The following is a 57,671-nucleotide window of genomic DNA, read 5'->3' on the forward strand; positions in this document are numbered from 1 at the left end:
TTAGTGCTAAAGAGCAGCGGTAATATTCATTTAAACGGCACTTCAATCACGATTGATGGTGCAAGTAACGTTACCGCCACGGGAGGCAAGGTAGACATCAATCCGGGCGGCGCGGCAAACGGCAACAGCAGCGTTTCCACAAGAAGGCCAAAGAAACCATCGTTGGCGATGAAAGCGATGCCTGTGATGTCACCAGCGGCGTATGCCGGATTGGTTGAAGACGGTACGTTACTGCAAGAGATTTGTGATTGTGGGAGTGGAAGAACATGCCAACTGCACAGCTAAACCCTGAATGGGACATACAACTTAATGAGCCGCTATTTCCATCCGCTGATGAAAAGCTTTATGTGCTGCTTGAACCTACGTTGTGGTCGGGCTGGGAGGAAACCCTATCGGAAGGCGAAAGTGTTCCACTTTTTGCTAACACTCGATTCGCAGCCTTGGGTAATGGGCCGGTATTGGCGGAGGTTGTCAGTAAACAAACACTCGAAAGCGTTAAAAGCCACCTAGAAGTAACGCCTTCAGGCTCTCTTCTCTTTACCCCTAGCTCGATGGATATGGCGAGTGTGGCCGAGTCCTTGCGCCGACGCCTTGTCGTGCAGCATGGTAAGACACAAGCGATGATGCGTTTTTATGAACCTCGCAAACTGGTCTCCCTAATCGGGTCAATGACATCCCATCAAAGGCAGCAGTTCTTTCCATCGTTGACTCGTATCCAATGGTTTGACCGCGACTGGTTGGACGCCTCATGGCATACACCAGAGCAGAGCACGCCATCCATTTGGGATTTAACGCCGTCGCAAACTCAACTCATGAACTTAATCTCAGCCCATTGGCAAGGAGTAAACGCCTAATGAGCCAAACTTACACCATCAAATCCGGTGACACATTGCTACAAATTGCGATTGAGCAAGAGGTGGACTTCACGACATTGCTTGAACTGAATCCTCAATATCAAGTAAACCCTGATTTTATTCGTATCGGTGAGGCGCTTACCTTGCCGGATGAATCGGCGATTGAACCTGTTGAGCCTACCTACCCAGTAGAACCTGTATCAGCGATGCGTCCGTGCTCTAACGACGGCGTATTGTTTGCGCCTCCGCTGTGTAAGAAGGGAGAGAGTGTTTATGATGTCGTCTTTATTACAGGCGATGGTCCGCTGGAATATTATTTATTAGACGAGAAAGCCAGCAACCAGCTAGAGCATGAAGCAAAGGAAACCGACCGCTTAGTCGAAAGCTATAAAGCGTTGCTAAGCTCTGCCCCTAGCGATAAAGAGGCGACCCGAGAAGCACTTGAGCAACATACACTGAAGAGAACCGCGTGGTTTGAAGATGCCATGCACGCGGGTATTTTCGGTGATAACAGCCGCCCGTTAAGCCCTGCTTCACAACGTGCCGCCGCCATGAGAGCGGCGCAGCCCAAGCCAAACCCGAACCTCGATTTAACTCAAGACAGGCTCACTTCACTGCAACAGCGAAAAGCTTTTGTAGAGCAATACCGCTACCGTTGGCTTGAAGAAACCTCGATGGAAACACTGAGAAAAGAAACCCTTCGTCAGTTAGACCGTCAAATTGATGAATTCAAAAAGCTAGAAACGAAAGCAAAACCCAAAGAAGAAAGCCCAACCAAACTTGGCATTGAGGCGAACAATTTCACCAATGATAAAACTCAGCTTGTGACACAAAAGGCCAAGCGCCATGTTGTTGAAGCCTACTCCATCAACCAAGGTCGTTACGTGTACCTTCGTCACGCCTTTTTTGAACGAGAAAAGCCACGTTGGAGCCAGTCTTACCATCACAGTAATGCCCACGCGGCGCTCAAGCGAGGGGACTTAAATCGTCTGAGTCAGGAGATTGCGAAAGACATCAAAGAGAGCACCAAAGAGTTTAAGGTCGAAGCGAAGTTTGCCGAATGGAAAGCAGACGGCGGTAAATTCCATGAATGGAAGTCCACTCAGAAATACTTAACGGAAAGTGGTGAAACACGATTTGCGATTAGCCCAGAAGCGCAGTTGCTCCGCTGGGGCGCTCAAGCCAGTGTCGCGACAGTGTTTGAACCCACAAACGGGCGAGTCGACATCGGTATTGGCGCAGAGGCCAGTGTATCGCTCACAGAAGCCAAAGTCGAAGCCAATCTTTACCTTCCGTACGAGAAAGGTTGGCACATCCGACTCACTTACCTCGATGCAAATAAAAAAACGGCGACTCATTCATTTGGTCGCTTCCGTTTTGTCGGCAAAGTGGCAATTGGCTGCTTTACTGGTGCAATGGCGGAAGGCAGAGCAAGCGTTGCAGCGGGTGGGCGTCAACAAAGCAGAGAGGTCAATGAATATGGTGAGAGCGTTGGCGTCATGTATTCACCGAAAGTGAACCTTGCCCAAGGGGCTAAAGGTGACGTCGGTTTTAAGGTGCAAGGGTTTGCGGGAATGCAGGCCAATGGTCAGTTAGTGGGTGGCGTTGAGTGGCTACCACCTAAAAATGCCTCTTCTTCAACAGATGGGCCGGAAGGTAATCAAAAGGAAAGCAAAGAAGCCGAGTTTCAGGCATTAGCCGAAGTCAAACCAGAAGGTAATATTGCGTTTGGTGCTGGCGTCAACGCCGAGTTTCAACTCGCTCTAGAGGATGGTAAATTTTATGTCAAATGCTCAGGGCAGATTGTTTGTGGTTTTGGTGCTGGCGGCGGTTTTGGCGCGATGCTAGACACGACCCAACTCTGGGCATTGACCAAAATCATACTGCAAGGATTGCAGTACGTTGATTATCGGATGCTTAACAATATTAACCCACTTGCTTACGAATATTTAGTGAATTCAACACTGGTTGCATTTGCTAGAGACCTGATTGGCGAACCTTCCCAATCATTTGAAAAAGTATTGACGGCGGGTAAAGATGCTGTGGACGATTGGAGGCAGAGTTATAATGATATTCTTGATCGTCAGGAAAAAGCTAATTCATTAGCTCATCGTATTCTTGATGACTCAACGTTATCCGGTGTGCCATTTGAGCAATTGTTACCCGAGGCTATTGGGGTTATGCTTGATGTCTTGGTTGAAGAGTTTTTGTTTAGTTTTAATGAGCAGCAAGAGAGTGCGATACATAAATTGCTGTGTAAAAGCACTTACAGTTGGCATAAGTTTGAAGAGATTTTGCAACGCATGAACTCAGATGGGCGTGCGATTGCAGGCGAGAAAGCGATGTTTGATAACCTTGCGCGCATAAATGCGATTTTGGACAACATCCAGCAGCATGACTTTAACTTGTGGGTGACGCAGTTAGCAGAGAAAAATAAACTGGATGCTACCAGCATGCCTTACACACCGTTAAGTGGTGAGGATCTTGCACGCAAGAAAGCCCAAATTACCGCGTCTAATGATGAATATCTGCCGTATCGATAAACCTAACAAGCGAGGAAATTGGTTGCTGTGACCGATTTCCTCTTTTTAGGTTAGGCCCATCACTTGGCTGGCACGGTTTGCTGAAGCGCGCAACGAAAGCTTACTGATGGATAATATTTTTTATAGACAGGGAGATGGTGGATACGTGAAAAAACCATGGTCGTTCCTCCTGCATCTCGAAGCGCTTTTTCTGTGCCTGACTCAGGGCCTTGCGGGTTATACTCTGGTGAGACAAGGTAATAATCTTTGGCATACCAATCATTTACCCACTCACTTATTTGGTTCGACATGCCTGCTACACCTAGAGGGTTGGGCGGATACGCATCCACATCTTCGATGCGCTTAGCTGCATTCACCTCTTCATCGGTATACTCAATATAACGATCGGATGCGGGATCAAAGTAATAGCCATCTTGGAGTTGGGCATAGCCATTATTGGTGGCGAAATACACTTTTTTTCCACGACTTCTGGCGGCATACTCCCATTGTGCTTCCGTTGGCAGATCAAATGGTAATGCGCTGACATCACCTAGCCATTGACAATAATCTTTAGCCTCTTGCCATGTTTTCGTTGATGCAGCATTATTTTTTCGCTTAGTTATTAACGCATTATAGAACTTTGTACCTCTCTCAACGTGTCCTCCAGTTTTGGGTAAATTACGTCCAACAGGTAGTCCCGTGAGCTGGCGCATCCACTCCATATCGACAAAACGCGTTTCAAATTTTGCAATCGAGTATGAGTCCAGTGTTACCTTGTGCAGGTTATAAGCACCGGTTTCTCCGGTACTCGGGGAGCTAAAGCACTGTACATCCGGTGACCAATCCATTCGACTTGGTGTGCCGCTTGGAATTTCGCATGGCGCACCAAAGTCCCCCATCTCAAAACTTCCGCCTTCAACAAACACTAGTTCTTCAATTGCTCGAACTACGGTTTTTGCTGCTCTCAACTTTTGCTCTTGAGTGGCCTCTGGATAAAGCTTATTGATGTTCGACACAATCGTATCGATTTGCTTTTGAGATACGGTCTCGCTAGACACAGGGATTGCTGAACTCTCGCTATTGCACGCAACCAATAAAGGAAGCACACAAGCCACACCTAACCATCTGTTTTTCATTTGGTATTCCTTTTACTTTATGTGCATATTTTACGCAAAAATAAAAGGTGAGAACAGTTTCAAAGACACTGTATGACTAGTTATAACGACTTCGTTCCTGTTTTAGAAAAGACTTTGATGGCTACTAGCAAGAAAGCACATGTGCGGTCTTGCTCCGCTGTATTGTATCGATCCCAAAACACCCAGTGACTTTGCCTATTGCATCAATTGATGCTTAAATCACACACAGAAACACTGATGTTGGAACGAATATCTGTGCGATTTTGTCCTATACGGGATCGGTTATTGGAGGCTGAAAGTGAAAAAAGTAGAATTAGAGGATGCGCCAAAGATTAATGTGAAAGAAGTCATTGAACAGCGCAGGCTTAGTAAAATAAAGATGGCTAACAAACTCCTCAAGCAGACAATTACTGCCTGTCGGGACATTTCTTGATTTCTGACCTTCAGGGATAACGAGAGGCTTAACGACACCCATCTGTCTATAGTGAGAGTTTCTATGTTCTATTTCTTTCAGTTTTTGGAATTTACATGTGTAAGCATGCTTTATATGACAGATATTGCGATCTACTTTCGACTTTATTATTGATACAGCCTGTTCATCTTTAATCCGCAAGGGTATGTCGCCAAACCAACTTTGCTTTTCAACACGAGTAGCTTTCCCTCCAATCGATATAGAGGGGGCTTTTAGTGGAGATTTCCAAGAAGGGACAATAAATTCTTTAACAGGGGCATCTAGGATACCTGTGTCAATAAAGCAGCTTTTGTAGTGTTTGACTGCGTTAGACCACATCTTGAAAAAAACCTTAGGGTCATGTTGCTTGATTAAAACTGAACTAAACCAAACCGTCATTACATTATGGAAAAAACTTTGAACGTATTTGCTCGACAGCTCTACTTCTAGTTTTTTAATTTCACCACAGACTTTAGTCATTGATTCAAACAGCATAGCCAAATCGTGTGTTACGTTCGCGAGTGTTGTTCCTCTCAGAGTGCGACCATAGTCAACCAGAGCAAGGTGAACCTTTAGTGCAAAATCACGCCCGTAGACCACATAAACAGGGTCCAAATACACGTTAATCGCTTTATCGTCTTGAGATACAATTTGATATCCCTTCAGATATTCGCGTTTTAAACTATCAACACTGATCGTGTTAAACAAATCGATGCATTGCTCTACGTCTTTAGTAGCAGATTTACACTGTGTGGATAACGGAGAAAATTCGAGTGCTTTATCTTCAGCCACATTCTCCATGATGTCGAGAAAGGCTGTTGCGATGCTGTACTTATTATCCATCGTCCAACCTTGACAATAGATGAAACCTACAACTTCTTGGCAGTGTTGGTTGAACAATGAACTGCTGGATAATATATCCAAAGCTTTATACCCACTTGGTTTAGTCAAAAAAACGAAAGATGAATAATAATTCAAAACTCTCTCGGTTTTAGTCACCTTAAGCTCCGATAGGCTCATTAATAAGTCGCGATACTCACTAGATAAAGCAGCGTTTACTAGACTGAGTTTTTTCAGAATATGTGGATTCAAATTTAGCCTCCGACTTAATAAAAAAAGTCAAAGCCACCCACCAAAACGCAACATTGACAATTATCAATTACAGCAATTTATTATCACTAACCATACAAGTCAATAACAATAAGGGGTTAGCACTATATTGATAAAAATTGGTATTGGGATTAGTAAACCATCGTGGTAGAAAACCCGTCTCGCATGTTAAACCGCCGAATCTTTGAGACAATTGGCCTGCGCTACGACGATGCAGACAAAGTACCAGTAATCATTGATGAAGTGCGCGAAATATTGAAGAACCACAAAGACATCGATACGCGCCAGACACTTATCGTCAACTTCGATGCGTTTGGTGCATCTTCACTGAACTTCTTTATCTATACCTTCACCAAAACAGTGAACTGGGTTCGCTACCACGAAGTGAAGCAAGATGTGCTTTTGCAGGTCATGGCGATCATTAAGAAGCACGAAGCGGATATTGCGTTCCCTACGCAAACACTCAAGCTTGACCCGATTCAAATGGCGCAAGTGCAAGTGCAAGTGCAAGTGCAAGACGACAGTGGTTTCTAATTTCAAAATACCAAACACAAAGCCCGCCAAACCAGCGGGCTTTTTTATGACTGGTCACTTCAACCATTATTGCTGCGCTAGAATCATTCGAGCGTTAAGCGGTTGGATTGGGCGGTTGTTTTGCCCCATCGCTTTCGCAAACTCTTTTACCTGCTCTGGGGAGATGGTTTGTGTCTCTTTAATCACCAACCAGCGAACACCTTCAGAACACGGTGGCGTGGTCAGAGAACCATTGAAACGGTAGTAATCTTTATCACTTGGGATAAGCGCGTCAGCATCAAATGGGACTTTAATGGCTACGTCCTGATCTTTAGTTGGGATGTTAGCGAGCAGCTTAGCAAGATCTGGGTTCGCATCACCCAGTTTAAAGAACACCGCGACAACCGCCAGATGGCCAGCCTTGTCGGCATGCACAAAGTGTGCTTCCAGTGGGTATTCTTTACCATCTACATGGTTTTCAGATGGAGTATGGAAGTGGAACTGTTTTAACGTAAACTCTTTACCATCAATAGTGAGCGTGTTTTTGCCTTCTAAACTGGTCTGTAAAGTGTGGCCGTTATTTAGCAGTAAAATCGCCTTACCTTCGTAATCAAAATCCAGTTTTTCTAGCTTGGCTTCAGTCGCTGATTCAATATTGATTGGACTTTGGTTTTGACCTTTCGCACATTCAGAAGCGAACTCACCCCAATTCGCTGGGCCGTGCTCCCCCTCATAGCTCCAGTTTGCCGCGTTTGCTGAGCCTGCAAATACCAATGCTAAACCAAGTGCTGTCAGTGACTTTCTCATTTTCATTTCCTTTTGTATCTATGGTTAAGTAATGAACACTTTCTTATGCGTATGTTCACGCATGCAGTATTAACAAAGGAATGACGAAAATGGATTAGCTCGCGCTATGCAATCTATGTTTACCTGCTAAATTTGGAAATGATCTCCACATTTTATGTAATTGATAAGTCGGTAATTAGAAACCATAGAGAATCAGACCAATACAAAAATATTGCAGCAATAAAGGGGAGAGTATTGGCTAATCTGACTGTTAAAAGAATAACTTTGAATATTATAAAAACGCACTTTAATAACCATTACAAATAAACAAGTTCTTAACAGTCATCTATTGAATTTTATAAGTGGTTTTTATTTAGCCACAACAAACTTAAACACACAGCTGAATTTAAAATACAATTTCGTTCTGAGCTTTCTGTTAGTAAAAATCACTATTTAAACAGTTACCTCATGAAATATTGAAAATCATAGGTATTCTTTTATTTATTTTTATTGGAATGACGACTATGCGATATCAATCAGCGCCTGCTAATACAGAAGAAGCACAAGAAACCACAGCGCAGCGAGCAGCACGACAACAGCAAGAACGCAGGGATGAGTTAACTTACTCGTCAAGTGACTATAAGCGCTGGAATGATAACCGAGACAAAGTCGTCGCCGACCGCAAAGAAGAACAGAAAAACCACATTTATGTGGGTGAAGAGCGTGAACTGCCTAACGCTATCCTGTCACCGATGCCAACATCAAGAATGGAAATGAACGATGCGATAGGAAAACGCGTCTTGCCATCAGACCTGCTTGGTTCTAGCTTTTCCAATCAGCCTGTTAGTGCAGAGGTCGTCGCTCTTCAGATGTCATCACTCACCCCTACCACTCAAAAGGAAGTTAAAGAGAGTGGTGAGCTTGTGTTTAGTGGCAAGCAATACAAACACGTCCATGGAACGGTAGGTGCGCTCCAAGTTATCGATACATATGCAGGAGAACAACCCGATAAAAATACATCACAGATGGCCTACTGGATCGCGCAAGGCAAGTATCTCGATATACCTAAACACCCTGATCCTCATCGTGACCATTTATATGTTTTCACGCCCAATTTCAGCGGATGCTCTTTTGTTGTGGATGACTGGAGCGATGATTTAATCAGGGTTTATCATGTGGAAGGTGGCAAAGAAGATAAACAATACAATGATGTGAAAGACCACAGCAACGGATTAATCAACTATATGAGTTTCCGTGATTATGGCTTTTACCAAAAAGGCACCACCACGATTAAGAATATTACGGGCTTTGCCTTTATGCGCTACAACACTCAAACTCGAAATTGGGAAATTCATTACCAGAAGCAAGAGCATGCTCCTTCTATCAGCCAACCTACGACATCAGCTAAAACTCTTTTCTCATCAGAAAAGCACACGGCAAAAGTCATGGCATCGAAGGAGTCTCGTGTAGTTGAAACGGGAACCATAGTAATAAAACGCTAACGCTGAAGTAATAATGAGTTTGAGTTGTAAATGAGCGCAATCCAATAAAATAGTCAGTCATTAAAAACAAAAAACGCCCTAAGGTTCACTTAGGGTGTTTTTATTAATTTGATATCAAGAGGTTTTAGGCTGCTTTATCGCGACCTTATTCCCAATCAAGGATAACCTTGCCTGACATACCGCTGCGCATTACATCGAAGCCTTCTTGGAAGTCATCAATCTTGTAATGGTGCGTGATGATTGGCGATAGATCCAGACCAGATTGGATCAGTGAAGCCATCTTGTACCACGTTTCGAACATTTCACGGCCGTAGATACCTTTGATCACCAAGCCTTTGAAGATAACTTGGTTCCAGTCGATGCCCATGTCTGATGGTGGAATACCTAGTAGTGCAATACGACCACCGTGGTTCATCGTCGTTAGCATTGAGTTGAATGCTGCTGGGTTACCAGACATTTCTAGACCTACGTCGAAGCCTTCTGTCATGCCTAGCTCAGCCATTACGTCTTCTAGCTTCTCTTCAGCAACGTTTACTGCGCGTGTTACACCCATCTTACGAGCAAGTTCTAGACGGTATTCGTTCACGTCTGTGATCACTACGTGGCGAGCACCAACGTGTTTTGCTACTGCAGCTGCCATGATACCGATTGGGCCAGCACCTGTGATAAGCACGTCTTCGCCTACTAGGTCGAAAGAAAGCGCGGTGTGTACTGCGTTACCAAACGGGTCGAAGATAGACGCTAGATCGTCAGAGATGCCTTCAGGGATCTTGAACGCGTTGAACGCTGGAATCACTAGGTATTCAGCGAATGCACCTTCGCGGTTAACGCCCACACCAATCGTGTTACGACATAGGTGAGTACGGCCACCGCGACAGTTACGACAGTGACCACACGTGATGTGACCTTCGCCAGATACGCGGTCACCGATTTCAAAGCCACGAACTTCCTGACCAATCGCAACCACTTCACCCACGTATTCGTGACCAACAACCATAGGCACTGGAATTGTCTTTTGTGACCATTCGTCCCAGTTATAGATGTGTACGTCTGTACCACAGATAGCGGTTTTCTTAATTTTGATCAGAATGTCGTTATGGCCAACTTCAGGTTTATCAACCTCAGTCATCCAGATGCCTTGTTCAGGCTTTAGCTTTGCTAATGCTTTAATTTTCATAGTATTCACCAAACATTGCCCCGCTCTATGCGTGACAAAAAATTCTTTCATCTAATGCGTTTAAAGAAGAAATAAAGGCTTTGCCCATGAGCCGACTCAGAAGAGTTGGGAAAGCCTTTTGCTCTTTAAACGTAAGCTCTTTCTCCTTTCCATCTAATCCCTCCCCTATGTTAGGAGGAGGCTAGGAAGAGGAAACGAAACTTAGATGATGCCCATGTCCTTACCAACTTGGATGAACGCGTCGATTGCACGGTCTAGTTGCTCACGAGAGTGCGCTGCAGACATTTGAGTACGGATACGCGCTTGACCTTTCGGTACAACAGGGAATGAGAAGCCGATTACGTAGATGCCTTTCTCTAGAGCGCGCTCTGCGAATTCTGCTGCTACTTTTGCGTCGCCAAGCATGATTGGAATGATTGCGTGGTCAGCACCACCCATTGTGAAACCAGCGTCTTCCATACGAGTACGGAAGTGTGCTGCATTTTCCCATAGACGGTCACGTAGGTCACCGCTCTCTTCTAGTAGGTCTAGAACGCGGATAGAAGCGCTTACGATTGCTGGTGCAACAGAGTTAGAGAATAGGTATGGACGAGAACGCTGACGTAGCCAGTCAATCACTTCCGCTTTACCAGACGTGTAACCGCCTGAAGCGCCGCCCATTGCTTTACCTAGCGTACCAGTGATGATGTCGATACGGTCAACCACGTTGTGGTGCTCGTGCGTACCTGCACCTGTTTTACCCATGAAGCCAACAGCGTGAGAATCATCAACCATAGTCAATGCGCCGTACTTCTCTGCTAGGTCACAGATAGCTGGTAGGTTTGCTACAACACCGTCCATTGAGAACACGCCGTCCGTTACGATAAGAATGTGGCGAGCACCTGCTTCTTTCGCAGCGATCAATTGTTGCTCTAGCTCTTCCATGTTGTTGTTTGAGTATCGGAAACGCATCGCTTTACATAGACGAACACCGTCGATGATTGATGCGTGGTTTAGTGCGTCAGAGATGATTGCGTCTTCTTTACCTAGAATCGTTTCAAATAGGCCCGCGTTTGCGTCGAAACATGATGTGTAAAGAATCGTGTCTTCTTTACCTAGGAACTTAGAAAGCTTCTGCTCAAGCTCTTTGTGGATGTCTTGAGTACCACAGATGAAACGTACTGAAGCCATACCAAAACCGTGCTCGTCCATGCCTGCTTTACCCGCTTCGATAAGTGCTGGGTGGTTAGCAAGACCAAGGTAGTTGTTCGCACAAAAGTTTAGTACTTCTTCACCAGTAGAGATTTTAACAGCCGCTTGCTGTTGAGACGTGATGATACGCTCTGCCTTGTAAAGGCCTTCCGCCTTCACTTCTTCAATTTGCTGTTCAATCTGTTGGTAAAATGCAGAAGACATTCGCAATTCCTTCCTGTTTATTTTGTCGAGTTTTCACTCGATTAGAATTAGGTTGAGCCTTTATGTGACGGGCATCACAGGCACTTACTTATCAATTAAGTGTAGTGTAATTCAAGGAAGGAAAAACGATTATCCCTCAAGGTGGAAAAGCATTAATGAATCTGAGGCACGAATCCAGTTAATGCTTTTCTATGAGGTTGTAATGAAAGGAGTTATAGCCAAGTCGGCTTAGCTAAAAGTGCTTCAAAGTCCTTGGCAGGTAATGGTCGGCTATAGTGGAAACCTTGTCCGAACTCACAGTTTAGGTCTTTAAGGTAATCCACATGACGCTGTTCTTCGATGCCTTCTGCGACGATCTTCAGATTCAGCGCTTTCGCCATCGCAATAATTACGTTCACAAGCTCGCGGTCGGACTCATTCTCAAACATGTTCTGCAAGAAGCTGCGGTCGATCTTGAGGCGATCAAACGGGAATTTCTGCAAGTAACTTAATGCAGAATAACCGGTACCGAAATCATCAATGGTGAGCTTCGCGCCCAATGCTCGCAAGCTGTCTAACATCCCCATCAGTTCATTACTGTGGTTGAAGAGCAAGCTTTCCGTTACTTCTACATCGAACATTTCGGCAGGTAATCCTGATTCTTCGAGGTGTTGCTTAATTTGTTCTAAGAGTTGATCACAGTATCTAAACTGCACACTAGAGAAGTTTACTGACACGAACAGAGGTGCAACGGTCTGCCATTGGGCAGCTTGATGACACGCTTGGCGAATCGCAAAGTCCCCTAGCTGATGAATCAAACCGTTCTTCTCGGCAATCGAGATAAACTCTTCTGGATTGACGAAACCAAACTTCTCATCGTTCCAACGCATCAAAGCTTCAGCGCCGACAATCGTACCGCTGTTCAAGTCGATAATAGGTTGGTAGTAGAGCTCTAATAAATCGTGCGCAATGGCATGACGCAAACGGCTTTCTAAATCTAAGAAGCGCTGCAAATCTTGGTTCATGTTGTGGTCATAGAAGCAGAAGGCATCACGACCATCTTGCTTCACGCGGTACATCGCCATGTCTGCACACGCCAGTAGCTGCTCTGCGTTGTCGCCATCCTCTGGGAACACCGACATACCAACACTTGCCGATAGGAAGAACTCGTGGTTTTGCCAAACGAACGGTTCATTGAACACAGACAGAACAGTCGTAGCAAAACGTTTTGCGCTGTCGGCATCTTGCAAATCAGGGATAACCAAGAGGAATTCATCGCCACCAATACGCGCGAGTAAGTCAGTCTTACGTACTGCGTTGTGCAGGCGTTCTGCTGCCAGCTTCAAGACTTCATCACCGACAAAGTGACCCATGGAATCATTGATTTGTTTGAAGTGATCAAGGTCAATGAACATAACCAACACGTTTGAACCCATTCGCTCAGCGCGTGAGAGTTCCAGATCCAAACGTTCTGAGCCATATACTCGGTTTGGCAACCCAGTCAGAGAGTCGTGTTTTGCTTGGTAAGCCAACTCCATCTCTGATGATTTACGACGCTCGATTTCACTGGTTAGTCGTTGGTTTTGCTGAGACAGGAAGTCTTTACGTTTTTTCTCTTCTTCCAGTTTGATCTTAAGCTCAACACGCGTGTTATTTAGGCTAAACGCATACAAGAGACCAAACACAATCAAGATAGCAAGGATGCTCAATCCGGTAATGAATACGCGCGAGGTGTAGATGTCGCGTTCACTGAGCGATTCAAACCACGCCATCAACTCAAAGTGATGACGTTCAATTGGCACTTCGAAGTAAATCTTCTGTTTAAGCTCTTGAGAAAGCGCGTTTGGGCCCGTAACGTTTTCTTGTTCCAGTTTGCGGCTGATCGAGTCCCAAACTTCCATTTCAACGTCATTGATCTTCAAAACCATGCGACTGTAGCTGTCTTCATGTTCCTGATTGGTGAGTTGAGAAATCACCACTTGCTTGTTGATGTCTGCAATCAAGTAACCAACCGGTTTGCCAGAGAACATCACTTGCTTGACCACTTGGATTAACACTCTGCCGTCATCACGAACGGCTCGTATCTCTTCGGTATTTTTGTGGTTTTGCAGTAATCGCGAGGTGTCGATACGATGGTCTGTTTTCGCCCCAGTTGTGACGATTGTTGAGCCATCAAGGCCAATCAGGGTCAACTTCTTGTAGATGATTTGGTTATTGACTATTTTCGTTTCTGACTTTTCTTGCAGCTTGCGTTTCAAATTAATCAAACTCGCACCCAAGCCGTATTCCATCGACATGCCAGAAGCGAGGTTAGCAAAAAAGGTCTGCACCGTTTTATCGGTGGATAGATGGTCTATATCTTCGCTGGCAAGCGTAAATAAATTATCAAGTGTACCTGCGTAACTTTTCACCTTTAGGCCGAGTTCTCGGTGTTGTGAATCTTTTAATTTATTTTGACCTAAACTCGTCACAGTAATAAGCATCGCCAAATAGAGCGATACCAAAATCGCACTGATGGTAATGATCTTCTGGCTTGATATTTTTTTTACAGACTTTCTCATATATCTTTCTTACTATCTTCTAAGAAGTAGTCATTATAGAAATAGTAAATAGATGGGTAATATTTCTCGACCAACGCTTGGTACGTCCCATCTTGCTTAATTGAATTCAAATATTGGTTAAACGCGGCTTTTAATTCAGGAGAATCCTTACGGAAGGCAACCGCCATTTTTTGATTTTCAGAGACTGGGCCAATGACTTTGATTTCACCTGGCCATTTTTCTAATGCAATCAGTGTGTCTGCCACATCTAGCAGTGTACTCTCTGCATCGTTCTTCATGATGGCAGGAACCATTTCGTTCAAGCGGCGCTGGCCATCAGGCAAAATCACCTTAGCACCCGTGTCATACAGATTGTAAAGGTTTGGGTCTAGGCATGAGTGCTCCATCGCCAGAACTTCACGTCCATTAATCAATGCTTTGACTTTGGTGATGTCGCGCTCCACCGAGCCAGTCGGCGTGATTGGCGTAAGAGTAGAATCGGTACGAGCCACCAGCCACACTGCAGATGGGAAGTAGTCATCTGAGAAATCGACGATTTGAGCACGCCAATCCAAAATAGTGACACCGTTAGCGATCAGATCGCCTTCAACCGGCATCTTCTCACCCACGACGAGCTGCGCATCTTTGTATTCGACTTGCTGGCCTGTCAGTTTACCAACCACATTATTCCACTGCGCTGGCACGTACTGGTAACGCACGCCGAGAGATTGAGCAAACCCTTTGATGATATCGACATCAAGACCTGTCAGTGTCTGCATTTCCCCTTGATCAATGTAAGAAACGAAGTTGGCGTAAGGCACACCGATATGACGCAGCACGCCACTGTCTTTGATGTCTTGCAAATCACCCGCCGAGGCAGAAGTCGACATGATTGAAGCAAGAGCAACGGTAAGTGCCGTCATGGTTCGTTTGATTGTTTTCACTGACATGGTGAATATCCCTCTCTTCCACAAAGCGCCCAATGAAGGGCGCTTTGAAAGTTCAACAACGTTAGAACGAGTAGTAAAGATCCGTGATGGCTTCGACAAGCCCTTCTACGTCTTTCTCATCGTGGAATAGATGCGTTGAGATGCGCAGTGCTTGTGTTTCGTAAGCATCATCTTTGTACAGCTTGAAGCTTGTCGTACGGATGATGTAGCCATAGTCTTCACGCAGACGGTCGCGGAACAAGGTGAGTCGTTCTTCATCCGTCACATCGCTAAATGGGTTGAACGTCGTTAGGCCGCTGGTTAAGCCTTCCACATTTGGCGAGTACATTTGAGCATGTGGTAACGCTTCATTAAGCAGCGTTTTGCATAGGTCACTTAGTTCAAGAACACGTTCCTGAATACGGTCACGACCAATCTCGTCCCACATCTTACAGCTATCAGCAAGTGCTTGTTTTGCTGGGTAGTTGTCATTACCAATGTATTGCATTTGCAATTGCTTGCCTAGGTAGTCTGCGTGAGAAAGAGAAGAGTTGATCAACCACAGTGGATTCTCGCGATCGCTCCAGTACTCATTCAAACGGTTGCCGTTATCACGTACATACAAGATACCTGTCGCGCCAGGACCACACTGCCACTTATGACCAGATCCTGCATAGAAATCACAATCCATATCGTGGAAGTCTAAATCGAACATACCAACAGTGTGCGCACCATCAACTAAGGTTGGGATACCGTGTTGTTTTGCTAGAGAACAGATTTCTTTGGCTGGAAGAGTGGTACCTGTTTTGTAGGTAATGTGCGAGAAGACGATAAGACGAACGTTGTGGTGGGCTTCAATCGCTTCGCGGAACGCTTGAATGTAATCTTGTTCAGAAACGTCTTCAGTACCAGTGAAAACAGGAAGTTGAATTTCGACCACATCCACACCGAAGCGGTGTTTTGCTACATTCATTGGCGAAGTAGCAGCAACGTGTTCGTGGTGAGTCGTTAGGATGACATCGCCCGGTTCGAAATGAAGGCCATTGATAATAGAACATAGGCCATCAGTAGTGTTGCGGCTCAGAATGATTTCATCTGGGTTAGCACCAAAGCCCGGCGCTACTTGCGTCACCATTTCAGAAACATGAGGCCAAGCACCAAACTTGTCTTTCATATCCCACGGGTACTTAGCAACGATTTTGTTGTTGTCTTCGTATCCTTCAAGAACATGTTTTGGCATTGAACCTGTCGTACCGATGTTCATGTAAGTCGTTCGTTTATCCAATACGAACTGCTTTTGAACTTTACGCCAAAAGCGTTTATCGTTCTTTTTACCTAGACGGCTCCAGTCGATATTCGGTTCCTTTGCTTGAACAGCACCAGAAAACGCTGAAGCACTGACGCCAGCCACAACTGCACCAGTTGCACCTTTTAAAAAATTGCGGCGGCTGCGATTAGTCTGAATAGATTCCTTGTCGCTCATCTTTTCGATCCTTGTCGGAAGTTTAGCCATATTATTAATTATGAATCCGTAACTATCTGTTACTAAACCATTATTACCTAATAGGTCTATAGTTTAGATTTTTCCGCTGCAATTAAGTGACTTTAGTTCCACTTTTTCATTCCATCTGATGATATAAGCAATAATTCCCACACCCACAAATAGACAACCAAACACATATTAAAATATTCACTAAAACACTTATTGCTAATATAAATCACAAATCAATTTATAATCTCCACCAAAAGAGAAAAACTATGTTTGTAATATTTTCATCACAAATTAGACAACAAGGTTAATATTGCAATCTAGCACGTTAAATATGTAACAGAATACGTTTTATTCGCACATGTTATTTGTTCACCGATTAAATAACGGATTGGATGAATTATTCGAGATGAAATTAATGTTTAATGAGTATGACTAGCCGATTCTGTTTTTGAGCAGGTACATTGAGTGTGTAACTTAAGAGAAATACCAGTTGTATGAGACAAACAAAAAGCGCCCGATAGATAGGCGCTTGCTTTATGTGTGATAAGAGTTGGAACTAGGAGATTAGAGTAAGAATCTAGAGGCGGTGAGGAAGCGCTCACACCGCTCTTAGAGTGAACTTCTGTTGATACTGAGAGGATGTTGCATTGGTCTCAAGGTAGCTGTGGTGAAGCATTAAGATCGATTGGACAATCTTCGTCCCGATCCCCAAAGAACCGCCCTCCGCTTCTTCCTCGATGTGATTGACGAAGGTAAAGTGGATACGCGACTTATCCTCACTCAAATGCGCTTGGCAATGCACTTCCGAGCCGATTGGGCTGTGACGCAATGCATTTTCAAGCAAGTTAAGCACCAACCGCTCTAAAAGACCTTTATCACCCACGGTTTGGATTTCGCTATCGATATCCACTTTCAACAGCACTTCTTTACGAGAAAACTGGCTCTGCATCGTTTCAGCACATTCTGCCATCAACGCGCCAAGATCCACGGGGCGGTACTCGTAGTTTGGCATTGGTGCTTCTTTGCGCGCGGCGTCTAACAAAGAATGCAATTGAGTTGAGAGCTTCTCACAATTTCGGAAAGCAACGTCAATCAAAGGGTCGGATTCCGGATGTTGCAAACGCCACGTTTCCAAATAGCCAAGCACGCTCGATAACGGCGTTTTTAAATCATGGCTAAGCTGCAACAAGCTTTGACGACGATGAGACGATTGATACTCCAACTGTAAAAACTGCTGCTGAATATGCTTCGCCATCATCTGATAAGAGTGCGCAATCGGCACGAGCTCCGGCACTTGGTGAGTAAAATCAGGTTGCAGGCGGAAATCATGTTCGGCTTGCTGCTGAAGTTGCTTGGTCACACGCTCAATCGGGTTCAATAGGCTACGTTTCACCAGCACATAAGCCCCAAGAGCAAAGCCTAAGATGGAGACTAAGACCAATCCTGCCAGCGCAATATAAGGAGTATCGACTTGAGCATTGGCAATGGCGTCATGTCGGGTACTGCCAATCACCACGTAGAGATAACCGACCGTAGAGCCTAATTCCTCTATCGCCGCGACAGAAAAGACTTTGTGCTCACCACGATTACGTGGGTCTTCACCCAAAATAGGAAAAGGTTGGTCATTTAAGAATTGCTTAATGGGATTGAGATCCACCTTCCCCATGATCTCCGCCCCTTCCGGTGCTGCATGGGTGGTGATGTTACCTTGGCTATCGAGGAAGTAGATTTCAAAATCAGGGCCGATCAGCATGAGCGTGTGAAAAATCGACTTGAGCGCTTTCGGATTGTAATCCGTCCCGATCATCAGCGGATTATCATCACGCATGTGGCTTGCCAGCTCTTTATGTAGGCTTTGCTTAGTGCGTAACTCAATGGTTTCTTTTTGCCAATTGTAAGTCAGTGCAATCACCACGGCCGCGAGGCAAAACCACAAGCTAGTAAATACCACTAAGCGAGATTTGAAGCTCATCCTATCGCCTCCTTAAACAGCGATGTTTCTGAAACACCCGTGATGATTGAAAAATGACAGTGAAAACAACTGCCGACTTACTGTCTTGGCTTGATGTTTTGACTTACTTTCTTGCATTAGTGTCTTGGCTGAAACTTATACCCAACACCCCACACGGTTTGTATGAAGTGATGATCAGAGTCAGACAACGACAACTTGCTGCGTAAACGGTTTATGGTGCTACACACAGTGTGGTGATAACCAGAGTGACTGGTGTTCCAAACGTGATCGAGCAATTCATCTTTACTGTAGACTCTGCCCGGACGAGTCGCGAGAAACTGCAGCAAAGTAAACTCTGTCGCGGTAAGAGTGACATCTTTGTCGTTTAGCGATACTTGGTGCAACTCCGGAATAATTCTCAGCGGACCAAAATCCATCGCATCTTCGAGGACTCCATCTACTAATTTGGCTTCTGCGGTTTGGCTGACTCTGCGTAACACGTTTCGCACTCGTGCTTGGAATTCTAATACGCTAAATGGCTTAGTGATGTAGTCATCAACGCCTGCTTCTAAACCATCAACCTTATCCATTTCACCGTCTCTGGCTGTCAGCATAAGCACTGGGCTCCAATCTTGTTGCTGACGCAAATAATGGCAGATGTCTAAACCATCACCATCTGGTAAACCTCGGTCAAGGATCAATAAATCAAAGGGTTGTTGCTGGTATTGCGCTTTAGCATCGGCGACATTTGTGGCTCGCGACACTTGGTGTCCTTGAAACTTGAGATGCATCTGAACCAGTTCTGCCAAATCATCGTCATCTTCCACCAACAAGATGTTCGCGACTAAATTGATTGCCTGTTGTTCCATGGTCCTTTCCTTGCCTTCGAGTATCCTCACTTTGCACATGACCGGAACAAATTAGAAATTCTTTCAAAAAAGGTTCCGATGACGCCATGAGGGATAAAGCGCTCGGCTACAAGCGCTTTGGAAAGGAGACGTCATCGGAGCCTGTGTTACTCGACTCGAGTGATGGTGACTTTCGCACCTGGGTTCAAGAAACGATGGTTCGCAGAGAGTGCTGAGTTTGCTAATCCATCATCTTGGCTAACAACACCGGCATGGAATGCAACAACGTCATTGCTGTCATTGCGAGCAGCATTGAAGCCCTCACCGCCACCTGCTGGACCCGGAATGGTTGCGGCAAGCTCATCGTTCAGTTCCGTGCCCGAATCCCAAACGTTCATGCTCATTTCGTAGCTTTCACCTACTGCGAGCGATTTGAGCGATAGCCCCGTTTCGCCAACAAAGGCATCGTTGGTATTCACGAACATAGACGCCACAGACAAGTAACCGTAACGACTAGGGTCAACCGTGATGGTGACTTCGTCCGATGCGCCAGGCAACACCAATCCATTACCCGAAATACCTTGGTAAACACTGTCATTGCTGTTCATCAATTCAATCAGCTCTGCGTTACTACCGCCTTCAGCAAGATGCTCAAGTTCAACAGATGCGGCTTGTCCAATTTCAAACAATTGGTAGTCAGCATTGTGAGTGAGTACCGCGAGCGGAGACATAGGTTGATTCGCAGTCAAGTTCGCCACGTTGACGGTGTAGCGGTACGATTTCACTACGTCGTTATCATCATCGCTTGGACAACCGGCGAGCAAGCCGACTGAAGCTGCTACTAGTAAGATTCTGTATTTCATACATCCCCCTTACTTCACAACGATTGTGATGGTTGCAACTGGGTTTAACCAACGATGGCTGCTGCTGTCTAGGTCACTAATGCCGCCAGTTGGGTCGCTATCACCAAGGTTACCCGGATGCACGTGAACTTTGTCGTTAGTTACCGTTGCTTCAACGCCTGTGCCGCCAGTACCAAAGGTAATGAAAGGTGGGTTTGGCATGCTAGACGCAAGCTCATCGTTCGCTTCTGTACCAGCATCGTAACTTCTTAGCGTTGCTCGGTATGTACCCGCTTCCGTTGGAATCTTCCAGCTATCTAGACCGACGAAACCGTCATTGGTTGGCAACAACATCGCGCTCAGAGAAAGATAACCGTGGTCGCCACTGTCCATGGTGAAGGTGGTTGCAACACCCGGATTCAAAATGCCGCCAGCAGGATTCTCAACCACCGCACCACCAGCGTTACCAATCACACTAGCAAGCCCAGAGATATCACCGCCTTCTGCCATTGCTTCTAGTTCTGGCGTTGCTGCTTGACCCGTTCTGAACATTTGAAGATCAGAACCATGTGCGGCAACAATAAGAGGCGTAAAGTAGATGCCTTTGGTTGCGTTTGTCACGGTGATTTCCAATTCCGCTGCATTCACTGATGCAGAGCCTAGTGCCATAGCGACTGAAGTCATGACGAGTCCGAGTTGGGTACGTTTTTTCATTGTGATTCCATCCTTTAATGAGGGTTGAACTACCCAAGCCCATGTGTACGGCTTTACTTCTTTGTTCGTGACTTGAGTAGGTTAAGCATTACGTTTCGAACGTTTTGCGTTCTTGCCTCTAAGAATGACGAGCAAATCTATCAGCAACTTCATCGAATTCTCATAAAATTCTCACAAGTTCTGTTCGAATTCTGTCAGCAGCACTTTTTTACTCTTAATCAGGTGTTTACACTTCGCGCTTTCCCCTCCTACAATGCGGTATTCCCTGTTTAAATCACGATTCTCACCATGATTCATAACGTTCTGTCTGCCTACTATGGCGAAATCTACGGCATCGCTTTTTTCAACCACTACTTGAGCCATTACGCCCAAAGTGAACAACAAACGCTGTGGCAAATCTTGATTGAAGTGGAAGAACTCACTGCAGAAAAGCTCAGACCTGTACTTCTGACAAATGGCATGGATATCGAAAGTCGACACCAAGAGATGCTGGATAAAGGCTTGGCAGATGCAACCAAGTGGATTGGTTTACCATGGCAAGAGTTGGTGGCGACTCTTTTGAAGTGGGTGGAACCTTATGAGGTTAAGTATCGAGAGTGGCATGAAGAAGTGAAAGATTCACAGCAGTATTCAACCGCTGAGCAAGAAGCTATCGAGTTAATTGCAGACCACGAAACGGCCATTTATCACTGTTGGCAGCAATACCATACTGGTGAATCTGGCTTGCCTGCACTCAATGCATTTTTGGCAAAATATCGTTAAAGCGAGACGGTGACACTTGAACCTCGTGAAACCGTACCAGACAATATCGTTATTCCGCTGCGCAGAACTGAACAATTATGGTTAATCCAAAACTCATAGCCCTACTTCCTGATCTTGCTTCGTTTATCTTGGTGGTAAACGAAGGCAGTTTTACCGCTGCTGCTAAACAACTCGGCGTAACGCCATCGGCTTTAAGTAAGTTGATCACACGGTTGGAACAAGCCCTCTCGGTGAAACTGTTTGAGCGCACGACTCGTAAGTTGATCATCACTCAAGCTGGGCAAAAGGTTTACGACCAAAGCATCGCAATGGTGAATGCCGCGCAGCAAGCCGTTGAGCTATCTGCGGAAGATCATGCTGAGCCAACAGGCGCACTCACAGTGGCAGCCCCTGAAGCATTTCTTAATTCGGTGCTTCAACCGTTTGTGTTGCCATTCCTAGAACGTTATCCAAACATTCAGCTTAAGCTGCGTGCAGCAGATGGTGAGATTGATCTTTTCCGCCAAGGTATTGATGTCGCCTTTAAGCTCACCGACAAACCCGATGAAAATCTGGTCCTCAAAGAGATCAGCAAGACCAATCTTGTTTTATGTGCCTCTCCAGATTACCTCACCAAACAAGGTATGCCTGAGCATCCCACTGAGCTTGAGCAGCACGACTGCATTTACCTTGCCGAGAACGACAAAGACAACATCTGGTCGTTCTTTAAAGAGGAAGCCTTTCATTCGATTGCCGTGAGTGGGCGCTACGCCGTCAACCATTCTCAAATGCGCTTGAATGGCGTTAAGTCAGGCTTAGGAATTGGGATCTTCCACGACTTCGTGATTAAAGACGCGTTAGAACGAGGAGAAGTGGTGGAAGTTCTGCCGGATTGGATGATCAAAAGTAACTACCACGGCGCTATCGCGATGCAGTATGCGCAAACCAAATACATGCCTGCTCGTCTGCGCGTGTTCATCGACTTCGTTAAGGAGCATTTAGTCTCCGAGGACACTAACCATGTTTAATGCCATTCATCACGTCGCGATCATTTGCAGCGATTACCCAAGGTCAAAACGCTTTTACACTGAAGTGTTGGGGTTAAAAGTCATTGCTGAAAACTATCGTGAAGCCAGAGACTCATACAAGCTTGACCTCGCTTTACCTGACGGCAGCCAAGTGGAATTGTTTAGCTTTCCGGGCGCACCAGAGAGACCGAGCTTTCCCGAAGCACAAGGGCTAAGACATCTCGCTTTTTTGGTTGATGATGTTGAACAGGTGAAAACCTACCTAGAATCGAATGACGTTGAAGTTGAGCCAATTCGTATTGACGAATTCACAGGCAAAGCCTTTACCTTCTTCCAAGACCCAGATGGCTTGCCGCTGGAGATTTACCAGAAATAAAAAGAGCCAGCACTTCGCTGGCTCTTTTACTATTTCATTCTTTGTCTGTTACTAATTCAACGCCGTTTTCAGCTTCTCAACGCGGTTGAACAACAGCCAATCCAGTGCGAGAACCGTAACAATCGCCAAACCGCCCATCGGAAACGCCAGACACAATACTACCAACGTTACTAAGCCTAGCTTCCAAATACCGTCTTGCTGAAACTTAGGTGGTGCGCCCAATGCGGCACTGCGACTTGGTCTACGAATCCACCACATCACCACACCTGTGATTGAGATTAAGATGAACGCCAAACAGAACACTACGTTGAGCACTTTGTTAAGCACACTGACATCACCTTGATGCAATGACACACCTGCCGCCATGAACTTGGCAAACAAACTGTAATCTTGCCACGTTACATCCACCAACAAGCGACCGGAATATTGGTCAAAGTGACTGGTGCGATCTTGTCTTGGGTCGGAAATATCGCCGCCCATAGAGTTAGCTGCAACGGTGTAAACGCCCGTCTCAGAGCGCGGCAAAAACAGTTTATAACCAGTGAAGCCCATCATTTCAGCCTTGAGGATGATATCATCAATAGAGAGCGCATCATGACTACCTGCATATGCCATCTCTTCCTTCATATTGGCATGATCATGCGCGGGCTTATCTTTCGATTCAGGCACAGCAGCGAGCTCTAAGTTCCATGGCATCTCTTCTGAAGCACCGTGGTTGAGATCTTTGTGTGTCAGTGTGGATTCCGGTTTCTCACCCCATGTGTAATAGGTTGGGAAGGTATTCCAAGCTTGCACCATTTTCGCACCCCAGATCCCTGCCCACGACAAACCTGAAATCAAAAAGAACAACAGAACAATCGACAGCACGCCACCTAAATTCGCATGCAGGTCACGCATTAAAATTCGAGGGCCATTGTTAAGGCGAATTTTCAAAAAGCCGGCACGGCTGGCGTTGTCTCTAGGTAACCAAAGGTACAAACCAGACATCAACAGTAAAATCCCCAGACTTGCGGCGATTTCAATTAAACGGTCGCCTAGGTCGCCGATGAGCAATGTGCCGTGAATGCTGTTCATCAGTTCATAGATGCTATCACCACGATTAATGGTGCCTTGTACGTCTCCTGTGTAAGGATTTACTGCAACAATCAGCGAGCTGCCTTCTTGGTTTTGAATCGAGAATCGGTTGGCAATATCGGCCGTTTTAGCAGGTACAAATTGAGTGACATTAAAATCGGGATACGCCTGCTTTACGGTTTCTAATTGTGCAGAGACAGGAACCATTCGCTCTTGTGGTGAAACTTGTAATGTCGCTTCGTATCGAGCCAGTTCGATCTCATCATCAAACAACATCACCAACCCCGTGAGGGAAAGCATGAGCATAAATGGAATGACGAACAAACCTGCGTAGAAGTGCCATCGCCACGTCATAAAGTAGATGGATTTTGCGCGTGAGGCTTCCTTGAGTTGAGGCTTTGCCGAGTTTCTCAACATGTGTATTTTCCTTTTTCATTGTTGAACACCCAAATTCAGCCAAACGCATCCTGCACATACGCATTCGTATGCGGCGCTATTTGACTTAGATTTGGGAGTACCACTGCTCGAAGTGGCAGTGTTGCTGACTATATACCCAAGTGACTTCAAGATGCTGGATTCAGAGCGTTGTCATTGATTCGAGTGCAAAGAAAACAACGCTGTGTAATAGACAACTCTTTCCAAGTTGTTTGAAGCAGCAATCGGAGCAATGACACGCTCCCGAAGGGCGAGTTGCCTTGGCTTGTATACTTTGTTGTCGATATCTTGATTTAGACCCACTAGACCTTTAAATCGCCGCCGCGTCTACAAACCAAGTCATTCTCGCTGAACCAAGCATCTCGAGGTTACTTGGGTATTGTGTAATGGTTTTTGTTATGAGAAAAGGGAAACTGGCGGCGCTCGAGGAACTGGTGTTTCAAATCGCACACTTAGAGCCAAATAAGCGTAGCTGTCAGAAATCACCAAGCTCAGTCTTGAGAGTATTGGTGTCGTTGGAAGTGTATCGTGATGAAAAGTCGAGAAGTGGCTAAAAGGACAAGGCTTACCTTTGTGGCTGACAGAATTGTCGCCCTCTTCTATTTGAACCAACTCAAAACCGTTAAGCGTACATAGCGTCGCCCACACGCCCATGCTGTTACCATGAGCATTGATAACAGGCATCAGCGTCACTAGCACCCAACTGAGAGCACTAGCAAATAACATCGAGCGGTAAAAAGGAATTAATCTACGCATAACGGTGACTTAACAAATTTCACACAGCGTAACTAATTCTGAGTGGTAGCTCAAAAACAGGATCAATAAGTGGCTGCTACCTCACAGGTTTTCTTGAATACCTCGATTGACAGGCACAAAAAAGCCCGCCGAAGTGGCAGGCTGATGGTCATTTCTTCAAGTTGGATAAACGGTTAGCTAAACAGTTTGCTCCAGATACTTGGGTTGCGTTTGTCGTGGTACTCTTCACGAAGGCTATCGATTTCACGCAGTTGGTCTTTCGCTTCTTCTAGCTTGCCTGCATCAAGATCCGCTTCAATCTTATCTAGCGTTACCGTCAGCTTGTTAAAGCCTTCTAGGTAAATATCAAACTTCTCTGGTGGGTAATTGCCACGCTTCGATTGTTCAACGATCGCTTGCAAGCTATCAATCGCAGATTTCATGGTTTCAACATCAGACGCTTCTGCCGCCTGTTTGAATTCCATCTTCATCTGCTTCATGTTTTGTTTTAAGTCGACGGCTTCTGCCATTGCGTACGTTGAGCCTAACGCAATTACACACCCCAACACTAAAGGACGTAACATCTTCACTTCTCCATTGAATGCCGAATTCTGAGTCGGCTTTTTAATGCGAGCAGTGTAAAGCAATCCCTTAACACTTGCATAACCAAAAATGTAATCAAGTTTATGCGTTGCGAATCTCGTCATACTCTGCAATTGGCATACGGCCACGCAGCTCTAAGAAGGCTAAGAATTGTTGTGCTGAGTGAGTAATAACCTTGCTGCTGTCGATACCGACTCTATCCATTAACTCACCCACCAAACTCAGGTTACCCACATCATAGCAGAAGTGCGCATCACTGCCTGTGGTGAAGAAGACACCGAGCTCTTTACCGATTTGGGCAATCTCATGGCAACGGTCTACACTGCCGACACGGCTGTTGCCTTTCAATGTGGTGTTATTGATTTCAATCGCGACATTGTGCTCTTTAGCGCACTTCAGTACAGCTTCAAAATCGAAGTCAAAGTTGGGGTTACCCAAATGGCCTAGCGCGTCAACACGACCGTTTTTGATGATGTTCAACAGCGCTTCAGTGTGCGTAGCACTATCCGCTGGACGGAACACTGGCTCATGAAAGCTAGCAATCACCCAATCCAAGTTGCGGTCAACGTTATCTGGAATATCGATCTCACCCTTGGTGTTCATGATGTTAGATTCAACGCCACGAATAATCGCAACGCCTTCAAGAAAGCGCGGCAGAATTTTCTGGTTAGAAAAGAACCAGTAATGAGGCGCACCCGGCATTGATTCAGCGTGGTCGGTCGTGCAGAACATATCCAGCCCGTTCTCTTTTGCCGATTTCGCGTTTTCAATCAACGTACTATAAGCGTGGCCGCTGGCGTACGTATGCGTGTGGGTATCAACCTTAAATTCCATCATCAACTCTCTTGGTGCGCAAATTGGCGGCTATTGTATACCCACAAGCAACCTGTCGTCAGCCCAAATTGACCCGCAATCTAACCTTACTCTTCGCTGATGAGCTTGATCAACGGCAGTGCCTTTTCCCAACCATGATTGAACATCGACACAAAATCGCTGTGAGTATGAATGGTGATACTCAGCAACAAGCGATCTTCTATCATCTCGATCTGATAGATCTCACGAGATCCGATCCATTTAGATGCCAAATCCCCATCCAATTGCTGCCGATTGTCCGGGTTAAAAATGGCAACATGATGAAACTCGAGTTTTTGTAGCGGCAGCACCGTATCGATGATCGCCCTTGTCCCGCCCATATCTGGATCAAAGAAAGTAATGTCACTTCCCTCTTCCCATGCACCATCAAATTGAGACTGAGGTGAAAAGGCTTGCGCCCATCGCTTGTATAGTTCGACATCAGTCAACACGCTCCATACGCGTTGAGGCGTCGCGGCAATCTCGACGTGATAGTTTAAAGTCAGCATATTTTCTCTCCCTGCTCCTTTCTTGACGCTAGTTCATTCTGATTAAAAATCAAACAATTCAATGGCAACCAAAGGAGAATTGCGAAGCCCGACATCAATGGTGCAAATAAAAGAAACAGGTAAGTCAACGAGACTTAGCAGTCTGTTTGATTTTAAAACAACACTGCCAACTCAATAATTGGACCTTTTAATTAAACTGTTTCCAAAGTGATTGAAATATAAATGTAGAGAAACACTAACAACAGGCAGCACATGAATGGCTTAGAAAACGGCGAATTTCAATACATAAAACAACGTATAACTGAAATGAAACCGGAGCAGTTAAGGGAAATTAAAGGCTTTATCGAGTTTAGAAGGAAAGAACTGGTTGATGAGGAGCCTCTTATCTCTGATGAAGAGATGGAGTTCCTCACTATCATGTTCAAGAAAATGGAAAAATAAAACATGTGTTTTCTAATTGAAGATTACTTAAACAAAAGCAACGGTATAAGTCTTATCGATATCAATTATAAATTACAAGAAATCGTTGATATTAAAGGTAATAACTTGGGCTTCGAAGTGCTAATTGATCCCAGAACTCTATCTAGACAAGCAGCGGAAGAGGTATACTCTACGGAGATCAAATATCCTCATATGAGTCGTGCGTTAGTTGCAAGGCTAGATCGTTACATCAATCGTTATTCTGACGATTTTAAAGGAAAACATCTGTTCATTAACCTAGAGCGCAGTAATCTTTGCGACAAATATCTGCTGTGCGATATCGTCATTCTCAAGAAGAGCTTAGAGGAGCTAAAAGCTAACTTAGTTGTAGAAATTACAGAAAGAAATTCATGTAAAAGCTGTTCTGAGATAAGAAAAGGATTTGAGTTTCTACAAAAACAGAAGGTTATGTTAGCAGCTGACGACTACGACTTAGATTCTGATTTTCGGGAAAAAGAGCTTTTATCTGGCTTTTATCAGTTTCTAAAAGTGGAACACTCTACTGAAGCAGATCATTACAGTAAGGTGATTGAACTAAGTAAAAAAACGCGCACAAAATTAATAATTGAGCGCGTCGAAACTAAAGCAGCACGTAAAAAAATAATGAAAAATGACGTTACTTTCTGGGGGCTACAAGGTTTTTTATATTCCACTGTTTTTGTAAATTTGTAAGAGAAATACTACTGTCGGAAATCCCTAAGATTGCACAAGTTACAATCAACAAAATCACAAGACTGTAGACATTTGAGCTTTTTCTTTATTTTTGGAATTAATATAGGGTTTGAAATTGCTTTTATAATATTTATTTTTACAAGATAAAGCCCCATTTTTTGAGATCCATTTACAGGAGGGTAATATTTTACTTCTTTTGCATTAAAAACTTTTCTTGCAAATTCAAGTACTGGATATTCTGCAATAAAAATATAAACATAATCTTTACTTTTGAAATGGTTAAGCAAGTAATAGCAAATAGCCTGAACAACGAGTTCAAAAAAATGATTAGAATTCATTTCATGCCTTAACTTAACTAGGCAACTACGCTTAACTTCATCTTCAGGAATAGGAACAAACGAAGGCAAGTTATCTATTTTTTCAAGATTCAAAATACCAGCCCAATGCCCAATAACTTCGCCCTCTCCATTTTTAAGTAAAATACACTTATATTTAACCTCTGATTTAAGGGAATAAAGTTCTGATAAAAAACCACTTATAGCAGATAGGTTTCCATAAAATTCATCAAATAATTCAATATGGTCATAGTAAGTATGAGATCTTATCTCACTAGTTACTTTTTCAGGTACGCTTTTGTACGATAGTGCCGTTAAAGAAAAATCAAAAGCCTTAACCAAGTTAGTTAATATGGTGGCATATCTCGAAGGACTCTTCAATTCGTCGACATTAATATTTAAGATGATCTCTCTCAAATCATAGTCAAGACATTTAGCAATAAGAAATTGTTTGTATAACGGGGGGACCACCTTACCGGTTAACCAGCGACTCAGCGTTATCGAATCTAATCCGCCAAACTCCTCATAATATGCTTGTTGTAAAATAGCGATGAGTTCCTTCCTTGAGATTTCCTTTGCTTCTAACCAATGTGCCAAGTCTCGCTCAAAGTTATATTCCATACATTCTACCACTCTATCTTTATAATTATTTAGTCAAGAAACCAGTAGATATTAATAAAAATAATACTAGTGACTATACTGAAACCATCCGCTCAAACAGATCAATTTCATACATAGATCTTACACTAGTTTATAAAGTCAATTAGTTAGCAGTTGCATCAATAGTCATACGCTCGTGCTAATAATTAAACATATCAATTGATATACAATCTTTATAAGATGAGGGAATTTAACTTGAGCATTAAACTCTATTGATTTTTTCCTATTGTTTTAAAATCATATCGTTCATTACGATGCTTTCTATTATCTAAAAATACAGAGAACCGAACCCAACATGTGTTTAATATCGTTGCTAGCACAATAAGGCTTATTCCGAATATTTGTCTGTGGCTCATTTGGTCATCGAAAAACCCCCATTGCCACACCGCGGTAAACAGTAGATTGGTGAAAATAAGCGGTGCAAGTTGAGAGCCACTGCTAGCCAATTGATACGCTTTCGAACGAAAGACCTGTGTATTGATGATCAAAAGAGACATCAAAAAGACAAGCAATGTATTCGGTGTTTCAAACGCGTGGAGTGAAAGCGAGTGCAATAACACATTTGCATCGTTGAAAAGCATCAGTGGCAATATCAGTAAAGCAGCACAACCGAACGTCCAGAAGTTGATTTCTAATGGCGACAGGTCACTTTTACTGGCTTTATAGAGTGTCAGTTGTGAGCCTGAGTTAAACAAACCACCAGCCAAACCCAATAACAGGTCGACTCGCCATGTAAATTCACCATCTGCGCCTGCCAACAGAATGACCCCAGTGAATGCCATAACCAATGCCACTATGGTCGACATTCGAATCTGCCCGCGCATAAAGAGTTTTTCAACGATAGGCATAAACAAAGGCCCTGTCGCAAACAACACCACACCTTCGACTAAAGTGAGCGTTTGTAGAGAAGCGATAAAGCACAACTGACACATACCAATACAAAAGGCACGAAGCAAAATGGGTTTAAAAGTCTTGCCAGTAGGTAGAGTCACGTTTTTGAAGCGCAGCATGACCAATAAAATCAACGCCGGAGTGAAAAAGCGCAAGAAACTGAATAGGGTCACCGAAAGGTCATCACTAAGCTGCTTCGCTAGCAGTCCAGTAACAGATAAGCTTAATGTAGACATCAGCATAAAGATGACGGGTTTATTTTCGACTTTCATTGGATACTCCTTAATTCATGGAGTATTTTAGGCAAAGGCGTTCATCAGAAATAGCGAGTTATTTTAAACGCTAATGTAAGAAAAACTTACAGATTAAAAATCATCTTACCGCTAACTACGAAGGTAATAGGAGTGAAGACACTATGCGAAAATTAGTCCCATTGAAGTCAATCTATGCCTTTGTTGCAGTAGCAGAGACTGGCAGCATGACAGAAGCGGCTCAACTGCTCTCTGTTAGCCACTCTGCGGTTAGCCAAGCCATCAAATCCCTAGAAAGCCAAGTGAATAAGCCTCTGTTTGATCGGGTTGGTCGCCAAGTTCGTCTCAATAACGAAGGGAAAAAATACTATCGTAAAGTCGCACCTGCACTTGAGCAGATTGTCGATGCCACAGAAGCGCTGATTCATGACCAAAATTCCAAGCGCATTACCTTTAACATGGTCAACTCACTGGCCCTGCATTGGTGGATACCTCGAATGTCGAGTTTGCAAGAGTTCGCCCCGCAACTTGATATCCGCTTATCTAATCTGATTGGCCAATTCAGTTTGGAACAGGAAGGCATCGATGCCGCCTTGGTGCACGGCAGTCCTCTTGAATGGCAGGACTACTATTGTGAAAAACTGAGTGAGGATGAACTGGTCTTGGTGTGCAGCCCTGAACTACTCGAACACTCTGCCCCATATGACATTCCAAAACTTCTGAACACTTACCCTATTATCGAAGTTACCAATGATCGCCGAAAACACGACTGGCAAGTTTGGCAAGAAGAAACCGGCATAGAACGTCCAAAAGGGAAAAAGCCGGTCACCTTTGATATGTCGATTCAGGCCGTGCAAGCCACAACACGGCGACTGGGCTTGTTGGTCACGCACCGTCTATTTGTAAAAGATGACATCAAATACGGCCAACTCGTAGAATTAGGGCAGCCAATCATCAATCCTTATCAGCAGTTTTACTTTGTCTGTCCGCCGCACAAACTCAAACATGAGGCGTTTCACTTGTTACGCTCTTGGCTGCGACAAGAGTTTGGTCAGAGCAATATACAACCCTTTGAGTAACCTATAGGCTTTATTAAAATTATTCGTTTCTTAAGTGAATAGATTAATGTCGGAATTGGTATAAAGTAAGAAGAGTACTTTCAAAACCCAAGGATGGCTTTATGAGGTTGTATCATGTCTTAGTGAGTGGCGTTTTACTCATGGTGCCACTGTCTGGATCCGCAGAAACCGCCAGTAGCGGTAACGACCCTGATTTAAAAACGTTTATTATTGGCGGGCAACAAGTGTCTGCTAATCAACTCCCCTTCTTTGCACGCCTGATACTGCACCGCACTGGCTCAAGTCAATTTGCCAACATCTGTGGCGGTACGATCGTCAATGACAGGTACATCATGACGGCAGCACACTGTGTAGAATCGGATGTCTTCACCGACGGGTGGACAATTAATGATCTTCGCGTGTTAGTCAAAAACCCAACCATGGATGATGTGTTTGTCGAAGAGTTCAAAGACGTACGCTCTATCACGATTCATCCCGATTACAACGCAAGTGACTTGTGGATCAATGACATCGCGATATTGGAACTGACGCGCCCTATCACAGACAACGTCCAATCCATCACTTTGCCACAGGACTTTGGTGACTACAGTAACCGGTCAGTTTTCCAAATTTTTGGCCTTGGTCAAACCTCGACCAACGATGAGACAGGACCGAATTACCTGCGCTGGGCAGAAATCCAACCTCTTACAGACTCACAATGTTCTTCGCTGGTTTCTGGTTTTAACTCTCAAGAAAGTTTGTGTGCGAACGGCTTCCCAAACCGAGCTTACACGGGAATATGTAGTGGTGATTCCGGCGGCCCGTTAACGTATCAAGATGGTAGCGGTAATTATCAACAAATCGGCATCGTTAGTTATGGCTCATCAGTTTGCGAATCTCCTGCCATTCCTAGCGTATTTACTGAAGTATTGAATTACACACCTTGGATTGAAGCGCAAACCAGCGCTGGCACTAAGACCACTTACGATGCCGCATTAGCCACGACCGAAGATTATCACAGTGAAGGGGATTCAGGTTTTGACCCAGAAGACACAACAAGTAATGACTTCGGTGATAATGGAAGTGATGGGGGTTCTATCGGATTTAGTTGGGTCGCTTTAGGAGGCCTACTGGCTTGGACAAGACGACGTAAGCCCTTGTAGCACGTAGCTTTATCCTTAGTTACAATTTTTAGAATAAAAACTCTAACACACGTTATTTTCCAGTTCATCTCAAGCCGATAATACTGTTATTATCGGCTATCCAACCATTTTCAGATCAAACTCATGAATAAAGCTGCATCGGCTCGCCGAATTAAAGCGATGCTGTTTCTGACTCTTGGCGTCACCCTATCCGTGTTTGCCGGATTTGCACTGTCGCAAATGTTCGTCATTGAAAAAGATGCATTCCAGCTTATATCGGTAGTCAGCTCAGTAATGGTGGTGAGTTTTTTACGTTACCAATGGCGGGCTTTACCTGCGATTGTCTTGAGCTTGATGGCCTATTACTTCTTTACGGGTCGAAGCGTTGAGCACGCCTTGCTCTACTCCCTCACGGTTCCCATACTGCCTTTTGCGTTTTCAAGCTTATTTCACTACCTCAACAGTCGCTCACTTCATCAACCTGCTGCACGGCGGATAAGCCTATTTTTCATCATTATTGGTTGTTTATTTCCATTCGTTAATACCATCAAGATGATGTTGGTCAATACCTTCGTTGATGGCCAGTTCTTGAGTGCCGATTTTCTTTGCGGCCGCACTCTCTTCTTCTTCATTTATGCTCAATTCACTGAGCTTCTTTGCCGTCTTACTTGTCGTAGTTGGTTTAGCAAAACACGGTTTGATTCGCCCGCTCTTTGTCGGCTCACCGTTTATTTTGTTGATCCTTAACGACGGTATTCGTCACTTCAATGAAGGATTGATTGGAGACAAACAGTTCTACGGCTTGCTGATCATTATTACCGTGCTCACTACGTTAGCTTACCTACTTGGCGGCTACTCAGTGAAACTGTTTGAGATGACCCAAAGACAAATCCGCTCAGAGCGTATCGACCCATATTCAGGGCTTTCGAACATCGCTCAGTTGAAAGAGGACATCAGTCATCAATCGCGTTCCTTGTTGATCTACCTTGACTTAACGCCAACGCTGTCGATGTTGACCGATCTAGGGCATGAGGGGAAATCTCAGCTCATCATGCAGCTCAGTGAGTTTTTGTACTCACGAAACAACAGCATTAATCGCTGCTATCGCCCACCTTTCTCTACAGGGCTGCTGAGCTTTACCCATTACTCAGATACTGCTGAGGATGACCTTAGCGAAGTCGCCGAGTACTTAGAGAGCTTCCAATTCTACTGGCGGGGCACATCCGTCGCATTGGTGTCGCCGACCATCTTCTGCACGCTCGTTAGCCAAGACCAAGACATTGAGAAAGTGGTGTCAATTCTGTGCGATCAGCCACCTCAGAATGACAGCAGCATCCATTGGGTCAACATTCAATCTTTTGAAATGGACCGCGTGGACAAACTCAATCACATTCAACAGGTATTTAAGCGCGAGCAGTTTGAGTTGTTCTGCCAACCATACATGAAGCTTTCTGAATCTGAGCCGTCGAAATACAGCTTTGAAGTACTTCTTCGCCTAAAAGAGCGCGATGGTCAAGTTCTACCACCTTCGGCATTTTTCCCATTGATTAATCAGTTTGGATTGGAGCTCAAACTCGACCATTGGGTCATTCTCAATACCTTCCGAATGCTGAGTGACAAGGTTAAGAATTGGGATGAGATTGGCCACTGTGCGATCAACTTAACCGCCAAAACACTCAGTACCGAAAACCTTGCAGCGCGCATTATTGAAAGCGCTCAAAGCTTCTCTATTCCGTTAAATAAGATTTGCTTTGAGATCACCGAATCATCCGCCCTGATCAATGAACAGCAAGCCATTGCAACCTTGAATTACTTGCGAAATCAGGGCTGCAAAACCGCGATAGACGACTTTGGAACAGGCTATGCTAGCTTCGCGTACTTGCGCAGATTGCCACTGGATATTCTTAAGATTGAAGGAGCGTTTGTTCGTGAGATTACGCAGAATGAGACCGACCGTTTGATTGTCAGCTCTATTGCGACGGTCGCAAAAGAAATGCATTTAGAAACAGTGGCAGAGCTTGTTGAGAGCACCGCACACATTGCGATATTAAGAGGTTTAGGCATCGACTTTGCGCAGGGTTACGGGGTCGCGAAACCGATGCCTTTGAGCGAGTATTTAGACGAGCTATTTAAGGCTTCACACAAAGCTCAACAGCCAGAGTTGGAGACGCTATAAGGCTTTGCGCTTTAAGCGAGAGTTGATGATATCTTCAATCAGCTTTTGTTCTTTCTTGGCTTTTTCATAGTTTTGTTTAGTGCGCCAACGTTCCAGCACCTTCTCCAAGCCTTGTACTCGGGCATGTTTGTACTCAAGGTGTTTTTGCACCGACGCACATTCTGCCTGCATCACCGCTTGTTCGTGTTCGTGGTGGCGCAACATCTTTTGTAGCATTTTATCCACTCGCTCAGTGGTGGAGTTGGTTAAATCCACCGTCAAAGTATTAATCATCTTCGGCATTCTTTATGGCTACCTAGATAACCATCTTCAGCCACTGCTTGGCATGCAAAACTTACCACTCAGCCAAGGCTTCTCGCTGATCATGTCGATTCTGTTTGAAGGTCTGCTGCTGATGGGCTTTGCCCTGTTGTTGTTCGGGGTGATTGATATCCCTTATCAACGTTGGGAGCACCTTAAAGAGCTGCGAATGACCAAACAAGAGCTGAAAGAAGAATTTAAGAACAACGAAGGTCGACCTGAAGTTAAACAACGCATTCGCCAAATTCAGCAACAATTCGCGCGGCGTAAAATCGACAAGATGGTGCCCACGGCGGACGTGGGGATCACCAACCCGACCCACTATGCCGTTGCATTGAAATACGAGCCATCGCTATCTGATGCACCATTTGTGGTGGCAAAAGGCGTCGATGAAACCGCCATGCACATTCAACGCATCGCACGCGAGAACAAAGTTGAGATCATCAACTCGCCGCCACTGACTCGTTCAATTTATCACACCACCGCGATTGAGCAGGCCATACCAAGCCAACTCTACATCGCCGTGGCACACATTCTGACTTACGTTTTGCAATTCCAAAGCATTTGCAACACTGATTAACCCGCGTTTACCCAAGGACACCAGAGTATGTTTAACCGGTTAAAACAACTTCAAACTTCCACCAAAGGCTACATTGGTATTCCAATTGTCTTGTTGATGGTACTGGCGATGGTCATCTTGCCTTTGCCACCCTTGCTATTGGATGCGCTGTTCACCTTCAATATCGTATTAGCGATCTTGGTATTGTTGGTCAGCACCACAGCGAAGCGACCACTCGACTTTTCGATTTTCCCAACCATTCTGTTGGTCGCGACCTTGCTGCGTCTTACTCTGAACGTAGCTTCAACACGTATCGTATTACTCGAAGGTCACAACGGCGGCGATGCTGCTGGTAAGGTGATTCAAGCCTTCGGTGAAGTGGTAATCGGTGGTAACTACGTGGTCGGCATGGTGGTGTTTATCATCTTGATGATCATTAACTTTGTCGTGATCACCAAAGGTGGCGAACGTATTTCTGAAGTATCAGCACGCTTTACCTTGGATGCGCTACCGGGCAAACAAATGGCCATCGATGCCGACTTAAACGCAGGCTTGATTGACCAAGAAACTGCGCGTCAACGCCGCAAAGAAGTGGCGAACGAAGCGGACTTCCACGGTTCAATGGATGGTGCGTCCAAGTTTGTTCGCGGTGATGCGGTTGCCGGCCTGCTGATCCTGTTCATCAACATCATTGGTGGTATCAGCATTGGTGTGTTCGAACACGGACTGCCAGCATCAGAAGCCTTCAAGACTTACGCCCTACTGACCATCGGTGACGGCCTTGTTGCTCAAATTCCATCACTGTTGCTTGCTACCGCTGCCGCGATTATCGTGACACGCATTAACGACAGCGATAACGGCATGTCGGAAACCATGCACAAGCAGCTGCTTGCAACACCGGCAACCTTGTTTACCGTAGCGGCGATCATGGCTGTTATTGGTATGGTTCCGGGAATGCCTCATCTGGCGTTCTTCACCTTTGCAGCAGTATTGGCGTTTGCGGGCTGGCGACAGAGCAAAAAGCCGGTGCAAGATACGCAAATCGACCAAGTAGAAGCACTCTCTCATGCGATGCAGGAAGAAGAAACCGCACTTACTTGGGACGATATTCCTCATGTCCATACCCTGTCTCTTGCGTTGGGTTACCGCTTAGTTCACTTGGTTAACAAAGAGCAAGGTGCACCTTTGGCGCAGCGTATTCGCGGTGTTCGTCGTAATCTCTCCGAACAAGTGGGCTTTCTACTGCCGGAAGTGCGTATCCGCGACAACCTAAGTTTAAAGCCGAACCAATACACCATTGCTCTGAACGGCGAAGTGATTGAACAAGGTTTTATCGAGCCAGAACGTTTGATGGCAATTGCTGTGGGTGAAACGTATGGCGAAGTGGATGGCATTCTTGGCAGTGACCCAGCCTACCAATTGCCTGCGGTTTGGATTGAGCATCAAGACAAAGCGAAAGCGCTGAACATGGGCTACCAAGTGGTTGACGATGGCACGGTTATCGCCACACACATCAGCAAAATCATGAAAACCAATTTGGCTGAATTGTTTACTCATGACGATGTTGAAGCCATGACTCAACGTCTCACAGCACAAGCGCCAAAATTGGCCGAAGCCTTAGCCGCTGCTCTAACCCCAGCACAGCAACTTAAGGTTTACCGTCAGCTTCTGCTCGACCAAGTGCCGTTGAAAGACATTCGAACCATCGCTAACACCATGTTGGAATCTTCAGAAAACACCAAAGATCCAATTTTACTCGCGGCGGATGTACGCTGTGCACTTAAGCGAACCTTGGTTAACTTAGTCGCTGGGCAGAAAAACGAACTGAACGTCTACGCCTTGTCTGATGAACTTGAACAGATGTTAATGACGTCGTTGCAACAAGCTCAAGCCGCAGGCGCTGTCATGCTCGATAGCTTCCCAATCGAACCAAACATTCTTAGTCAGTTCCAACAGAACTTGCCTTTGATTCGTCAGCAATTGAAGCAACAAGGGCTGCCGCCAATCTTATTGGTCATGCCTCAGCTGCGCCCATTGCTGGCACGATACGCACGTACCTTTACCCAAGGATTGGCGGTACTGTCTTACAATGAAATTCCAGAAAACAAACAGATCAACGTGGTAGGAAACCTTGGTTAATCTCATCTCAACAAAAGCGATGTACGACTATTTGTGCGATCTCGCACTGCAACACATTGTCACGGACGACGACCAACTGGTGTTTGATGCACTTAAACACAATGACATTCAACACGCCTGTCAGGCCATCCGTGAAACCAAAACTGGCGAGGTTGAATACCAACACCTCACTCTACGCTTTGGCCTACGCGGCGAGCAGAGTGTCTATCAGTTTGAATTGTCAGAGCAAATGCAATATTGCTTAGATTTATACAGCTTGTATTTAGCGCTACGCCAAACACAGTTCCAACTTGAGACCTTTCATCCCGACCTTATCAGCAATGTTGTCGTGCCCATTCGTGTTGACGCCTTGTTGTGGCAGGCTGGTGGCTATTTTTTGAATCAGATGATTCAGTTCCACAAGGCGGCATTTCAGCATGTGGTGCCCTCTTTACAGGCCGATGAAACCCTGTGCCTGCACGAACGAGTCACCACCTTGGTTGAACAACTGAAAGACAACGCGTATGCCTTATGGTTTGAAATCGCGACCAGCCAAGCGCACTTCGAGCGCATCGCTGAATTTGAACCCGACATGATCAAGCTGTCCGTCACCATGGAAAACAAACAAGATCAGCATGCGTTTCTACCTATAGTGCGATTCCTGCGTCGCAACCAATTTCCTTGGGTAGCCGGGAGAGTCGCAAGTCAAAATGAGCTCAATCGCTACCGCTTACTTGGTGCGAGTTATTACTTCGGCTATTTCAGTGATATTCCCACCTCATTGTCGTTTAAATCGTTCGACGATGAATAAACAGGGGTAACGATAAAGGGCGAGTTCAGCAATAAGAACTCGCCTTTTTTTATGTCTGAGCAGCCTTAAAATGCGAATTTTCTGGAATAGATGTCACCAAAAATCATCAAATTAGGCGATTTCGAAAAAATTTTTAAATTTCCAATTAATCATTAAAACTAACCGACCGCCTCTAGTTAGTGAGCGGGGCGATAGTCCCACATCGAACAATCAAGGAGAACAGATTATGGCTCTATCAATGCACACTAACTACGCTTCGCTGGTTACTCAAAACACGCTAAGCAACACTAGTAACCTACTTAACACTGCAATGGAGCGTTTGAGCACTGGTTACCGCATCAACTCAGCAGCAGACGATGCAGCTGGCCTACAAATCTCTAACCGTTTAGAAGCTCAAACTCGCGGTATGAGTGTAGCGATGCGTAATGCACAAGACGGTACGTCTATGCTGCAAACAGCGGAAGGTGCTTTCGATGAAGCAACTAACATTCTGTACCGTATGAACGACCTAGCGACTCAGTCTGCAAACGGCACAAACACAGCAAAAGACCAAGATGCTCTTCAAAAAGAATTTGCAGAACTAGGTACTGAGCTACAAAACATCATGGATAACACCAAATACGCTGGTGATACATTGATTACTGGTGCTGGTATTAAAGCGGGTGGTCTTACTCTACAAATCGGTTCTTCTTCTGCAGAAACTCTAGACCTAGCAACAACAGTAGATACTGACGTTGCCGCGGCACATACTGCTCTAAAAACAACAGTACCAGGCCTAGACATTGGCAGCGGTGGTGATGCAAGCGCAGCTATGGATGCTCTAGTTACAGCTATTGATCAAGTCGGTGCAGCACGCTCTGGATTGGGTGCAACAATCAACCGCCTAGACCACACAGTAGTGAACCTAAGCAACATGGTTGAGAACACATCTGCAGCGAAAGGCCGTATCACTGACGCAGACTTTGCTGTTGAATCTTCAAACATGACTAAGAACCAAATGCTAATGCAAGCAGGTACAGCAGTTCTTTCTCAAACTAACCAGCTGCCAGGCATGGCAATGTCGCTACTGCGTTAATAGAACCTTTCTATTCGCTAACAACGCGCAAAATTTAGTTCGTCCGAAAGCTCAAAGCCTCCCCTTCATCCGGGAGGCTTTTTCTTTGTCTGCAAAAAAAGCGTTTGGAAAAGCGTTCTAGCGACGGATGTAGATGGAAGTGGCTTCGTTGGTATGGCTAGTAGGAATACGGAAACCGGCTTTTAGCATGGTGTTGTGCAAAACCTTGTTGAACAGCTCCAACTCGGCAGACTCTACTCCTCGATGAGGTTGATACGCTTTGAGTTCAGGGAATCGAGAGATCGCTTCTATGCGGATGTTCGCCAGTTCTTCGGCATTAATGTTCTGTTTACTGCGTAGTTTAGTGCCAATGAAAGCCTCATACGCACGGGCACACTTCATCAGTCGTAAAACAAATTCATTCATTACTGTCGTTCTTTTTAGTCGAATTGGGGGAATAGCCAGACGTTAGCAACCACAAAAATTGCAGGGGCATAAGATAGCAAACCTTTGCATTCAGACAGGGTCAGAAAAATCTGAATCCTTTAGCAGTAAACGCCGAATTCTGCTCGTTATGCATACAACCCCATAACTCTTCTTTCTTTCCTCCATTGGATTAAATCTTTCAGCCTTTTTGGTCGCCTGTTTTATTTGGGAAACCCCTTTAACCATCAAGGGGAAAGCGGAACCAACAAGGTGGAAAAAGCGCTTCCTCCCAACTAACAAAAAATATCGTAAGACACTGTTTTATATAGACATAAACATCAGGCACACATCTTGCGATTGAGTATTTATTACTGGCACAAAAAAGCCAAATACAGATGAGAGAGGGAGCGACCTCATGAGTTCGTTAGATCCAATTACCATGGCAACCCAGTTCGCCACGTTAGATGTTCAGCCATTTCAACAGCGCTACCAATTGCAAGCCGATCGATACCAGGCGCAACTTACTGCTTTAGGTAAGGTGGAAAGTGCACTGCGTGAATTCCGCACTGCGGTTAACGAGATGAACAGCAGCACAAACAGCATCATCAAGAATACGGCAACAACCTCTCAAGATGGCTTTTTCACCGCGAGTGCCGATGCGAACGCGTTAGTCGGTAACTACCAGATCTTTGTTGAACAAGTCGCAACGTCACACCAAATCTCTACCGGCATGCCAGCAAATCTAGATGTCTCAACAGAAGTTCCGACTACGGGCTCTCTAGAATTCACCATCAACGGTGAAACTATGACGTTAGATATGTCGACGGTAGATACCGACGGCGATGGCAAAGCGACCGTGACAGACCTAGTCAGTGCAATCAACAACAACCCTGATAACCCAGGCGTAAATGCCACACTTGTTCGCTCAAATGGACAAACACACTTCATGCTCTCTAGTACCGAGACAGGCGTGGCAAACACCATCAATGTCAATGCGACGGGAACAGGACAAGCTTGGTTTGAAGATGCGTTCACCAACACGACAGAAATCAGCAAACCACAAGATGCTGTTATCTGGCTTGGCGCAGAAGGCACAGGACTTCAGCTCACCAACTCTAGCAATACTTTTGAAGGCGTGATTGATGGTGTCGACATCACCGTCACCAAAGCACAAACCTCAGGAGAAGCGCCGATCTCAATGGAAGTAGGCGCAGATAGCGAGGGCACGAAAGAACAAATTACCAAGTTTGTCGATACCTATAACGCATTGATTTCGACCTTAGATGAATACACTCAAATCGGCGGTGAAGATCAAGCTCGTGGCGTGCTCGCCAGTGACCCTACCTTGCGCTCTATTGAGAGCCAATTGAATACGCTCGTTCGTGGAGAGCATGGTGGTATGCGTTTAAGTGAAGTCGGCATCACTATTGATCGTGACGGCAAAATGAAAGTCGATCAGGATAAGTTTGCCGAAGCACAGAAGAACAACAGTGCTGCACTAGAAACCATGTTTAACGGTGATGGCGCCCTACTTGACTCACTTGATGACATGGCAGAACCGTTCTTGAAGTTCTCTACAGGTACGTTCAATTCTCGCAAAGATGCGCTGCAAGCCAACTTAGACCGAATTGACGACAAGCAAACCTCTTTACAGCGAAAGTACGAGATGTCGTACAACCGCTACCTCACCCAGTTTACTCAAATGAACACCTTAATGACGCAAATGAACCAAACCATGTCGATGTTTGGTTAAGGCTTTAGGAGAAGTACTCATGCTAATGGATTCCGGCTACGACTCATACCAACAGGTCGATCTTGATGCTCAAGCAGCATCAGCCAACCCACACCAACTCGTCGTCATGTTGCTCGATGGGTTGCTCGATGAAATTGAGCGTATTCGTGGCCACCTTGCCGCGAGTCGCCTAGAAGCAAAAGGCGTTAGCATTAACAAGTGCATGAACATCCTTATCGGCTTAAGCAGTGCGTTAGATGACGAAAACGGCGGCGAAATCGCGGAAAATTTACGTCAGCTCTATGACTTCTGCCAAATCGAGTTGTATTACGCCAGCACACAGAACGACGCAGCACGTTTAGACAACGTAGAGCGCGTGATGGGTAACGTACGAGAAGGATGGATGAATTTTGGACAGCAAGCATAAAGTGTCGCCAGAGCGATTTCGCCACTTGTCAAAACTGATCCAAATCGCGACTAAAACGGCCGATTGGCAAGCGCTTAAACGCTACGACTTACAGTTGCGCGAACTGCTGATCAGCCATAAGCCATTTTTGAAAGATCCGAAACTCGCACCGGAAATTCAGCGAGCAAAAGCCGTGCATGCGTGCGCGTTCACGGCATTGGAAAAAGCCACCAGCGAGCTAAAACAAGAAATGAATATGGTGAACGATCAACAAGAGCGTGCCATGGCTTATCAGCTCGCGATGACAATGGAGCTCACGCAATGATGGTAACCAATTCAGTGCCTGCAAATGCGCCTTCTCAATCGTCATCAGCGGGCAAAATCTCACAAGCGCGTTCAGAACAAGGCTTTTCGCAAACCGATGCAACCTCGGTAAATCAACAGGGCCAAACCAACGCATCTCTTGTGGTTGCGGGGTTTCGTTTAAATGCGCAAGCCTTACCGACGCAAGCTACCCAACCAGAAGCTGACACACAGGAACTCAACGCTGAAGTCAGCCCTGATGTCGCGTTACTGACTGCGGTTCCTGCTACCACGGATCTCGCCATTCAAGCGCAAGCCCTCATCCAAGGAATGAGCAAAACCGCGCTTAAGCAAGGCGAAACCAACCAACTTACGCAAGTATCGGCAGGTCAGGCTTCTCAAAATACAAATGTCGGAAACCAAACAAACCCAATGCTTAACGCCACAGTGCAAGAGAGCCAAAACGCCCCTCAAACCAGCACAGCGAGCACACTAAAGGTGTCGGCTTCGGACTTGCAAAATCTGCTTAATCAACCCGCTCAAGGGCAAGTGCTAGTGGCCAGCTCACAAGCGCAAACAACAACAGGGGCAGCGCCGCATTCGAACCCAACCTCACCACTAGCAGCGACTCAAGCTCAAGGTGCGGAATGGGCGGCCGTTCGCGTGGATACCAGTTCTGGTAAATGGGGCGAGCAGATGATGCAAGTACTGCAAGACCGCGTGACTTTGCAGGCTCAGCAAAACCTACAAGAAGCCAAGATCCGTCTCGACCCTCCAGAACTGGGCAAGTTGGATTTGCTGGTACGCGTGGAAGGTGACCGCCTGAGCGTGCAAATCAACGCCAATACCGCCGCAACTCGTGAAGCCTTGATGCAAGTGTCTGAGCGCCTTCGCACCGAACTTCAAGAGCAAAACTTTGTGCATGTAGATGTCAACGTAGGTTCGGACCAAGGTCAGGAAAGACAAGCACATGATGGTGCTCAAGAAGAAGCAAACATCTTCACAGCGCGCGAAACCAACGCATTTCAAACACATACAACAACAAACTATTCAGAGCATTGGCTGAACACTCAAGCCTAATTAAACATCGAGGAAAAAGGTTATGAACAAACAACAAATGATCGCCCTGTTTATCGCCATGATCATCACCAGTGCCCTCGTTTCCGCTGCCACTGTGGTAGGCGGTATTTGGTACCTCAACAAAAGTTCGGAGTCCTCTTCATCTGAATCGAGCGTGAGCACTTTCTTGGAAGATTCACCGCTGGCTTTCCTGACTGCTGAGCAACCGACGACGAAAGGCCCAAGCTTTCATCCATTAGACAAAGTAGTTCTGACCATCAAAGGTAAAAAACAGACGCACTTTGTGATGCTTGAGCTTGCCGTGGAAACACGCCGTCCTGAACGCATGAAGAACATCGATGCCTACATGCCAATGGTACAAAACTCGCTGTTAAAACTGTTCAGTGACAAAACCTTTGATGAGCTACAACAAACGGGCGCTATCGATATTCTGCAAAGCGAAGTGAAGGAAACCCTACTACTGGCCTTTGCAAAAACCGACATCGTGCGCGATATCGATGATGTTCTGCTGACCAAATACGTTGTGCAATAACGGAGCACAGCTATGTTGGAGATGAACTTACAGGAAAGCTATACCGCGACGGAGGAAGTGAATACTCCGTCTCGCCCGATTGATGAAAACGCCTTGCTGCAACGTCATCAAGTCATGGTTAAACGCGTGGTCAACCAACTGCGCGTTCACGCGACCTCTCATTGCAGTATTGAAGACATGCAGCAAATTGGTTTGATAGCGCTTGTCGAAGCTGGACGTCGTTATGGGGATGTGGATGACCCACACTTCCCCGCTTTTGCGGTTTGTCGTGTTCGTGGCGCGATTTTGGACGAACTTCGCCGTTTGGATTGGCGTTCTCGTAAAACCCGCCAACAAGCGCATGAGTTGAACGACGTAACCCGAGATCTCACTCGCGCGCTGGGCAGAATGCCGACCGATGCTGAAATCATCAAAGCACTTGGCACTGACGAACAAGACTTCTACAACCGCCAAAATGCAGCGCTGGCAGGCGAAATGCAAAGCCTCGACCAATTGATGGAAACAGGTGGAGACAGCCACTTCGGCGGCCAATACGACGGTATGGAGCATGAGCATATTCGTCGCAGCTTAGACACCGCACTTGGCAAAATGTCGAAGCGCGATCAGCTGTTGCTCACCTTGTTCTATCAACACGAACTCAACCTCCATGAAATCGCGCTCGTGCTCGACCTGACACCACCTCGCATCTGTCAGTTGCACAAACAAGCGCTTAAACAACTCAACCAATTAATGTCCTCTTAGGAGTCACAAGATGCAAAAGTTTTTTGGAGCCATTACCGTCCTGATGTGTGTCTTCGGCGGATACATGTGGGCAGGCGGTAACCTCGGTGCAATTTGGCAGCCAGCCGAGTTTTTGATCATCATCGGTGCGGCAGCAGGCTCACTGATCATCGGTAACCCGCCACAAGTGCTAAAAGAAATGCGCCAACAAGTGCGTGCGACCATCTCTGGCCCACGTGAAGAGTACGAGTACTACATGGAGCTGATGGCACTGCTGAACAATTTGCTTGAAACCGCACGCAGCCGTGGCTTTAAGTTTCTCGATTCTCACATTGAGTCACCAGAGCAGAGCTCGATTTTCCTCGCTTACCCACAAGTCAGTAACGATCACCGCCTTATTTCTTTCATTACCGACAATTTACGTTTAATGGCAATGGGACAAATGTCGCCTCATGAATTAGAGGGACTGTTAGAACAAGAAATCGAAGCGATTCAAACCGAGATGCTCCTACCTTCACGCTCTATGCAGCGCACGGCAGAGGCACTTCCAGGGTTCGGTATTCTTGCGGCAGTCGGTGGCATCATCATCACCATGCAAGCCATTGATGGCTCAATTGCGTTGATTGGTTATCACGTTGCCGCCGCCCTCGTAGGTACATTCATTGGTATTTTCGGTTGTTACTGTTGTTTAGATCCACTCAGTAACGCCATGGCTCAACGAGTTAGACGAAACATGACGGCTTTCGAATGTGTACGCGCCACTTTGGTTGCTTACGTTGCGAAAAAGCCAACCTTGCTCGCTATCGACGCTGGCCGTAAACACATTCAGTTAGACATCAAACCAACTTTCAACCAAATGGAGAAGTGGCTAGCTGAACAGGAGGGATAATGCAAAAACAAGAGCATGTGGTGTTCAAACGCGCGAAAGCACATAACCATGATGAGTTTCATGGTGGCGCGTGGAAGGTCGCGTTTGCCGACTTCATGATCGCGTTGATGGCGCTGTTTCTTGTCCTTTGGGTCATGCAAGTGGTCGACAAGGAAGAGCGCAAAGCCATTGTGGCGCACCTTCATAGTTCGAGCGTTTTTGATAAAAGCTACGGCAACCCTTTCGATACCTCACAAAGTATCTCTCCTATCGACTTGGCACAGGACTCTTCTGTGCCAAGTAAACACAACTCCAACCATGTCGTCAGCTCCTTCTTTCAAGGGGACGGCGATGGCCCAGAGATAGACTCACTTATCCCGGGCAATTTCGACACCCAAGAGCAACTTGCTCTATTGGCGAAAGTGATTGATGAAGTCGTCGGACAAATCAGCGCGCAAGGTAACGTTAATGTCACCATTACACCGCAAGGTCTGCGCATTGTTTTGCAAGATGACTACAAGCAACACATGTTCAGCCGTGGCGGCGCTGAGTTGACTCCTTTCTTTGAAGACTTATTACTTGCGCTTGCTCCCGTGTTTGAACGCATCAGCAATCCATTGATCATCAGTGGCCATACTGACTCGACACCGTTCAAGAAGCGTTTTGGTCGACAATCAAACTGGGCGTTGTCTGCCTCTCGTGCTGATGTGGCAAGAAATACCTTGGTGGAAGGTGGCATGCCAGATGATCGCGTTATGCAAGTGACGGGAATGTCAGATCGCGCGCTACTGAACCCGGAAGAGCCCGACTCTAGCGAAAACCGTCGAATCGAGTTGTTTATTCTGACTACGCCAGCGGCACAAGTTTTGGAAACCTTCTTTGGCAATCAAGAAGGCAGTGAGTTACAGAAAGTCAAGCAACAAGCGGAATTTAATCAGCCCGTCATTAGGCAAGAAGTGATTCGTTACTCGGTCGAACCGAGCGACCCAAAAGCTCAGATTCAAGACCTCTAACCCCCTAAAAGGTCACCAGTTTCTACCCTCTGCGTGACCTTTTATTCCCAACGATAATATTGCTGAAATTTGTTTAGTTGAGTTCGATATGCCCGTACCCGCGCCCAATAAATCAAAAAATGACTCGCTTAAAAAAGCCTTTCTCTGGCTGATCATTTTCGACTACCTATTGCTGGCGTTTTTTCTCACTCAGTTATCAAGCCTCAATCTCAACAGCGGCACCATGATTAGCTTGTTGCTCGTGCTCTATAACATCTTGCTGGTCTCTTTTTGCTACCAACGCACCAGCAACCACGATTCTTACATCATCTATCCAGTGCTTTCAGCAACACTATTAGCGTTCGTCTGCTTTCTGTATTTTTTCTTTCTGGTGTGATTGTTACGCGTTATTCGGTACCGACGTCTCGGGCAAAAATGACACCAAACAACACATGACAAATCAGCAAGGGAAACAGCGCCTCAGAAAATGTCAGCCATGTCTTCCAAGAACAGAAAATGATGATCGGGTGTGCAATCAAAAGCACGTACCACAAGACCTTACTCAAGTAGACAAGAAAACGGTTATCAGCATGTTTCTTTTGAAAGTTTAAAGAGCCAAATGTCCAACATAACATCGTCCATCCCATCATGGCTCCAACGAGAATCGTAATAGTAGTGTTGACCATCAAATACTTGGTAAACGCCCACCCTGTTTCTAACTCATCCGTTCGACTACATTCCTATTCTTTTAAGAACAAGCTTGTATCACCGAAGCTTAGTTCTATACGGTGTGGTTTCGATATCTCCCTCTGATAACCATATGAAAGAAATGGAAAAAGGAAGCAATAATGGCTTCCTTTGATATTGATAGTTGGGCTTTGAAGTGTTCTGTATCGGACTAGCGAATCATCAGATAAAATATCACACCTGCCGTGAACCCTAATATGGCCAAAAATGTTGAGCTCGGTTTGCTGTGCTTCTCTTTCGATACCATTTGTTTGGCCATGTTGACTCCTTGTCTTTGGCGTTCCTTTTCGTTTCTGGGCTAATGTCTAAGCCAGTACGTGCTCGCTGATCATCTTGTTGAACGACACCAGATCAAAAGAGCCTCTGATCTCAAAGCGCACTCGCCCCTTCACTGAGGAACAATTCAATCTCACAGTCCAGATCTAGCGTGCCTGAGGTTTCAATCGAGAATGCATTAATCTTGCTGTATGGCAGAGAAGTGTAGTCCACTTTTGACCCTGTAATCCCTTGCACATTGGCTGCGATAACGCGCTTATTGGTGAACACCACTTGGTCACGCACAGTTTTGAAGCCAGCGAAAATGCTCTCTCCGTCAATTAAGAATTTGTGGAAATCGTCGCGCACCTTTGAGATTTCAATTGGCTTAAGTTTGAATATCGATGAGTTTTCGAAATCGATCATGGCGTTACCTTAGAATATAAATAAAATCACTCATCAATTAATAGCAAAGTCTCTACCACGAGCCTATTGATTTTGGTGACTTTTCTAACTCCATCTCGTTTTTGGTCATCACACCATGGTTATTTCCATCCTTATCGCCATTGTTGCGTGTCTTTCAAATCATGCCAATCTAGCTCGCGCTCTCGCTTGGTCATAACCGCTTCAATCACGCATCTCACGACGTTGCCTTCTTCATCAAACTCCATTTCTGAAATGATGAAGTGCTTCTCTTTGTTTACAGGCTCGGTCGCAGTCCATTTGCTGCGAAGTAACTTTTTAGGGTGAACTCGATTCATAACGATCTGCCATTCATAAGAAAAAGTTTGCTTTTCATACGTATAAATTAGCAAATGCAATCACATTCAATGTCGCTATTTTTTTCTTCAATATCGTGTTTTTTTCTTATTGGTTTGATCTCTTTTTCTGATACTTCCTGTTACTTTGAGTGTTCAAACAAACACAACACATCAAACAACGACAATGAAAAAAACAACACTTTTACTTGCTTCCGTAGCAATGACGCTTTCCAGTGTCGCCCAAGCCGATAAGCTGGAAGATATCCAAAAATCAGGCACGTTACGTGTAGGAACCACGGGCGATTACAAACCGTTTTCTTACTATGATGGCAAGACCTACTCTGGTTACGATATTGATGTCGCGAAGCACGTCGCGAAACAGCTCGGCGTAGAGCTAGAAATCGTTCGCACGAGTTGGAAAGATCTTCTGACTGATCTGAACCAAGATAAGTACGACATCGTCATGGGCGGTATTACCCGCAAAATGCAACGCCAACTGAATGCAGAACAAACCCAAGGTTACATGACGTTTGGTAAATGCTTCTTGGTCGCTAAAGGGAAAGCCGAGCAATACAACACAATAGACAAAGTAAACCAAGCCTCAGTACGTGTAGGCGTGAATATTGGCGGTACAAACGAAGCCTTCGCCGATGCTAATTTACAAAAGGCCAGCTTTACTCGTTTCGAAAATAACTTAGACGTACCGAAAGCTGTCGCAACAGGTAAAGTCGACGTGATGGTAACCGAAACGCCTGAAGGCCTGTTCTATCAAGTCACGGACGAGCGTTTGGAAGCAGCTCGCTGTGAAGACCCGTTCACCAAAGGTCAGTTTGGTTACCTTATCCCGAAAGGCGAACAGCGTTTGTTGAACACAGTGAACTTCATCATGGATGAAATGAAACTAAAAGGCATCGACGAGCAGTTTATGCACCATAACTCGCTCAAATAATTCACAGCCCATATCAAAAACCGTTCAATTTTGAGCGGTTTTTGTTGCTTCTTAAGATGCTTCACGCCATATTGTAATGCTGCGCTAATTTTACCGCACTAACCATCCTGCTGATGGTTCTAATATCAACCATGATTAATAGGTAAAATATGAAATTCTCAAGCACGCTTCCTCAAACTCATGAACAGCTTCTAAGTAAAATTCTTGCGGTATTTACTGCTGACCCACGTATTCTTGGTATTGGTGCAAGTGGCTCTTATGCCTCTGACTCCATGGACAAATACAGTGATTTGGATTTGGTTATCGCCATCAATCCTGAAGATTTTGATTCGGTAATGGCAGAGCGCTTTACGCTTATCGACCAAGTAGAAGGTCAAGTCGCAGCTTTCACTGGCGAACACGTGGGAGAGCCAAGATTGGTGATCGCAATCTACGCGCCAGATGCCATTCATGTCGATTTCAAATTTGTCTCTTTGCCCGATGCTGCGACTCGTGTTGATGACACCAAAGTGCTTTGGGAACGCGACGGACAGCTATCGCAAGTCTTCGAGACTGCAAAGCCTCACTACCCTCAACCGGATCCACAATGGATTGAAGACCGCTTTTGGATTTGGGTTCATTACGGCGCAACTAAGATTGCTCGTGGGGAATACTTTGAAGCCTCGGAATTTTTGTCGTTCCTGCGCTCTGTTGCGATATCGCCATTAGCCCTGAAGCAACAAGGATTGACTCCTTCTGGCGTCAGAAAGATTGAATCACGCATGCCTGCGTTTGCGGCGCAGCTAAAACAAACCGTCGCCATGCCGGAGCGAGAAGCGCTGATTCCTGCATTTGAAAAGATCGTAGAGCTTTATTTGTCGCTGCGAGAGAACGAGCAAGTCAGTATTAAACCGGAAGCTCAGCAGCTTTGTATGGATTACTTCCAGCAAGAGCTGAAAAGCGAGTAGAGCTGGCACAGCGTAGAAATAACGACACGCAAAAACAACGATAGATAGAAACAACAAAGGGGATATCACTATCCCCTTTTTCATCGGTTTGATTCGCTGAGAGTGATTACATCACGCACTCTTTTGCTGCTTGTGCTTTCTCAATGCCTTCTTCAATCAGGAGATTTGGTTTCTTCGCTGCCGATAGATGACATCACTTTATCCATCACCTTATCCACTGTCGATTCAGAAGACGCTTCCACCAAACAAGCGTAAGCATTGGCAATGTGTTCTTTCGCTTCAATAAGTGCTTCAGGGTCACTGAAATCCACATTCATTGCTTCTTCAACCGATGCCGCAAGTTCTTCTGCAGATTCCGCAGCATCACCAAATTGGTCCAGGTTAAACGCTTCTTCTACTGAATCCATCTGCTCTTGAACCGTATCAATCGCTTTGTTTGCGGCTTCTTGTGCTTGGTCAATGGCTTTGCTTGCGTCATCACAGCCGACAAGTGCCATTGCTAAAACCATTGTTGAGATTGTCTTTTTCATATTTGTTCTTCTAACAAGTAAATCGCTAATCATCACAATACGTGATTAGCCGGTAGATTTTAATTCAAGAGTTGTAAGAAGAGGAAACAGAAACGTTTGAAAGCCCCAAAAACAAAGCCGCTACGAATGAGCGGCTTTTGTATTTGCTTTAGTGTTTACTCAGGTGTTTAAGTAAACATTAAAGCTGTCAGGCAATTCTTCCGTGGCTGATTGCCATCATTTCATCGTAGGTACGTTGTAATGCATCAAACGTCCATTCGAAGTAGACGCGACGTTCCATCAGCGGAGCAATTTGGTCTGCATCAAATGATTCGATCGTCAGATCAGAATACTCGACTTGCAGGCTGTTGCCGTCCGTACCCCAATCTTCGTACTCACGATTACCAATGAGATCGTAAAGGTTATTACTTAAGAAGCTGTATACCACTAAGAATGATTTTACTGCGTCTTCCGAAAAGTTAAGCATGCTCGCGACTTGCGCGACGTCATACGACTTTTCTTTATCACCTTGGTCAATATCAAGCCTCACCAATTGAGTTTCCCACGCTGCCAATTCACCGTAGGAATCCAAGACGTATTGGTTCAGTGCTTCGAACACATGAAAAAAGTCCTGGATCATTGAGATGTATTTATCAGACATAACGTCCCTTATTGTATTTGGTGAACGGACGATCTTCGCCGCCGTGTTATTGCTCACCCTAGCCAGTGGTTGTTAAAAGTTAGACTACAAGTTGCAACACCGCATACTGTACTTGTAATTTTGTTGTCATTTTTGAGTGATCAGTCAATTAATAGCGTTGGCTCGTCGATGCCCATGTAGTCACACAGTTCACGTTTAATTCGGTGAAAGTCTTGTACCGAGACAAAGCAATCGGCGTATTCTGTTTTACCATCAATGCCGATATAAACATGAGCAAAAGACTCGACCGTCGACGTAATTTTGATGGAATCATGGCTGAGTTCGAACGTAACAACTTGGTCCATATTCAGGTAACGACCAGATTCGATTTTTAGTGCTTTCGCCATAATGGGGTCCTAAGGTAACAGTGCAGATCTGGAAATAGGCAGCATCCCGATGCTCAAATAGAAAGGCTTGCTAATTTGAGGGTGATTCTGCCCCATAATTGAAGTGAGCCTATCACAAGCCCCTGCCTTCAAAATTAGAGTTTGACCGCACTTTCCTTTGGTTTTACTTACAGATGAAACAGTTACTCAAAATCTGACCGCAAATTCACACACAAAAGAAAAACGGAGCGTATTTCACAGTTTCACGCAACAAAAAGGCCACTGTGATAGCGGCCTTGGTGAGTCATTAATTGGCGTGAGCTTCACGCATTTATCTGATATATCGCGAAATAGGTATCGGCTTGAATAACGTGTTTTTGGCTAAGCTGCTTCAAAGCCTCAACCGCGTTTGCGAATGGGTCGTCTCCTGCGAATGCCTCAACCAACTTGTTGTAACGCTTTGAAGAAGAAAACAGCACATGCGCCAGCTCTTCAGCGCTGACTTCTAGCTCTACGGTCTCTTTGTAAACCTTCATCGCTTGGAAAGCGTCACAATCACTGAAGTTGATAGCGTGGTCATAGTTGGACTCCGTCAGCTCCATCTCTATGCCCAATAGTTTGAGGGGCTTTTCGAGCAACACTTCAAAATCGTACACCACAACGTGCGCTGCAGATTGACAGACGCGTTGAAGTTCAGTCACCAAAGCCGCAGACTTTGCGTAAGAAAGTGAGCCTGCAAACGTCACTACATCCACACTGTTGTCTGGTAATGGCACATGCTCACCATCGCCGACATGATACTCGATACCTGCTGATAGTTTGGTTTGCTCAATCATTGACGTGCTCGGATCCACACCATGCAGTTGCTGACAGTATTTAGCCAATGCCAGTGTTGATACGCCCGTACCGCAGCCAATATCTAATCCCAATTGGAACTGGGGTAACGCATCTAAGTTAGCTTGTAGGATGACTTGATGCAGCGGCGGACGATAAGCCGCGTAATGCTTAGAGATGGCTTGGTTGTATTCTTCGCTCACTGATGTTCTCCCAAAATCTGCCGATGTTATTTAACCGTATCCGTATAGTGTCGGATATTACTGCCACTCAAAAGCAAAAAGCCACTCATTTGAGTGGCTCTATCTCACAACTTTAAGTGCTTTCTGATTGGGTACGATGCTCAGTCTCAAACCGGCTTATAGCTTGGGTTCGGCTTCGAATTGCTTGAGGTCATCAGTAATGTCATTCCAAGGCGCTTTGGATGCGACAAAAATATGGAAGCTTGGCTTATGGGAAGGCACATCATCAAGAATACCCAAGCGCACATTGACGATACCGTTGTTCTTTTTCGAATAAAGGCTAGAGCCGCAATGACGGCAGAATGAGAGTTCGGTATTGGCGCTCTTCTGATAGGTTTGGATGTGTTCCGCGCCCTCAATCACAATCAGTTTATCCAGTGCAACGCCACCTGCTGAGGAGTAATCGGATCCGGTAAATTTACGGCATTCAGAGCAATGACAATTGCCCATGTATTTGAATTCATCCGCGACTTCGAGTTTCACCTTGCCACACAGACATGAGCCTTTGAGTACTTCCATTGTTAAGTCCTTCTCTTTATTGGAATGTCAGTTACCGAATCACCATGCCAGTCCAACACGACGAAATAAAGACAAGTAAATCAGGTTTGCAAAAATGGAACGAAGAAAACCACCGCACTCTTCCATAAGCGCAGTGGAAAACAACTAGGACAAGTCGTTGCTTTTTTTTAGAAGCGGAACTCTGCACTTAGCGCGTAGCTGTTCTCAACAACTTTTGCTTCGTACATGGTGTACTCAAGTGCAACGCGAGCTGGGCCCAATGTCACACCTGCACCTACGCCGTAGTAGATGTCGTTCGTGTCACCAAGGTTAGTTTGGAAGTGACCCATACCGACACGACCGTAAACGTCGAAAATAGTGATTGGTAGTGTTAGTTTCGCACTTGCTAGCCAAGCATCAGAGTAGATGTGCTCGAAGTCTTTGTGCGTATCGATGAAATCTGCATATCCACCTTCAATCGATAGTAGGTCATTAAACTGGTAACCGATGTAAAGGTTGTAACCGCTGTTTTGATCACTAAAGTCTGTGTTCTCGTTCTTTACTTGGTATTCAGAATATAAGTAGCTAGCACCAATGTATGGGTTAGCAGCAGCTTGTGTAGCAAAGAAGATAGCAGCGATTGGAAGAATAAATTTGTTCAGTTTCATTTCTTAATAACTCTCAATATAAAAGGTTGACTAACATTCCCTAATCCTTCAGTACGTGATGCTCATGCATCAATTTTTTATTTCCTTATTGCAAGTGACTTCAGGGAACGTTGCGCCTTTTCTCTTTTAAGAAGCTCGCCCCTCACTTGCGGTGTGGGATGCATCATCCTGTGTTTTCGCCGCTGTGACATAACGTAAAGCTCAGCAGTTAATAAAACTTCATCACTGGCATATAAACAAAATATAAAACCAATAAATACATAACCTTAAACATCAAAACAGAGGGTAAAACAACCAAATTAATTGGAACTTTTCTTCCATTCAGTGTTGATTTCCCAGGTAAAAAGGGAAGCATTAGAGGTTGAGAGCGGAAATCCGCATTCCGATAACGAAATGTGTAGAAAATCACGTTACTCGCGCTTTAAATTGTCAGCAAAATCATTCAATTGAGACTACATTTACTCAATGAGATGAATAAAAAATAGAAGAGCGAGCGTGAATGCCTGACAAAAACATCAGTTTTATCGTAGATGAGTGGCGTTTTGTGCCCAATGAGGGGCAAATACAGTTTGCTGACTCATGCATTACGATTGATAACCGTCTCTCAAAGTTGCTTGAGTTCTTGTGTCTGAACCCAGGACTGACTCACACGCGTGATGAACTTATCGAGCAAGTGTGGGGCGGCAGTGTATTGACCGATCAAGTGGTCACTCAAGCGGTATTTGAACTCAGAAAAGTACTGAAAAAGCACAGCCAACAGGAATGCAGCTACATCGTCACCGTACCAAAGCGTGGGTATCGATTTGATGGCGAAGTAAAACTAGAAAAAATCGCGATACAGAAACCTGAAGATCAGGTGATTGAAGAGGAAGAGTCGCAAACTGAAGCCTCGAAACCCGCGATAGAGGCCGTTGAGCACCGTCCTACAAAGAGCAAACAACCCATCTTAATTGGTGCACTTTCTTTGATTGTTCTTATTCAGGCAGCATTTTTACTGTTTAGCGCAAACGACTCAAAACCGAACCTTGATGCTCACACTGGGCACTTAAGCCATTACGAATTTCGTTATGCAGTATTGAATGTCAGTGAGGATGTGAAAGCACGACCAGAATTGTACGGTATCGTCATTAAGTTCATGGAACACATTGGGTTTTACAGCAATATTCGTGTGGTCAAATCTAAAGAACACAGAAAACTCGCCGCCATAGAGTTCAACATCTCCACCAGCAAGAGCAGCGATGGTAAAAAGTTGCGTTTGTTGTTCCAGTATCACAATCGCGTATCGGGGCAGACTCATTTAAATCGTCGTTACTCGACCAACTTTGAACGGTTTCATCAAACTTTCCCATCCATGATCGATGACATGCTACGCGCGATGTACATTGAGGTGCCAGAAGGAGAGTTGGAACACAATGTGTCGATCTTCCCTAAAGATCCAGAAGCTGTAAAAGCCTTGATGTCTGGGACGGGCGCTTTGTACAACAACGCTGGCTATGAGAATGCAATGGCGTATTTTCGTCAAGCAAAAGCCCTCGCACCAGATAACGCCTACACCATTTCGGTAAGCTACATTGGTGAAGTCATGAGAGTATTTGCAAAAGATGAAGCGAATAAGAAGCAAGTAATTGAAACACTGAACAAAGAGTACTCTTCTTCTTTGTCCGAGGTGTTGAAGCGAGGGAATAACCCAAGAGTGTGTGAAGCCAACGCAATCTTGGCGCTGTCGGAAGACAATCCGGATAAGGCATCACAAATACTGTTGTCGATTCCGTACAATCAGCAAACGTCCTTAACTTATCTATTACTAGCGAAAGCGGAAGAAGCTCGCGGTCATACAAGTGGGGCAAAAGAACTGTATTTGCAAGCGACACAAAACACGTCGTCGCCAATTGCACTGAAACTTGCGGGTCCATTGTTCTTTGACAGCAACTTGGACACCATGATTAAAGAATTGCAAAGCGTAAAAAGCGAAGCTAACCCATAGTGGTTAGCTTCGCATTAAAGTTTAGAAATATTGTCCTGCCACACGTCGAGAAGAAGGTTGTCGGCTGATCAAGATATGGCATAGCTCAAGCAGCAAACCAAACGCAAGCGCACTGTAAACGTAGTGCTTATCGATATTCAGCCCTAACCCTTCAACAATCAGCAGCGCACCTAATACAATCAGGAATAGCAGCGCAAGCACTTTCAATCCTGGATGGCGAGTAATCACAGCCTGAACTTTATTCGCCATCAACATCAGAATCACGCTTGAAGAGATGATTACACCAGCAAGAATGGTAATGTCCTGCGTAAGGCTTGCCGCGATAATCAACGAATCGAGAGAAAACACCGCGTCCACCGCAATAATCTGCAATATTACCGTGCCAACTTGCCCAGCAAAGAATTGATGCGGTGGCGTTTCAATAGGCACGACCCACGCCCAAAGCTCTTTGATGCCTTTAAACAGCAAGAATGCACCACCAACAATAAAGATAAGATCATTACAAGAGAGTGATACCCCTTGGTATTCGACAAACGGTTCTTTCCAAGACAGCAACCAAGATACCGAAAATACCAGCGCAATGCGGTTTAACACCGCTAAACCGATACCGAGATTGCGTACGCGTTGGCGCAAGTGAGCAGGAAGACGCTCAGTCATGATGGTAATAAAGACGATGTTATCGACACCCAGAATGAGTTCTAACATGAGTAACGTGCCGAAGGCGATAAAGTAGTCGAGATTCATTATTTAAGTTCTCTGTGCAAAGTACGAAAGAATAGTTATTCAATATCCACTCTCTCCTAAGCAGGCACTACCTTGCGCTCAAATCCCCTCTCTAACATGGGGAAGTCTGTATTCCGTTCTTAGGTGCTTTGGGTGAGTTGTTCCCTAATGACGCAATTATGAGTAGCGTCTTTTCATTGCTTTGTAGAACACGTAAAGCAATTTGATCGCGATAAGTGTCATCACTTTCTCCAAGGTTGTGGTTAATCAGAGGAAGGCTATTGTATTCACCCGTTTCATAACCACATCACAAAGCACTTAGAAAAAGATAAAGAAAATATAAAACAAATAAACACTTCAATTTCATTACTTTAAACAAACCAAAAACCACCAAAGGTGAGAAATTCGTACCAAAAGAAACGGTTTCTTTGGCTTATAAAATGGCATGAGGGAGATATGATTTTTTGCTGAGAGAGACTTGACGCTTTTTCTGATGGTTGACCGTACACTCGCCCTATAAAGAGGAGAACGTAATGCTGTCATCGATTGAACAATTTCTACAAATCCTGAGTGACTACGACATACTGCTCGGTCTGATTTTCATTTTGGCTTATCAAATCTTCAGTAAGATCGCGACGAAAGCACTCACTACGTTAGCGCGGAATAAAAAAGTCAAACCACCAAGAATTTTATTCATTACCAGAACGGTGAACATTTTGTTGTTCGTCTTCTTATTTGCTACGTTTTTGCTCGTGAGTGGTATTGGCTATGGGAATTTTTCGATCTTCCTTTCTTCTGTGTTTACCGTTCTAGGTGTGAGCTTTATTGCTCAGTGGTCAATTCTGAGCAACATCACCGCTAGCTTTCT

General features: G+C 45.2%; 53 protein-coding genes and 7 pseudogenes (1 of these 60 running past the window's edge). 30 read left to right on the top strand and 30 right to left on the bottom strand.

The annotated features are described in order from the left end of the window. The 3 genes and pseudogenes from H735_RS31215 to H735_RS17635 form a co-directional block, all read left to right on the top strand. Positions 1 to 285, top strand: a pseudogene (locus H735_RS31215) (type VI secretion system tip protein VgrG); the annotation flags it as partial. Then, positions 267 to 854, top strand: a complete 588-nt coding sequence (locus H735_RS17630; protein WP_020195792.1) for a DUF4123 domain-containing protein — start codon at positions 267 to 269, stop codon at positions 852 to 854. The pseudogene H735_RS31215 and the gene H735_RS17630, both read left to right, overlap by 19 nt. Beyond that, the gene (locus H735_RS17635; protein WP_020195791.1) at positions 854 to 3,397 is read left to right on the top strand and encodes a LysM peptidoglycan-binding domain-containing protein; all 2,544 of its coding nucleotides are present in this window, start codon (positions 854 to 856) and stop codon (positions 3,395 to 3,397) included. Before H735_RS17630 ends, H735_RS17635 begins: the two co-directional genes overlap by 1 nt. A 59-nt stretch (positions 3,398 to 3,456) precedes the next feature. Here H735_RS17635 and H735_RS17640 read toward each other — a convergent pair whose 3' ends face one another. Further along, positions 3,457 to 4,512, bottom strand: a complete 1,056-nt coding sequence (locus H735_RS17640; RefSeq protein WP_020195790.1) for a formylglycine-generating enzyme family protein — start codon at positions 4,510 to 4,512, stop codon at positions 3,457 to 3,459. A 313-nt stretch (positions 4,513 to 4,825) separates the two neighbouring features. Beyond that, positions 4,826 to 6,055 carry a hypothetical protein gene (locus H735_RS17645; protein ID WP_020195789.1) on the bottom strand — a complete coding sequence of 410 codons (1,230 nt, stop codon included), beginning with the start codon at positions 6,053 to 6,055 and terminating at the stop codon, positions 4,826 to 4,828. Positions 6,056 to 6,214: 159 nt separating this feature from the next. Here H735_RS17645 and H735_RS17650 point away from each other — a divergent pair. Continuing rightward, a pseudogene (locus H735_RS17650) lies at positions 6,215 to 6,607 on the top strand (mechanosensitive ion channel family protein); the annotation flags it as partial. Positions 6,608 to 6,673: 66 nt separating this feature from the next. On the opposite strand, the gene H735_RS17655 reads toward H735_RS17650, so the two are convergent. Next, a complete protein-coding gene (locus H735_RS17655) occupies positions 6,674 to 7,393 on the bottom strand; it encodes a carbonic anhydrase (protein WP_020195787.1) in 720 nt (239 codons plus the stop codon). 503 nt (positions 7,394 to 7,896) lie between these two features. Between H735_RS17655 and H735_RS17660 the strand changes: the two genes are divergently transcribed. Then, positions 7,897 to 8,874, top strand: coding sequence for a hypothetical protein (locus H735_RS17660; RefSeq protein ID WP_020195786.1), 978 nt, complete (start codon positions 7,897 to 7,899; stop codon positions 8,872 to 8,874). Between the two features lie 145 nt (positions 8,875 to 9,019). Here H735_RS17660 and tdh read toward each other — a convergent pair whose 3' ends face one another. The 9 genes from tdh to H735_RS17705 all read right to left on the bottom strand — a co-directional run bounded on the left by tdh (position 9,020) and on the right by H735_RS17705 (position 20,741). Continuing rightward, positions 9,020 to 10,051: an L-threonine 3-dehydrogenase gene (tdh, locus tag H735_RS17665; RefSeq protein ID WP_020195785.1), complete on the bottom strand. Its 1,032-nt coding sequence runs from the start codon at positions 10,049 to 10,051 to the stop codon at positions 9,020 to 9,022. A gap of 201 nt (positions 10,052 to 10,252) precedes the next feature. Next, positions 10,253 to 11,446, bottom strand: a complete 1,194-nt coding sequence (locus tag H735_RS17670) for a glycine C-acetyltransferase (RefSeq protein WP_005432273.1) — start codon at positions 11,444 to 11,446, stop codon at positions 10,253 to 10,255. A gap of 212 nt (positions 11,447 to 11,658) precedes the next feature. Then, a complete protein-coding gene (locus H735_RS17675; protein ID WP_020195784.1) occupies positions 11,659 to 13,986 on the bottom strand; it encodes a putative bifunctional diguanylate cyclase/phosphodiesterase in 2,328 nt (775 codons plus the stop codon). Further along, positions 13,983 to 14,915, bottom strand: coding sequence for a transporter substrate-binding domain-containing protein (locus H735_RS17680; protein WP_009704972.1), 933 nt, complete (start codon positions 14,913 to 14,915; stop codon positions 13,983 to 13,985). The genes H735_RS17675 and H735_RS17680 overlap by 4 nt, the downstream gene beginning before the upstream one ends. A gap of 61 nt (positions 14,916 to 14,976) precedes the next feature. Further along, positions 14,977 to 16,377, bottom strand: a complete 1,401-nt coding sequence (locus tag H735_RS17685; RefSeq protein WP_020195783.1) for an aminotransferase class V-fold PLP-dependent enzyme — start codon at positions 16,375 to 16,377, stop codon at positions 14,977 to 14,979. Positions 16,378 to 16,984: 607 nt separating this feature from the next. Beyond that, positions 16,985 to 18,358: a sensor histidine kinase gene (locus tag H735_RS17690; RefSeq protein WP_020195782.1), complete on the bottom strand. Its 1,374-nt coding sequence runs from the start codon at positions 18,356 to 18,358 to the stop codon at positions 16,985 to 16,987. A 116-nt stretch (positions 18,359 to 18,474) separates the two neighbouring features. Then, complete coding sequence (locus H735_RS17695; RefSeq protein ID WP_020195781.1) at positions 18,475 to 19,206, bottom strand: response regulator transcription factor; 732 nt, start codon at positions 19,204 to 19,206, stop codon at positions 18,475 to 18,477. A 146-nt stretch (positions 19,207 to 19,352) separates the two neighbouring features. Continuing rightward, positions 19,353 to 20,048 (bottom strand): spondin domain-containing protein, encoded by a 696-nt coding sequence (locus H735_RS17700; RefSeq protein ID WP_020195780.1) that lies wholly within the window; start codon positions 20,046 to 20,048, stop codon positions 19,353 to 19,355. Between the two features lie 9 nt (positions 20,049 to 20,057). Continuing rightward, complete coding sequence (locus tag H735_RS17705) at positions 20,058 to 20,741, bottom strand: spondin domain-containing protein (protein WP_020195779.1); 684 nt, start codon at positions 20,739 to 20,741, stop codon at positions 20,058 to 20,060. Between the two features lie 288 nt (positions 20,742 to 21,029). Between H735_RS17705 and H735_RS17710 the strand changes: the two genes are divergently transcribed. From H735_RS17710 to gloA2, 3 genes are all read left to right on the top strand, one after another. Continuing rightward, a complete protein-coding gene (locus H735_RS17710; protein WP_020195778.1) occupies positions 21,030 to 21,503 on the top strand; it encodes a hypothetical protein in 474 nt (157 codons plus the stop codon). Positions 21,504 to 21,580: 77 nt separating this feature from the next. Further along, a complete protein-coding gene (locus H735_RS17715; RefSeq protein ID WP_020195777.1) occupies positions 21,581 to 22,510 on the top strand; it encodes a LysR family transcriptional regulator in 930 nt (309 codons plus the stop codon). After that, positions 22,503 to 22,886, top strand: coding sequence for an SMU1112c/YaeR family gloxylase I-like metalloprotein (gene gloA2 / locus H735_RS17720; protein ID WP_020195776.1), 384 nt, complete (start codon positions 22,503 to 22,505; stop codon positions 22,884 to 22,886). The genes H735_RS17715 and gloA2 overlap by 8 nt, the downstream gene beginning before the upstream one ends. Positions 22,887 to 22,937: 51 nt before the next feature. On the opposite strand, the gene H735_RS17725 is transcribed toward gloA2, so the two are convergent. The 5 genes from H735_RS17725 to H735_RS17745 all read right to left on the bottom strand — a co-directional run bounded on the left by H735_RS17725 (position 22,938) and on the right by H735_RS17745 (position 27,094). Then, complete coding sequence (locus H735_RS17725) at positions 22,938 to 24,377, bottom strand: PepSY-associated TM helix domain-containing protein (RefSeq protein WP_020195775.1); 1,440 nt, start codon at positions 24,375 to 24,377, stop codon at positions 22,938 to 22,940. 414 nt (positions 24,378 to 24,791) lie between these two features. Further along, positions 24,792 to 25,151: a hypothetical protein gene (locus H735_RS17730; RefSeq protein ID WP_063344780.1), complete on the bottom strand. Its 360-nt coding sequence runs from the start codon at positions 25,149 to 25,151 to the stop codon at positions 24,792 to 24,794. Positions 25,152 to 25,324: 173 nt separating this feature from the next. Beyond that, positions 25,325 to 25,714: a cytochrome b562 gene (locus H735_RS17735; protein ID WP_005436021.1), complete on the bottom strand. Its 390-nt coding sequence runs from the start codon at positions 25,712 to 25,714 to the stop codon at positions 25,325 to 25,327. Positions 25,715 to 25,814: 100 nt separating this feature from the next. Next, positions 25,815 to 26,567, bottom strand: a complete 753-nt coding sequence (locus H735_RS17740; RefSeq protein ID WP_020195772.1) for a phosphatase — start codon at positions 26,565 to 26,567, stop codon at positions 25,815 to 25,817. 86 nt (positions 26,568 to 26,653) lie between these two features. Continuing rightward, the gene (locus H735_RS17745; RefSeq protein WP_020195771.1) at positions 26,654 to 27,094 is read right to left on the bottom strand and encodes an SRPBCC family protein; all 441 of its coding nucleotides are present in this window, start codon (positions 27,092 to 27,094) and stop codon (positions 26,654 to 26,656) included. A gap of 252 nt (positions 27,095 to 27,346) precedes the next feature. On the opposite strand from H735_RS17745, the gene H735_RS17750 reads away from it, so the two are divergent. Together H735_RS17750 and H735_RS17755 are read left to right on the top strand one after the other, a co-directional pair. After that, the gene (locus tag H735_RS17750) at positions 27,347 to 27,535 is read left to right on the top strand and encodes a hypothetical protein (RefSeq protein ID WP_009704986.1); all 189 of its coding nucleotides are present in this window, start codon (positions 27,347 to 27,349) and stop codon (positions 27,533 to 27,535) included. A gap of 3 nt (positions 27,536 to 27,538) precedes the next feature. Continuing rightward, positions 27,539 to 28,246 (top strand): EAL domain-containing protein, encoded by a 708-nt coding sequence (locus H735_RS17755; protein WP_020195770.1) that lies wholly within the window; start codon positions 27,539 to 27,541, stop codon positions 28,244 to 28,246. An 8-nt stretch (positions 28,247 to 28,254) separates the two neighbouring features. Here H735_RS17755 and H735_RS17760 read toward each other — a convergent pair whose 3' ends face one another. Further along, on the bottom strand, positions 28,255 to 29,202 hold the full coding sequence (locus H735_RS17760) for a hypothetical protein (protein ID WP_020195769.1): 948 nt from the start codon (positions 29,200 to 29,202) through the stop codon (positions 28,255 to 28,257). 248 nt (positions 29,203 to 29,450) lie between these two features. Beyond that, positions 29,451 to 30,404 (bottom strand): DMT family transporter, encoded by a 954-nt coding sequence (locus tag H735_RS17765; protein ID WP_020195768.1) that lies wholly within the window; start codon positions 30,402 to 30,404, stop codon positions 29,451 to 29,453. 143 nt (positions 30,405 to 30,547) lie between these two features. On the opposite strand from H735_RS17765, the gene H735_RS17770 reads away from it, so the two are divergent. The 3 genes and pseudogenes from H735_RS17770 (at position 30,548) to H735_RS17780 (ending at position 34,759) form a co-directional block, all read left to right on the top strand. After that, positions 30,548 to 31,462: a LysR substrate-binding domain-containing protein gene (locus tag H735_RS17770; RefSeq protein ID WP_020195767.1), complete on the top strand. Its 915-nt coding sequence runs from the start codon at positions 30,548 to 30,550 to the stop codon at positions 31,460 to 31,462. Between the two features lie 101 nt (positions 31,463 to 31,563). Continuing rightward, a complete protein-coding gene (locus H735_RS17775) occupies positions 31,564 to 32,604 on the top strand; it encodes a S1 family peptidase (protein WP_020195766.1) in 1,041 nt (346 codons plus the stop codon). 123 nt (positions 32,605 to 32,727) lie between these two features. After that, positions 32,728 to 34,759, top strand: a pseudogene (locus tag H735_RS17780) (EAL domain-containing protein). Here H735_RS17780 and H735_RS17785 read toward each other — a convergent pair. After that, positions 34,754 to 34,987 (bottom strand): annotated as a pseudogene (locus H735_RS17785) (flagellar export protein FliJ); the annotation flags it as partial. The pseudogenes H735_RS17780 and H735_RS17785 overlap by 6 nt on opposite strands. Between H735_RS17785 and H735_RS17790 the strand changes: the two are divergent. From H735_RS17790 to lafA, 4 genes and pseudogenes are all read left to right on the top strand, one after another. After that, positions 34,974 to 35,639: pseudogene (locus H735_RS17790) on the top strand (EscU/YscU/HrcU family type III secretion system export apparatus switch protein); the annotation flags it as partial. The pseudogenes H735_RS17785 and H735_RS17790 overlap by 14 nt on opposite strands. 27 nt (positions 35,640 to 35,666) lie before the next feature. After that, entirely contained in the window at positions 35,667 to 37,757 is a 2,091-nt protein-coding gene (gene flhA / locus H735_RS17795) for a flagellar biosynthesis protein FlhA (protein ID WP_041054026.1), read from the top strand. Further along, a complete protein-coding gene (locus tag H735_RS17800) occupies positions 37,750 to 38,547 on the top strand; it encodes an EAL domain-containing protein (RefSeq protein WP_027726657.1) in 798 nt (265 codons plus the stop codon). Before flhA ends, H735_RS17800 begins: the two co-directional genes overlap by 8 nt. A gap of 226 nt (positions 38,548 to 38,773) precedes the next feature. Then, the gene (gene lafA, locus H735_RS17805; RefSeq protein ID WP_020195759.1) at positions 38,774 to 39,622 is read left to right on the top strand and encodes a lateral flagellin LafA; all 849 of its coding nucleotides are present in this window, start codon (positions 38,774 to 38,776) and stop codon (positions 39,620 to 39,622) included. 117 nt (positions 39,623 to 39,739) lie between these two features. Here lafA and H735_RS17810 read toward each other — a convergent pair whose 3' ends face one another. Then, positions 39,740 to 40,027, bottom strand: coding sequence for a hypothetical protein (locus tag H735_RS17810; protein WP_020195758.1), 288 nt, complete (start codon positions 40,025 to 40,027; stop codon positions 39,740 to 39,742). Between the two features lie 415 nt (positions 40,028 to 40,442). On the opposite strand from H735_RS17810, the gene fliD reads away from it, so the two are divergent. The 9 genes from fliD (at position 40,443) to H735_RS31685 (ending at position 47,057) form a co-directional block, all read left to right on the top strand. Then, a complete protein-coding gene (gene fliD, locus H735_RS17815; protein WP_020195757.1) occupies positions 40,443 to 41,780 on the top strand; it encodes a flagellar filament capping protein FliD in 1,338 nt (445 codons plus the stop codon). Positions 41,781 to 41,799: 19 nt separating this feature from the next. After that, positions 41,800 to 42,186: a flagellar export chaperone FliS gene (gene fliS, locus H735_RS17820; protein ID WP_020195756.1), complete on the top strand. Its 387-nt coding sequence runs from the start codon at positions 41,800 to 41,802 to the stop codon at positions 42,184 to 42,186. Further along, complete coding sequence (locus H735_RS17825) at positions 42,170 to 42,490, top strand: hypothetical protein (RefSeq protein WP_009705006.1); 321 nt, start codon at positions 42,170 to 42,172, stop codon at positions 42,488 to 42,490. The genes fliS and H735_RS17825 overlap by 17 nt, the downstream gene beginning before the upstream one ends. Then, positions 42,487 to 43,548 (top strand): flagellar hook-length control protein FliK, encoded by a 1,062-nt coding sequence (locus tag H735_RS17830; RefSeq protein WP_020195755.1) that lies wholly within the window; start codon positions 42,487 to 42,489, stop codon positions 43,546 to 43,548. Before H735_RS17825 ends, H735_RS17830 begins: the two co-directional genes overlap by 4 nt. A gap of 22 nt (positions 43,549 to 43,570) precedes the next feature. After that, positions 43,571 to 44,080, top strand: coding sequence for a flagellar basal body-associated FliL family protein (locus H735_RS17835; RefSeq protein ID WP_020195754.1), 510 nt, complete (start codon positions 43,571 to 43,573; stop codon positions 44,078 to 44,080). A gap of 12 nt (positions 44,081 to 44,092) precedes the next feature. Then, complete coding sequence (locus H735_RS17840; protein WP_020195753.1) at positions 44,093 to 44,821, top strand: FliA/WhiG family RNA polymerase sigma factor; 729 nt, start codon at positions 44,093 to 44,095, stop codon at positions 44,819 to 44,821. Positions 44,822 to 44,831: 10 nt separating this feature from the next. After that, positions 44,832 to 45,689 carry a flagellar motor stator protein MotA gene (gene motA, locus H735_RS17845; RefSeq protein WP_005435952.1) on the top strand — a complete coding sequence of 286 codons (858 nt, stop codon included), beginning with the start codon at positions 44,832 to 44,834 and terminating at the stop codon, positions 45,687 to 45,689. Then, on the top strand, positions 45,689 to 46,681 hold the full coding sequence (locus tag H735_RS17850; protein ID WP_020195752.1) for a flagellar motor protein MotB: 993 nt from the start codon (positions 45,689 to 45,691) through the stop codon (positions 46,679 to 46,681). Before motA ends, H735_RS17850 begins: the two co-directional genes overlap by 1 nt. Before the next feature lie 88 nt (positions 46,682 to 46,769). Continuing rightward, positions 46,770 to 47,057 carry a hypothetical protein gene (locus tag H735_RS31685; RefSeq protein ID WP_005435947.1) on the top strand — a complete coding sequence of 96 codons (288 nt, stop codon included), beginning with the start codon at positions 46,770 to 46,772 and terminating at the stop codon, positions 47,055 to 47,057. A gap of 655 nt (positions 47,058 to 47,712) precedes the next feature. Here H735_RS31685 and H735_RS17865 read toward each other — a convergent pair. After that, positions 47,713 to 48,088: pseudogene (locus tag H735_RS17865) on the bottom strand (PH domain-containing protein). A 131-nt stretch (positions 48,089 to 48,219) separates the two neighbouring features. Further along, positions 48,220 to 48,423: a TIGR02450 family Trp-rich protein gene (locus tag H735_RS17870; protein ID WP_020195749.1), complete on the bottom strand. Its 204-nt coding sequence runs from the start codon at positions 48,421 to 48,423 to the stop codon at positions 48,220 to 48,222. Positions 48,424 to 48,607: 184 nt separating this feature from the next. On the opposite strand from H735_RS17870, the gene H735_RS17875 reads away from it, so the two are divergent. Together H735_RS17875 and H735_RS17880 are read left to right on the top strand one after the other, a co-directional pair. Then, positions 48,608 to 49,372 carry a transporter substrate-binding domain-containing protein gene (locus H735_RS17875; RefSeq protein WP_020195748.1) on the top strand — a complete coding sequence of 255 codons (765 nt, stop codon included), beginning with the start codon at positions 48,608 to 48,610 and terminating at the stop codon, positions 49,370 to 49,372. 149 nt (positions 49,373 to 49,521) lie between these two features. Next, entirely contained in the window at positions 49,522 to 50,319 is a 798-nt protein-coding gene (locus H735_RS17880) for an aminoglycoside 6-adenylyltransferase (RefSeq protein WP_020195747.1), read from the top strand. 106 nt (positions 50,320 to 50,425) lie between these two features. Here H735_RS17880 and H735_RS17885 read toward each other — a convergent pair. The 6 genes and pseudogenes from H735_RS17885 to H735_RS17910 all read right to left on the bottom strand — a co-directional run bounded on the left by H735_RS17885 (position 50,426) and on the right by H735_RS17910 (position 54,096). Next, positions 50,426 to 50,849 (bottom strand): annotated as a pseudogene (locus tag H735_RS17885) (hypothetical protein). A gap of 187 nt (positions 50,850 to 51,036) precedes the next feature. Next, positions 51,037 to 51,489, bottom strand: a complete 453-nt coding sequence (locus tag H735_RS17890) for a hypothetical protein (protein WP_009705016.1) — start codon at positions 51,487 to 51,489, stop codon at positions 51,037 to 51,039. A 140-nt stretch (positions 51,490 to 51,629) separates the two neighbouring features. After that, positions 51,630 to 51,875, bottom strand: a complete 246-nt coding sequence (locus H735_RS17895; RefSeq protein WP_005435933.1) for a hypothetical protein — start codon at positions 51,873 to 51,875, stop codon at positions 51,630 to 51,632. Between the two features lie 302 nt (positions 51,876 to 52,177). Beyond that, entirely contained in the window at positions 52,178 to 52,891 is a 714-nt protein-coding gene (locus tag H735_RS17900; protein WP_020195745.1) for a class I SAM-dependent methyltransferase, read from the bottom strand. A gap of 156 nt (positions 52,892 to 53,047) precedes the next feature. Then, a complete protein-coding gene (locus H735_RS17905) occupies positions 53,048 to 53,449 on the bottom strand; it encodes a GFA family protein (protein WP_005435931.1) in 402 nt (133 codons plus the stop codon). A 167-nt stretch (positions 53,450 to 53,616) separates the two neighbouring features. After that, positions 53,617 to 54,096 carry a porin gene (locus H735_RS17910; protein ID WP_009705020.1) on the bottom strand — a complete coding sequence of 160 codons (480 nt, stop codon included), beginning with the start codon at positions 54,094 to 54,096 and terminating at the stop codon, positions 53,617 to 53,619. A gap of 499 nt (positions 54,097 to 54,595) precedes the next feature. Between H735_RS17910 and H735_RS17915 the strand changes: the two genes are divergently transcribed. Then, positions 54,596 to 56,080: a winged helix-turn-helix domain-containing protein gene (locus H735_RS17915; RefSeq protein ID WP_020195744.1), complete on the top strand. Its 1,485-nt coding sequence runs from the start codon at positions 54,596 to 54,598 to the stop codon at positions 56,078 to 56,080. A 21-nt stretch (positions 56,081 to 56,101) separates the two neighbouring features. Here H735_RS17915 and H735_RS17920 read toward each other — a convergent pair whose 3' ends face one another. Then, positions 56,102 to 56,824, bottom strand: a complete 723-nt coding sequence (locus H735_RS17920; RefSeq protein ID WP_009705022.1) for a TerC family protein — start codon at positions 56,822 to 56,824, stop codon at positions 56,102 to 56,104. A 512-nt stretch (positions 56,825 to 57,336) separates the two neighbouring features. Between H735_RS17920 and H735_RS17925 the strand changes: the two genes are divergently transcribed. Continuing rightward, on the top strand, positions 57,337 to 57,671 hold the 5' portion of the coding sequence (locus H735_RS17925; RefSeq protein WP_020195743.1) for a mechanosensitive ion channel domain-containing protein. 280 nt of this gene lie beyond the right edge of the window; 335 of the gene's 615 nt are visible here — the first part of the coding sequence; the start codon lies at positions 57,337 to 57,339; its stop codon lies beyond the right edge, outside the window.

It is taken from the genome of Vibrio owensii CAIM 1854 = LMG 25443 (assembly GCF_000817815.1).
GTDB classification, from domain to species: domain Bacteria; phylum Pseudomonadota; class Gammaproteobacteria; order Enterobacterales; family Vibrionaceae; genus Vibrio; species Vibrio owensii.

Coding starts and splice junctions, on each gene's coding strand:
- lafA (WP_020195759.1), top strand. CDS start 38,774: ATGGCTCTATCAATGCACACTAACTACGCTTCGCTGGTTACTCAAAAC.
- H735_RS17850 (WP_020195752.1), top strand. CDS start 45,689: ATGCAAAAACAAGAGCATGTGGTGTTCAAACGCGCGAAAGCACATAAC.
- H735_RS17910 (WP_009705020.1), bottom strand. CDS start 54,096: ATGAAACTGAACAAATTTATTCTTCCAATCGCTGCTATCTTCTTTGCT.
- H735_RS17870 (WP_020195749.1), bottom strand. CDS start 48,423: ATGAATCGAGTTCACCCTAAAAAGTTACTTCGCAGCAAATGGACTGCG.
- H735_RS17740 (WP_020195772.1), bottom strand. CDS start 26,567: ATGGAATTTAAGGTTGATACCCACACGCATACGTACGCCAGCGGCCAC.
- H735_RS17920 (WP_009705022.1), bottom strand. CDS start 56,824: ATGAATCTCGACTACTTTATCGCCTTCGGCACGTTACTCATGTTAGAA.
- flhA (WP_041054026.1), top strand. CDS start 35,667: ATGTTTAACCGGTTAAAACAACTTCAAACTTCCACCAAAGGCTACATT.
- H735_RS17840 (WP_020195753.1), top strand. CDS start 44,093: ATGTTGGAGATGAACTTACAGGAAAGCTATACCGCGACGGAGGAAGTG.
- H735_RS17640 (WP_020195790.1), bottom strand. CDS start 4,512: ATGAAAAACAGATGGTTAGGTGTGGCTTGTGTGCTTCCTTTATTGGTT.
- H735_RS17760 (WP_020195769.1), bottom strand. CDS start 29,202: ATGGAATATAACTTTGAGCGAGACTTGGCACATTGGTTAGAAGCAAAG.
- H735_RS17710 (WP_020195778.1), top strand. CDS start 21,030: ATGATTCATAACGTTCTGTCTGCCTACTATGGCGAAATCTACGGCATC.
- tdh (WP_020195785.1), bottom strand. CDS start 10,051: ATGAAAATTAAAGCATTAGCAAAGCTAAAGCCTGAACAAGGCATCTGG.
- H735_RS17695 (WP_020195781.1), bottom strand. CDS start 19,206: ATGGAACAACAGGCAATCAATTTAGTCGCGAACATCTTGTTGGTGGAA.
- H735_RS17660 (WP_020195786.1), top strand. CDS start 7,897: ATGCGATATCAATCAGCGCCTGCTAATACAGAAGAAGCACAAGAAACC.
- H735_RS17675 (WP_020195784.1), bottom strand. CDS start 13,986: ATGAGAAAGTCTGTAAAAAAAATATCAAGCCAGAAGATCATTACCATC.
- H735_RS17635 (WP_020195791.1), top strand. CDS start 854: ATGAGCCAAACTTACACCATCAAATCCGGTGACACATTGCTACAAATT.
- H735_RS17830 (WP_020195755.1), top strand. CDS start 42,487: ATGATGGTAACCAATTCAGTGCCTGCAAATGCGCCTTCTCAATCGTCA.
- H735_RS17745 (WP_020195771.1), bottom strand. CDS start 27,094: ATGCTGACTTTAAACTATCACGTCGAGATTGCCGCGACGCCTCAACGC.
- H735_RS17705 (WP_020195779.1), bottom strand. CDS start 20,741: ATGAAAAAACGTACCCAACTCGGACTCGTCATGACTTCAGTCGCTATG.
- motA (WP_005435952.1), top strand. CDS start 44,832: ATGCAAAAGTTTTTTGGAGCCATTACCGTCCTGATGTGTGTCTTCGGC.
- H735_RS17895 (WP_005435933.1), bottom strand. CDS start 51,875: ATGGCGAAAGCACTAAAAATCGAATCTGGTCGTTACCTGAATATGGAC.
- fliS (WP_020195756.1), top strand. CDS start 41,800: ATGCTAATGGATTCCGGCTACGACTCATACCAACAGGTCGATCTTGAT.
- H735_RS17915 (WP_020195744.1), top strand. CDS start 54,596: ATGCCTGACAAAAACATCAGTTTTATCGTAGATGAGTGGCGTTTTGTG.
- H735_RS17750 (WP_009704986.1), top strand. CDS start 27,347: ATGAATGGCTTAGAAAACGGCGAATTTCAATACATAAAACAACGTATA.
- H735_RS17690 (WP_020195782.1), bottom strand. CDS start 18,358: ATGAGCTTCAAATCTCGCTTAGTGGTATTTACTAGCTTGTGGTTTTGC.
- H735_RS17765 (WP_020195768.1), bottom strand. CDS start 30,404: ATGAAAGTCGAAAATAAACCCGTCATCTTTATGCTGATGTCTACATTA.
- H735_RS17630 (WP_020195792.1), top strand. CDS start 267: ATGCCAACTGCACAGCTAAACCCTGAATGGGACATACAACTTAATGAG.
- H735_RS17725 (WP_020195775.1), bottom strand. CDS start 24,377: ATGTTGAGAAACTCGGCAAAGCCTCAACTCAAGGAAGCCTCACGCGCA.
- H735_RS17715 (WP_020195777.1), top strand. CDS start 21,581: ATGGTTAATCCAAAACTCATAGCCCTACTTCCTGATCTTGCTTCGTTT.
- H735_RS17730 (WP_063344780.1), bottom strand. CDS start 25,151: ATGCGTAGATTAATTCCTTTTTACCGCTCGATGTTATTTGCTAGTGCT.
- H735_RS17875 (WP_020195748.1), top strand. CDS start 48,608: ATGAAAAAAACAACACTTTTACTTGCTTCCGTAGCAATGACGCTTTCC.
- H735_RS17810 (WP_020195758.1), bottom strand. CDS start 40,027: ATGAATGAATTTGTTTTACGACTGATGAAGTGTGCCCGTGCGTATGAG.
- H735_RS17700 (WP_020195780.1), bottom strand. CDS start 20,048: ATGAAATACAGAATCTTACTAGTAGCAGCTTCAGTCGGCTTGCTCGCC.
- H735_RS31685 (WP_005435947.1), top strand. CDS start 46,770: ATGCCCGTACCCGCGCCCAATAAATCAAAAAATGACTCGCTTAAAAAA.
- H735_RS17890 (WP_009705016.1), bottom strand. CDS start 51,489: ATGTCTGATAAATACATCTCAATGATCCAGGACTTTTTTCATGTGTTC.
- H735_RS17735 (WP_005436021.1), bottom strand. CDS start 25,714: ATGTTACGTCCTTTAGTGTTGGGGTGTGTAATTGCGTTAGGCTCAACG.
- H735_RS17880 (WP_020195747.1), top strand. CDS start 49,522: ATGAAATTCTCAAGCACGCTTCCTCAAACTCATGAACAGCTTCTAAGT.
- H735_RS17670 (WP_005432273.1), bottom strand. CDS start 11,446: ATGTCTTCTGCATTTTACCAACAGATTGAACAGCAAATTGAAGAAGTG.
- H735_RS17655 (WP_020195787.1), bottom strand. CDS start 7,393: ATGAGAAAGTCACTGACAGCACTTGGTTTAGCATTGGTATTTGCAGGC.
- H735_RS17755 (WP_020195770.1), top strand. CDS start 27,539: ATGTGTTTTCTAATTGAAGATTACTTAAACAAAAGCAACGGTATAAGT.
- H735_RS17685 (WP_020195783.1), bottom strand. CDS start 16,377: ATGAGCGACAAGGAATCTATTCAGACTAATCGCAGCCGCCGCAATTTT.
- gloA2 (WP_020195776.1), top strand. CDS start 22,503: ATGTTTAATGCCATTCATCACGTCGCGATCATTTGCAGCGATTACCCA.
- H735_RS17835 (WP_020195754.1), top strand. CDS start 43,571: ATGAACAAACAACAAATGATCGCCCTGTTTATCGCCATGATCATCACC.
- H735_RS17775 (WP_020195766.1), top strand. CDS start 31,564: ATGAGGTTGTATCATGTCTTAGTGAGTGGCGTTTTACTCATGGTGCCA.
- fliD (WP_020195757.1), top strand. CDS start 40,443: ATGAGTTCGTTAGATCCAATTACCATGGCAACCCAGTTCGCCACGTTA.
- H735_RS17680 (WP_009704972.1), bottom strand. CDS start 14,915: ATGTCAGTGAAAACAATCAAACGAACCATGACGGCACTTACCGTTGCT.
- H735_RS17770 (WP_020195767.1), top strand. CDS start 30,548: ATGCGAAAATTAGTCCCATTGAAGTCAATCTATGCCTTTGTTGCAGTA.
- H735_RS17905 (WP_005435931.1), bottom strand. CDS start 53,449: ATGGAAGTACTCAAAGGCTCATGTCTGTGTGGCAAGGTGAAACTCGAA.